49 protein-coding genes, 1 tRNA gene and 1 pseudogene (1 of these 51 only partly in view) are annotated in these 57,671 nt (G+C 41.2%); 23 read left to right on the forward strand and 28 right to left on the reverse strand.

Features of this window, described 5'->3' with window-relative positions:
• Positions 1-412 precede the first annotated feature (412 nt).
• Both ybcJ and folD read right to left on the reverse strand, forming a co-directional pair.
• Positions 413-625 (reverse strand): ribosome-associated protein YbcJ, encoded by a 213-nt coding sequence (gene ybcJ / locus SLS51_RS04510; RefSeq protein WP_323835943.1) that lies wholly within the window; start codon positions 623-625, stop codon positions 413-415.
• Positions 625-1,500, reverse strand: coding sequence for a bifunctional methylenetetrahydrofolate dehydrogenase/methenyltetrahydrofolate cyclohydrolase FolD (gene folD / locus SLS51_RS04515; protein ID WP_323835945.1), 876 nt, complete (start codon positions 1,498-1,500; stop codon positions 625-627). The genes ybcJ and folD overlap by 1 nt, the downstream gene beginning before the upstream one ends.
• Positions 1,501-1,696: 196 nt before the next feature.
• Here folD and SLS51_RS04520 point away from each other — a divergent pair.
• The 6 genes from SLS51_RS04520 (at position 1,697) to SLS51_RS04550 (ending at position 10,223) form a co-directional block, all read left to right on the forward strand.
• A tRNA-Arg gene (locus tag SLS51_RS04520) sits at positions 1,697-1,773 on the forward strand.
• A 562-nt stretch (positions 1,774-2,335) separates the two neighbouring features.
• Positions 2,336-3,892, forward strand: coding sequence for a type I restriction-modification system subunit M (locus SLS51_RS04530; protein WP_323835947.1), 1,557 nt, complete (start codon positions 2,336-2,338; stop codon positions 3,890-3,892).
• Positions 3,889-5,148 (forward strand): restriction endonuclease subunit S, encoded by a 1,260-nt coding sequence (locus tag SLS51_RS04535; protein ID WP_323835949.1) that lies wholly within the window; start codon positions 3,889-3,891, stop codon positions 5,146-5,148. The genes SLS51_RS04530 and SLS51_RS04535 overlap by 4 nt, the downstream gene beginning before the upstream one ends.
• A 1-nt stretch (position 5,149) precedes the next feature.
• Positions 5,150-6,304, forward strand: coding sequence for an AAA family ATPase (locus SLS51_RS04540; RefSeq protein ID WP_323835951.1), 1,155 nt, complete (start codon positions 5,150-5,152; stop codon positions 6,302-6,304).
• Positions 6,305-6,329: 25 nt separating this feature from the next.
• A complete protein-coding gene (locus SLS51_RS04545; protein ID WP_323835953.1) occupies positions 6,330-9,446 on the forward strand; it encodes a type I restriction endonuclease subunit R in 3,117 nt (1,038 codons plus the stop codon).
• A gap of 516 nt (positions 9,447-9,962) precedes the next feature.
• Entirely contained in the window at positions 9,963-10,223 is a 261-nt protein-coding gene (locus SLS51_RS04550) for a helix-turn-helix domain-containing protein (protein WP_323835955.1), read from the forward strand.
• Positions 10,224-10,314: 91 nt separating this feature from the next.
• Here SLS51_RS04550 and SLS51_RS04555 read toward each other — a convergent pair whose 3' ends face one another.
• From SLS51_RS04555 to SLS51_RS04580, 6 genes are all read right to left on the reverse strand, one after another.
• A complete protein-coding gene (locus tag SLS51_RS04555; protein WP_323835957.1) occupies positions 10,315-11,940 on the reverse strand; it encodes an SIR2 family NAD-dependent protein deacylase in 1,626 nt (541 codons plus the stop codon).
• An 814-nt stretch (positions 11,941-12,754) separates the two neighbouring features.
• Entirely contained in the window at positions 12,755-13,627 is an 873-nt protein-coding gene (locus tag SLS51_RS04560; RefSeq protein ID WP_323835959.1) for a phosphorothioated DNA-binding restriction endonuclease, read from the reverse strand.
• 198 nt (positions 13,628-13,825) lie between these two features.
• On the reverse strand, positions 13,826-15,811 hold the full coding sequence (locus SLS51_RS04565) for a DUF3732 domain-containing protein (protein WP_323835961.1): 1,986 nt from the start codon (positions 15,809-15,811) through the stop codon (positions 13,826-13,828).
• A 2-nt stretch (positions 15,812-15,813) separates the two neighbouring features.
• Entirely contained in the window at positions 15,814-16,296 is a 483-nt protein-coding gene (locus tag SLS51_RS04570) for a three component ABC system middle component (protein ID WP_011148420.1), read from the reverse strand.
• A gap of 2 nt (positions 16,297-16,298) precedes the next feature.
• The gene (locus SLS51_RS04575; protein WP_323835964.1) at positions 16,299-17,507 is read right to left on the reverse strand and encodes an ABC-three component system protein; all 1,209 of its coding nucleotides are present in this window, start codon (positions 17,505-17,507) and stop codon (positions 16,299-16,301) included.
• A gap of 432 nt (positions 17,508-17,939) precedes the next feature.
• Positions 17,940-18,197, reverse strand: a complete 258-nt coding sequence (locus SLS51_RS04580; protein ID WP_323835966.1) for a hypothetical protein — start codon at positions 18,195-18,197, stop codon at positions 17,940-17,942.
• A gap of 101 nt (positions 18,198-18,298) precedes the next feature.
• On the opposite strand from SLS51_RS04580, the gene SLS51_RS04585 reads away from it, so the two are divergent.
• The 12 genes from SLS51_RS04585 (at position 18,299) to crtB (ending at position 29,782) form a co-directional block, all read left to right on the forward strand.
• A complete protein-coding gene (locus SLS51_RS04585) occupies positions 18,299-18,604 on the forward strand; it encodes a hypothetical protein (protein WP_323835968.1) in 306 nt (101 codons plus the stop codon).
• A gap of 35 nt (positions 18,605-18,639) precedes the next feature.
• A complete protein-coding gene (locus SLS51_RS04590; RefSeq protein WP_157852074.1) occupies positions 18,640-18,783 on the forward strand; it encodes a hypothetical protein in 144 nt (47 codons plus the stop codon).
• A gap of 328 nt (positions 18,784-19,111) precedes the next feature.
• Positions 19,112-20,221 (forward strand): S-(hydroxymethyl)glutathione dehydrogenase/class III alcohol dehydrogenase, encoded by a 1,110-nt coding sequence (locus SLS51_RS04595; protein WP_058588937.1) that lies wholly within the window; start codon positions 19,112-19,114, stop codon positions 20,219-20,221.
• Positions 20,222-20,343: 122 nt separating this feature from the next.
• Complete coding sequence (gene fghA / locus SLS51_RS04600; RefSeq protein WP_323835974.1) at positions 20,344-21,192, forward strand: S-formylglutathione hydrolase; 849 nt, start codon at positions 20,344-20,346, stop codon at positions 21,190-21,192.
• Positions 21,193-21,877: 685 nt separating this feature from the next.
• The gene (locus SLS51_RS04605) at positions 21,878-22,207 is read left to right on the forward strand and encodes a hypothetical protein (protein ID WP_323835976.1); all 330 of its coding nucleotides are present in this window, start codon (positions 21,878-21,880) and stop codon (positions 22,205-22,207) included.
• 72 nt (positions 22,208-22,279) lie between these two features.
• Positions 22,280-22,474 carry a hypothetical protein gene (locus SLS51_RS04610; protein WP_323835978.1) on the forward strand — a complete coding sequence of 65 codons (195 nt, stop codon included), beginning with the start codon at positions 22,280-22,282 and terminating at the stop codon, positions 22,472-22,474.
• 92 nt (positions 22,475-22,566) lie between these two features.
• Complete coding sequence (locus SLS51_RS04615; RefSeq protein ID WP_323835980.1) at positions 22,567-24,039, forward strand: carotenoid oxygenase family protein; 1,473 nt, start codon at positions 22,567-22,569, stop codon at positions 24,037-24,039.
• A gap of 100 nt (positions 24,040-24,139) precedes the next feature.
• Positions 24,140-25,042 carry a polyprenyl synthetase family protein gene (locus SLS51_RS04620; RefSeq protein WP_323835982.1) on the forward strand — a complete coding sequence of 301 codons (903 nt, stop codon included), beginning with the start codon at positions 24,140-24,142 and terminating at the stop codon, positions 25,040-25,042.
• Positions 25,043-25,064: 22 nt separating this feature from the next.
• Complete coding sequence (gene fni / locus SLS51_RS04625; protein WP_323835984.1) at positions 25,065-26,096, forward strand: type 2 isopentenyl-diphosphate Delta-isomerase; 1,032 nt, start codon at positions 25,065-25,067, stop codon at positions 26,094-26,096.
• A 113-nt stretch (positions 26,097-26,209) separates the two neighbouring features.
• Positions 26,210-27,385, forward strand: a complete 1,176-nt coding sequence (crtY, locus tag SLS51_RS04630) for a lycopene beta-cyclase CrtY (RefSeq protein ID WP_323835986.1) — start codon at positions 26,210-26,212, stop codon at positions 27,383-27,385.
• Positions 27,378-28,859, forward strand: coding sequence for a phytoene desaturase (locus tag SLS51_RS04635; RefSeq protein WP_323835988.1), 1,482 nt, complete (start codon positions 27,378-27,380; stop codon positions 28,857-28,859). The genes crtY and SLS51_RS04635 overlap by 8 nt, the downstream gene beginning before the upstream one ends.
• Positions 28,856-29,782, forward strand: coding sequence for a 15-cis-phytoene synthase CrtB (gene crtB / locus SLS51_RS04640; protein WP_323835990.1), 927 nt, complete (start codon positions 28,856-28,858; stop codon positions 29,780-29,782). Before SLS51_RS04635 ends, crtB begins: the two co-directional genes overlap by 4 nt.
• Positions 29,783-30,023: 241 nt before the next feature.
• On the opposite strand, the gene SLS51_RS04645 is transcribed toward crtB, so the two are convergent.
• Positions 30,024-30,560: a single-stranded DNA-binding protein gene (locus SLS51_RS04645; protein ID WP_323835992.1), complete on the reverse strand. Its 537-nt coding sequence runs from the start codon at positions 30,558-30,560 to the stop codon at positions 30,024-30,026.
• 357 nt (positions 30,561-30,917) lie between these two features.
• Here SLS51_RS04645 and uvrA point away from each other — a divergent pair, with 357 nt between their 5' ends.
• On the forward strand, positions 30,918-33,752 hold the full coding sequence (uvrA, locus tag SLS51_RS04650; protein WP_323835994.1) for an excinuclease ABC subunit UvrA: 2,835 nt from the start codon (positions 30,918-30,920) through the stop codon (positions 33,750-33,752).
• 18 nt (positions 33,753-33,770) lie between these two features.
• Here the strand turns inward: uvrA and SLS51_RS04655 are convergent, their stop codons facing one another.
• From SLS51_RS04655 to dnaB, 7 genes are all read right to left on the reverse strand, one after another.
• Entirely contained in the window at positions 33,771-34,754 is a 984-nt protein-coding gene (locus SLS51_RS04655; protein WP_323835996.1) for a pseudouridine-5'-phosphate glycosidase, read from the reverse strand.
• A 2-nt stretch (positions 34,755-34,756) separates the two neighbouring features.
• On the reverse strand, positions 34,757-35,842 hold the full coding sequence (locus SLS51_RS04660; protein ID WP_323835998.1) for a PfkB family carbohydrate kinase: 1,086 nt from the start codon (positions 35,840-35,842) through the stop codon (positions 34,757-34,759).
• A gap of 705 nt (positions 35,843-36,547) precedes the next feature.
• On the reverse strand, positions 36,548-36,802 hold the full coding sequence (locus SLS51_RS04665) for a colicin E3-like toxin immunity protein (protein ID WP_225813026.1): 255 nt from the start codon (positions 36,800-36,802) through the stop codon (positions 36,548-36,550).
• A 9-nt stretch (positions 36,803-36,811) separates the two neighbouring features.
• Positions 36,812-38,596, reverse strand: a complete 1,785-nt coding sequence (locus SLS51_RS04670) for a colicin-like bacteriocin tRNase domain-containing protein (protein WP_323836000.1) — start codon at positions 38,594-38,596, stop codon at positions 36,812-36,814.
• A gap of 326 nt (positions 38,597-38,922) precedes the next feature.
• Complete coding sequence (locus tag SLS51_RS04675) at positions 38,923-40,122, reverse strand: amino acid aminotransferase (RefSeq protein ID WP_323836002.1); 1,200 nt, start codon at positions 40,120-40,122, stop codon at positions 38,923-38,925.
• A 53-nt stretch (positions 40,123-40,175) separates the two neighbouring features.
• Complete coding sequence (alr, locus tag SLS51_RS04680) at positions 40,176-41,255, reverse strand: alanine racemase (protein ID WP_323836004.1); 1,080 nt, start codon at positions 41,253-41,255, stop codon at positions 40,176-40,178.
• A gap of 39 nt (positions 41,256-41,294) precedes the next feature.
• Complete coding sequence (gene dnaB / locus SLS51_RS04685) at positions 41,295-42,704, reverse strand: replicative DNA helicase (RefSeq protein WP_323836006.1); 1,410 nt, start codon at positions 42,702-42,704, stop codon at positions 41,295-41,297.
• A gap of 170 nt (positions 42,705-42,874) precedes the next feature.
• Between dnaB and SLS51_RS04690 the strand changes: the two genes are divergently transcribed.
• Positions 42,875-43,858 carry a quinone oxidoreductase gene (locus tag SLS51_RS04690; protein WP_323836008.1) on the forward strand — a complete coding sequence of 328 codons (984 nt, stop codon included), beginning with the start codon at positions 42,875-42,877 and terminating at the stop codon, positions 43,856-43,858.
• Positions 43,859-43,876: 18 nt separating this feature from the next.
• Here SLS51_RS04690 and dusA read toward each other — a convergent pair whose 3' ends face one another.
• The 6 genes and pseudogenes from dusA to SLS51_RS04720 form a co-directional block, all read right to left on the reverse strand.
• Entirely contained in the window at positions 43,877-44,914 is a 1,038-nt protein-coding gene (gene dusA, locus SLS51_RS04695) for a tRNA dihydrouridine(20/20a) synthase DusA (protein WP_323836010.1), read from the reverse strand.
• Positions 44,915-45,364: 450 nt separating this feature from the next.
• Positions 45,365-45,475: pseudogene (locus SLS51_RS04700) on the reverse strand (NadS family protein); the annotation flags it as partial.
• A 47-nt stretch (positions 45,476-45,522) separates the two neighbouring features.
• Complete coding sequence (locus SLS51_RS04705) at positions 45,523-45,876, reverse strand: hypothetical protein (RefSeq protein WP_323836012.1); 354 nt, start codon at positions 45,874-45,876, stop codon at positions 45,523-45,525.
• A complete protein-coding gene (locus SLS51_RS04710) occupies positions 45,876-46,103 on the reverse strand; it encodes a VOC family protein (protein WP_323836014.1) in 228 nt (75 codons plus the stop codon). Before SLS51_RS04710 ends, SLS51_RS04705 begins: the two co-directional genes overlap by 1 nt.
• Positions 46,104-46,369: 266 nt before the next feature.
• The gene (locus tag SLS51_RS04715; RefSeq protein WP_323836016.1) at positions 46,370-46,795 is read right to left on the reverse strand and encodes a tail fiber assembly protein; all 426 of its coding nucleotides are present in this window, start codon (positions 46,793-46,795) and stop codon (positions 46,370-46,372) included.
• A 2-nt stretch (positions 46,796-46,797) separates the two neighbouring features.
• Positions 46,798-47,634 carry a gp53-like domain-containing protein gene (locus SLS51_RS04720; RefSeq protein WP_323836018.1) on the reverse strand — a complete coding sequence of 279 codons (837 nt, stop codon included), beginning with the start codon at positions 47,632-47,634 and terminating at the stop codon, positions 46,798-46,800.
• Positions 47,635-48,132: 498 nt separating this feature from the next.
• On the opposite strand from SLS51_RS04720, the gene SLS51_RS04725 reads away from it, so the two are divergent.
• Positions 48,133-49,323: a lactate oxidase gene (locus SLS51_RS04725; protein ID WP_323836020.1), complete on the forward strand. Its 1,191-nt coding sequence runs from the start codon at positions 48,133-48,135 to the stop codon at positions 49,321-49,323.
• 327 nt (positions 49,324-49,650) lie between these two features.
• Here SLS51_RS04725 and SLS51_RS04730 read toward each other — a convergent pair whose 3' ends face one another.
• Positions 49,651-50,793 (reverse strand): DUF1266 domain-containing protein, encoded by a 1,143-nt coding sequence (locus SLS51_RS04730; RefSeq protein ID WP_323836070.1) that lies wholly within the window; start codon positions 50,791-50,793, stop codon positions 49,651-49,653.
• A gap of 219 nt (positions 50,794-51,012) precedes the next feature.
• Between SLS51_RS04730 and zur the strand changes: the two genes are divergently transcribed.
• A complete protein-coding gene (zur, locus tag SLS51_RS04735) occupies positions 51,013-51,525 on the forward strand; it encodes a zinc uptake transcriptional repressor Zur (protein ID WP_323836022.1) in 513 nt (170 codons plus the stop codon).
• 147 nt (positions 51,526-51,672) lie between these two features.
• On the opposite strand, the gene lexA is transcribed toward zur, so the two are convergent.
• A complete protein-coding gene (gene lexA / locus SLS51_RS04740) occupies positions 51,673-52,278 on the reverse strand; it encodes a transcriptional repressor LexA (protein WP_323836024.1) in 606 nt (201 codons plus the stop codon).
• Between the two features lie 119 nt (positions 52,279-52,397).
• Entirely contained in the window at positions 52,398-52,769 is a 372-nt protein-coding gene (locus SLS51_RS04745; protein WP_323836026.1) for a diacylglycerol kinase, read from the reverse strand.
• Positions 52,770-52,898: 129 nt separating this feature from the next.
• On the opposite strand from SLS51_RS04745, the gene plsB reads away from it, so the two are divergent.
• Positions 52,899-55,355 carry a glycerol-3-phosphate 1-O-acyltransferase PlsB gene (plsB, locus tag SLS51_RS04750; RefSeq protein ID WP_323836028.1) on the forward strand — a complete coding sequence of 819 codons (2,457 nt, stop codon included), beginning with the start codon at positions 52,899-52,901 and terminating at the stop codon, positions 55,353-55,355.
• Positions 55,356-55,657: 302 nt separating this feature from the next.
• On the opposite strand, the gene ubiA is transcribed toward plsB, so the two are convergent.
• The 3 genes from ubiA to pgi form a co-directional block, all read right to left on the reverse strand.
• The gene (gene ubiA, locus SLS51_RS04755) at positions 55,658-56,512 is read right to left on the reverse strand and encodes a 4-hydroxybenzoate octaprenyltransferase (RefSeq protein WP_439126845.1); all 855 of its coding nucleotides are present in this window, start codon (positions 56,510-56,512) and stop codon (positions 55,658-55,660) included.
• Between the two features lie 34 nt (positions 56,513-56,546).
• Positions 56,547-57,053 carry a chorismate lyase gene (gene ubiC, locus SLS51_RS04760; RefSeq protein WP_323836032.1) on the reverse strand — a complete coding sequence of 169 codons (507 nt, stop codon included), beginning with the start codon at positions 57,051-57,053 and terminating at the stop codon, positions 56,547-56,549.
• 313 nt (positions 57,054-57,366) lie between these two features.
• Positions 57,367-57,671, reverse strand: the final stretch of a protein-coding gene (gene pgi, locus SLS51_RS04765; RefSeq protein ID WP_323836034.1) for a glucose-6-phosphate isomerase. 1,342 nt of this gene lie beyond the right edge of the window; 305 of the gene's 1,647 nt are visible here — the last part of the coding sequence; its start codon lies beyond the right edge, outside the window; its stop codon occupies positions 57,367-57,369.

Consider the following 57,671-nt stretch of genomic DNA (forward strand, 5'->3'; position numbering starts at 1 on the left):
ATTTTGGTTATCAACCCATTTAACCTTCTAATATTAAAGCTAAAATCTTTTTCAAACTCCCGTTTATCTCCGATATAAAAACCTTCTCTAGTTAGCGTTTTTTACATTCAACAGAGATTAACCTTATGCATTAACTATCAGATTTAACCTTTATTTACCGCCATAATCTTTTCATCACCATTTCAAATATCTGTTTTCACTTTATTTGAAAACTAACAAAGCCGATTTATGCAATAAACAGAAAAGTGATAATGATAGAGACAGAGATTAAAAGGGTGATAAAGCGTTTATATTTTTACTATTTCACATTGAGATATCTTTTAACAACAGATAGTTAGGTTAACTGCCAGCAAAAACTTATCGGATTTACCCGTAATCTGGACTCCCTTCATTTTAAGGGAGCCCATTTTCATCATTTTTTAATGTGAACAGATTTACCATTAAAGGTAACAACCTGCCCGGTTATCGCTTTATAACGTTTACGGGTTTCTATCTGACCGTTTACTTCAACCAGACCTTCAGCAATAACCGCTTTAGCGCTGGCGCCGCTTTCGCTCCACCCTTGAAACTTCAACAGATCACACAGCGCCACATGAGGATGGCCTTCTAAATAAAAACTTTCCATTAACAACCTTCAATTTTTTCCACATCGTGGTATTCCTCGCAGGCTTGCAAGGTATTCTGGATAAGTGTCGCGACTGTCATCGGGCCAACCCCTCCTGGAACCGGAGAGATCCAGCTTGCTCGCTCTGATGCAGTTTCAAAATCAACATCACCAATCACTTTGCCATCTTCCAGGCGGTTAATGCCGACATCAATAACAATAGCGCCGGGTTTAATCCATTCGCCGGGGATAAAGTTTGGTTTACCGACCGCCACAATGAGCAAATCTGCGTGCTCCACATGATGGCGTAAATCTTTAGTAAAGCGATGAGTCACCGTGGTGGTACAGCCAGCTAATAACAACTCCAGGCTCATTGGGCGACCAACAATATTTGAAGCGCCGATAACGACAGCATTCAGCCCATAAGTGTTGATTCCACAACGCTCAAGCAACGTTGCGATACCGCGCGGAGTACAGGGACGCAGCTTTGGCGCACGTTGACACAAACGACCAATATTATAGGGATGGAAGCCATCAACATCCTTATCAGGCTGGATACGTTCCAGAACTTTGACGTTATCAATACCGGCAGGTAAAGGGAGCTGAACCAAAATACCATCAATTTCTGCATCATTATTAAGCTGATCGATAAGATTCAACAATTCTGCTTCGCTGGTGGTATCTGGCAGGTCATAGGAACGGGAAACAAACCCGACTTCCTCACAGGCACGACGTTTGCTTGCGACATAAATTTGAGAAGCCGGGTTTTCGCCGACTAAAACAACGGCAAGACCAGGAGCACGTCTTCCCGCAGCAACACGTTGTTGAACACGTACTGCGACTTCACTTCTGATTGTCTGCGCAATCGTTTTCCCGTCAATAATTTTTGCTGGCATGTACGAATAAATCCATAAATCAAACATTGGGATACTGCCTATTTTGTCAGAACATGAACGTGCTGTCAGTTTTATTGATAATCAGAAAATAGCCAGATGAAGATTTATAAGCAGAAAAGCCATTGACTCAAGGAGTTGTCACCGTATAATCTCTCCCCGCGTCAGAGCATTACTGATGCAGCTCATCTCTCAAGATGCGCCCTTAGCTCAGCTGGATAGAGCAACGGCCTTCTAAGCCGTAGGTCACAGGTTCGAATCCTGTAGGGCGCGCCATCATCACTTCCGTCAACGTCTATTGAAGTCCACTAAACCCAGTAAATACAAGACATTGCTACAGTTCCTATTCTTTCTACGCCCACTATAGTTTGTTGAAATCCATCCTATAATGGGGGTACATTTGGTTGGGGGTATGTTCAGGTTCAATGAAGTGAGATACCCCCTGATGAAGCTAACATTATAGGATGTGTGGAATTCAACCCCGCTACCGATCTAGCCAGAGCACTCAAAGCACCTATACTCCCCACATCTTTTAGCTATCTTAGTGATTTCTTGATAGCCTTACAAAGCCATTCTTATCAAGCTGTACGAGATTACAGAGCGCAGGAAATACGTTTTCCCCGGTCGTAACGATGAGGGTAAGCCAATGAGTGAAGCTGCTATTAATCAGGTTATTAAGCGTATTGGCTATCAGTGTTGGAAGCAGTCCAAAATGCCCCAGAGATGACGACTAAACTTGTCGCGATTCAAAATGATTAGAACGTCTTTACTCGTTATAATACTGGGATGATTATGGGCCGATGGCCATTCAAAAACGTATTAAAAGTGGAGTTTCACAATGACAAGTACCCAACAACGCGCCGAACTACAGCGTCAAATCTGGCAAATTGCTAACGATGTGAGAGGTTCGGTGGATGGCTGGGATTTCAAACAGTACGTACTAGGTACACTGTTCTATCGCTTTATTAGTGAAAACTTTGCAAACTACATTGAAGGCGGTGATGAGAGTATCAACTATGCTGAGCTTTCAGATGATGTTATCACTGACGATATTAAAGATGATGCCATTAAAACCAAGGGTTATTTCATTTACCCAAGCCAACTGTTTGCTAATATTGCCGAAAGTGCTAATAAAAATGATAATTTAAACAAAGACTTAAATTCTATTTTCGTCGCTATTGAAAGCTCAGCCAACGGCTACCCATCTGAAGCCGAGATTAAGGGTCTTTTTGCCGATTTTGACACCACCAGTAACCGTTTAGGTAATACCGTTAAAGACAAAAACACCCGCTTAGCCGCAGTCTTGAAAGGCGTGGCAGAGCTTAAATTTGGTCACTTTGAAAGTAACAAAATCGACCTGTTTGGTGATGCTTACGAGTTTTTAATCTCTAACTATGCTGCCAATGCTGGTAAATCAGGCGGTGAATTTTTTACACCACAACACGTTTCTAGACTAATCGCTCAGCTCGCCATGCACGGGCAAACCAGCGTGAATAAAATATATGATCCCGCCGCTGGTTCGGGTTCACTGCTATTACAAGCCAAAAAACACTTCGATGCCCACATTATTGAAGACGGTTTCTTTGGTCAGGAGATTAACCATACCACCTATAACCTTGCGCGTATGAATATGTTTTTACACAACATTAACTACGACAAGTTTAATATTATGTTGGGCAACACCTTAACTGAACCGCATTTTGGTGATGACAAACCATTCGATGCCATCGTCTCTAATCCACCGTATTCGGTGAAATGGATTGGCAGTGATGATCCAACACTGATCAACGATGACCGCTTTGCTCCCGCTGGCGTATTAGCGCCGAAGTCCAAAGCCGACTTTGCCTTTGTTCTGCACGCATTGAGTTACTTATCCAGTAAAGGCCGCGCGGCAATTGTTTGCTTCCCGGGTATTTTTTACCGTGGGGGCGCTGAGCAGAAAATCCGCCAATATCTGGTGGATAACAACTATGTTGAAACCGTGATCTCACTAGCACCTAATCTGTTTTTTGGCACTACCATTGCTGTAAACATTCTGGTGCTGTCTAAACACAAAACTGATACCACTACTCAATTTATTGATGCAAGCTCTCTGTTTAAAAAAGAAACCAATAACAACATACTTACCGACAATCATATCGAACAAATTATGCAGGTGTTTGATAGCAAAGCTGATATTGAACATTTGGCAAAATCAATCAGTTTTGAAGCCATCGCCGCTAACGATTACAACCTATCGGTGAATAGCTATGTCGAAGCTAAAGATAACCGCGAAGTAATTGATATTACAAAACTCAATGCCGAATTAAAGATCACTGTTAAAAAAATCGACCAGCTACGAGCGGATATTGATGCCATTATTGCTGAGATTGAGGGTACGGAGAGTGAAGCATGAGCAATTTGAGTTTTATGGAAAAATTGCTTGAAGGCGTTGAGGTGGAATGGATGGCCTTGGGAGAAATTGGTGAGTTAGTTCGTGGTAATGGATTACAAAAAAAAGATTTTACCGAAACCGGTGTGCCTGCAATTCACTATGGACAAATTTATACTTATTACGGTTTGTCTACGACAAAAACTAAATCATTTGTTTTGCCTGAGCTAGCCAAAAAATTACGGAAGGTTAATACAGGTGATGTTGTAATCACAAACACAAGTGAAAACCTTGAAGACGTTGGTAAAGCACTGGTTTATCTGGGCGAGCAACAAGCAGTTACCGGTGGGCATGCCACAATTTTCAAACCAAGCCCAATTATCTTAGGGAAATATTTTGCTTATTTCACTCAAACAACCGAATTTGCAAATGAAAAAAGGAAATATGCAAAAGGAGCAAAAGTTATTGATGTTTCTGCATCTGATATGGCGAAAATCCAAATCCCTATTCCGTATCCTGAAAAACTAGAAAAATCGCTTGCATTCCAAACCGAAATCGTCCGTATTTTGGACACCTTTACCGAGCTTACTGCTGAACTTACCTCTGAGCTTACCGCCCGCAAAAAACAGTACAACTACTATCGTGACCAGTTGTTAAGTTTTGAAGAAAGTAAGGTGGAGTGGAAGGCATTAGGGGAAATTGGTGAATTTATTCGTGGCAAACGTTTTACTAAAGCTGATTATGTAGAACACGGTATAAGCGTTATCCACTACGGTGAAATTTATACACAGTATGGTGTATCAACCAGTCATGTGCTTTCAAAAGTTAGACCTGAAATGGCAACGACTTTACGCTATGCAGAGCCGGGGGACGTTGTGATAACCGATGTTGGAGAAACAGTTGAGGATGTAGGCAAAGCTGTTGCGTGGATCGGAAATGAAAAAGTGGCTATTCATGATCACTGTTATGCTTTCCGTCATGCGATGAATCCGAAATTTGTTTCCTATTGTATGCAAACAACTCCATTTATTGCTGAGAAAGCAAAATATGTTGCTCGAACCAAAGTCAACACATTGTTGATTAATGGGTTTGCAAAAATATCTATCCCAGTTCCATCCATTGAAGAACAGAATCGTCTTGTCGGTATTCTAGATAAATTCGACGCTTTAACTAACTCCATTAGCGAAGGTTTGCCTCGTGAAATTGAACTACGCCAAAAGCAATACGAATATTATCGCGATCTGCTGTTGAGTTTTCCCAAGCCAGAGGTAGAGGCATGATATGAACAAAACGCTAACGGGAATAGCCCAGCAGCTAAAAGATGCCAACAAAAAAGTACAACTGATCTATGCCTTTAATGGTACGGGTAAAACCCGGCTTTCGCGGGAATTTAAACAACTAATTGCGCCAAAAATTGATAATGATGAAAGTAGCAACAATGAAGAACTATCATTGACGCGTACTAATTTTTTGTATTACAACGCCTTTACCGAAGACTTATTTTACTGGGATAACGACTTATCTGAGAATACAGAGCCTAAACTCAAAATCCAGCCGAATTCATTTACAGATTGGGTGCTGAAAGACCAAGGGCAAGATCGGAATATCATTGCTAACTTTCAACACTATACGGATGAAAAATTAACTCCACATTTTAGTGAAAATGGTTCGGAAGTTACATTTTCTTTCGAACGTGGCAATGAAGCACGAACTGAAAATGTTAAAATATCAAAAGGCGAAGAAAGCAACTTTATCTGGAGCGTATTTTACACACTGATTGAGCAAGTCATCAGCGTGCTGAATGTTGCTGAACCCGGTGAGCGAGAAACAGATCAGTTTAATCAATTGCAATACGTCTTTATTGATGATCCTGTGAGCTCGTTAGATGAAAACCATTTGATTGAGTTGGCAGTACATCTTGCTCAACTTATTAAATCTAACGAGTCTAGCGTTAAATTCATCATCACGACGCATAACCCTCTTTTCTATAACTTGCTACACAATGAGCTAAACAGTGATGATAAAAGCTATAAAAAGAAATGGTTTGAGAAATACAGGCTGACAAAGCATGAAGATGGCACATATCAGTTAGCAATCCAACCGAATGATTCACCATTCTCATATCATCTTTATCTGAAGTCAGAACTTGAAAAAGCCATTGAAAACGGTCAATTGAGCAAGTATCACTTCAACTTTTTAAGAAATATATTAGAAAAAACCTCTACTTTTCTTGGCTATAAAAAGTGGGGTGATTTATTGCCAAAAACCGATGATGGCAGACCTAACCCTTATGAAGCCAGGATTATTAATATCTCTAGTCATTCAAAACATGCAGGTGAAGAGGTCGCTGAGCTTACGGAAGATGACAAGCGTGTTTTGCGTTATCTGGTTAATGAAATTAACACTATGTACCGCTTCCAACAGGCAGAAAATTAGAGTGAATCGAATTTATAGGTGAAGTATGAACGAATACAAAACTATTGCTGAATCAAATAACTTTATCGTACTGGATAAATACATTAAGGAATTGCAGCTAAATGAAACCTACCAAAGCGAAGGTGATTTAGAACGGGAATTGATCGACGATTTAGTCAACCAAGGTTATGAATATGTTACTGGCTTAAACACGCCCCAAAACATGCTGGCTAATGTGCGGGAGCAATTGCAGATACTGAATAATGTTAATTTTTCAGAAAGTGAGTGGCAACGCTTTGTTGAGCAATACTTAGATAAGCCCAACGATAACAACATAGATAAAACTCGTAAAATTCATAACGATTATATCCACGACTTTGTTTTTGATGATGGACATATCGAGAACATCTATCTCGTCGATAAGAAAAACATTGCCCGTAATAAAGTACAAATCATTAAGCAATTCAAGCAAACAGGGGCGCAAGCGAATCGATACGATGTAACCATTTTGGTTAATGGCCTGCCATTGGTACAAGTTGAGCTTAAAAAGCGCGGAGTTGCTATCCGTGAAGCCTTTAACCAAGTGCACCGTTATAGTAAAGAAAGCTTTAATACAGAAAACTCACTGTTTAAATACTTACAGCTTTTTGTGATTTCAAACGGTACAGATACTCGCTATTTTGCCAATACTACCCAGCGTGATAAAAACAGTTTTGATTTCACCATGAATTGGGCCAAATCTGATAATACGCTGATTAAAGACTTAAAAGATTTTACAGCCACATTTTTTCAGAAAAATACCTTGCTGAATGTGTTAATTCATTATTCTGTATTTGATGTTAACAACACTTTATTAGTGATGCGCCCCTATCAAATAGCGGCTACTGAACGTATTTTGTGGAAAATTAAAAGTGCGTATCAGGCTAAAAATTGGAGTAATACTGAAAGTGGTGGCTACATTTGGCATACCACGGGGTCAGGCAAAACCTTAACTAGTTTCAAAGCGGCGCGTTTGGCTACTGAGTTGGATTTTATCGATAAGGTGTTTTTTGTGGTCGATCGTAAAGATCTGGATTACCAGACCATGAAAGAATATCAACGTTTTTCGCCTGACAGTGTTAATGGTTCGGAGAGTACCGCAGGGCTAAAACGGAATATTGAAAAAGATGACAATAAAATTATTGTTACTACCATTCAAAAATTTAATAACTTAATAAAAAGTGAAAGCGATTTACCAATATACAATAAGCAAGTAGTGTTTATTTTTGATGAGGCACACCGCAGCCAGTTTGGTGAAGCACAAAAAAACCTAAAGAAGAAATTTAAAAAGTATTATCAATTTGGTTTTACGGGCACGCCAATTTTTCCGCAAAATGCTTTAGGAGCAGACACCACCAGTAGTGTATTTGGCCGAGAATTACATTCGTATGTGATTACCGATGCCATTCGTGATGAAAAAGTATTGAAGTTTAAAGTTGATTATAACGATGTAAGACCACAGTTTAAGTCCATTGAAACTGAACAAGACGAGAAAAAGTTAACAGCGGCAGAAAACAAGCAAGCTTTTTTACATCCCGTTCGTATTCGTGCAATTTCCCAGTATATTTTAAATAACTTCAGGCAAAAAACACATCGTCTCCAAGCCGGCGGCAAGGGGTTTAATGCCATGTTTGCGGTCAGTAGCGTGGATGCCGCCAAAGCTTATTATGAAGCGTTCAAGCATTTACAAAAAGAGACTGAAGAAAATAAAGCAAATAAAAAACCGCTTAATGTTGCCACTATCTTCTCTTTCGCCGCTAATGAAGAGCAAGATGCTATTGGTGAGCTTATTGATGAAAGTTTTGAACTCACCGCAATGGACAGCAGTGCCAAAGAATTTTTAAGCGCAGCCATTGATGATTATAATGCAGCGTTCAAAATGAATTTTGGTGTAGATAGTAAAGGTTTCCAAAACTACTATAAAGACCTCGCTAAGCGAGTGAAAAATCAAGAAGTAGATTTACTGATTGTTGTTGGCATGTTCTTAACAGGATTTGATGCGCCGACATTGAATACTTTATTTGTCGATAAAAATCTGCGTTACCACGGCCTAATGCAAGCTTTTTCACGTACTAACCGTATTTATGACGCCACGAAGACCTTTGGCAATATCGTCACCTTCCGTGATTTAGAACAGGCTACAGTTGAAGCCATCACTTTATTTGGTGATAAGAACACCAAAAACGTGGTGCTGGAAAAAAGCTATAAAGAATACATGGAAGGCTTTACTGATTTAGTCACTGGCGAAGCACGTCGCGGATTTTTAGAGGTAGTGACAGAGCTACAAAGACGCTTTCCTAATCCTGATGATATTGTTAAAGAGCAAGATAAAAAGGATTTTGCCAAACTATTTGGTGAATATTTGCGTGCGGAGAATGTACTGCAAAACTATGATGAATTTGCAGGATTAAAGGCTCTACAACATGTAGATACTAGTAATCCGGAGGCTGTCGAGGCATTTAAAGTTAAATACTACCTGAGTGATGAAGATATTGCCGCGATGCAAGCGATTGAGATGCCAACTGAGCGTGCTATTCAAGATTATCGCTCAACCTATAATGATACGCGTGATTGGTTACGCCGTGAAAAGTCGTCTAACGAGAAAGATAAATCTACTATTGACTGGGATGATGTCGTCTTTGAAGTGGACTTGCTCAAATCGCAGGAAATTAATCTAGATTACATTCTTGAGTTGATTTTTGAAAACAATAAAAAGAATAAAAATAAGGCAGAGTTAATTGATGAAGTTCGCCGTTTAATTCGTTCCAGCCTTGGCAATCGAGCAAAAGAAAGTCTAATTGTTGATTTCATTAATCAAACTAACTTGGACGAAATTATCGACAAGGCCAGTATTATTGATGAATTTTTCAAATTTGCTCAAGCTGAACAAAAACGTGAAGCAGAAGAGTTAATTAGCTCGGAGAAATTAAATGAAGATGCGGCTAAGCGCTATATTACAGCATCATTAAAACGAGAATATGCAAGTGAAAACGGCACAGAGCTCAATTCCACTCTACCTAAGTTAAGTCCACTTAACCCGGAATACAGAACGAAAAAGCAGGCTGTTTTCCAGAAAATTGCTGCATTTGTCGAGAAGTTTAAGGGAGTAGGTGGGCAAATATAGGTGTGAGCTAATATACAGAATTATTTACAGGGTCCAGTCGATCTACTACTCGCTATTATAAGCCACTTACCAACCATCTAAACACCTTGACGTTTAGATGGTTGGTACGCTATTTTTCCCTCTTCCATTTGTATCATTATCTCACCTTTCCTCGGCTCACAAATTGATGAGTCTCAATAGTTTTAAACACCACAACAGATTGTAATTATTGTGAAGCTATTTTTACTATCAAACAAATTGAGCTACGTCTTGATCTCATTTCACTTTATACGTGCAGGGTGGCTTTCACTCATACAGCTTACACCTCTAACTATCTCTGGTTGAAATATTCAGTGGATGGTTTCTCTACACCCAAACAATTAACTTATTGCAGCTACCTGACACTTAGCCTTGCAGCGTTTTGCTGTACCTGTTGGCATTTTAATGCTCGCACTACTTTTGCTAACCGTTCGCAGAACTTAAGGCGTCACATTTGCAGGTTTACCGCTGAAAGTGACGCGGCAGCAAAAGGACAACATGACTCTTACAGGCTCACGCCTACATCAAGCGGATATAATTGCTGTATTACGTAAGCGTGGAACAACCTTAGCGGCTGTTCCTAGTGAAGCGGGAGTCAGTTCATCTACATTAGCCAATACGCCCAGTCGGCCTTGGCCTAAAGGTGAATGGATTATTGCTAACTATCTCGAAATTCATCCCTCTGGAATTTGGCCTAGTCGGTATTTTGATTTTAATGGTCAACTTATTGAGCGAAAGGCTAGAAAAGCATTCAACTAGAAGAGGCTCGATTTAAATGGATATTTTTTTGTGGGGGTACTAAGCACCCCACTAATTTTTATTTAGAGCTTTTCTTTTAGTTAAGAGAAGTTTAGTCACCTTTATTTAGCAAATCTAAACTTACATCTCCATATGTTAATAAATCAAAAGCTAAAAATAACTTTCTTAAGTTTGATTTTAAATGATCATCCTTTCCATTTCTTTTAAATAATGGAAAGGCTTCTTCTTGGATATATTTCCTTAATTCATCTTTACTGATTGATTTTATGTTCTTTATTATAACCAATAATTCTTTGTTTTTTAATAAGTTCTCGGCTTTGATATCTTCAATTGATCTAAACCCAATACTTGAGTATTTTTTATCCAGATTAACAGATTTAACTAAATTATCTATTTTTCCATGCATATTTATTCTTGTTTCTATTTTTTTCATTTCTTTTTTTGATATTTTTATATTATGGAAATCACAAGATTTTATTAACTTTGAGAAAGGAGTTCTGGCATGAGGAGGACAATCGATAAGAAATTCAATAGCTGATTTATTTGGTATTTCACTTTTATCAAAGATATAATCTTCTAAATATTCCATTTCTTTTACTCTAATATAAACAAGTTGTTTATCACCTAAAGCAACAACTAAATTCTTACCAGAATTGGCATGTTTCTCTAATTCATCCAAATCAGAAGGTGTGACTAATAGACTACCTAGATTTCCTTTTTCCCCCTCTTCTAGTATAAGTTGCTTTATTACCCTTTGATATCTAAGGATATCATATGGCGGCAACCCTTCATCTATATTACTTATTTCATCATATATCTTTTTATAATTATCTGTTTCTATAGATGTATACGTTATTTGTGATTTATCATCTGTTCTATGTGTTTTTATAATATCCATTTCATCTTTTTTAAACTCAATAAAAATAATTCTTTCAGCAGATTTTCTTTTGTCTTCTTTCGGAAGTTGTGAAGAAAAATCAGTCAGTAGTTTTTTTACATTTCTATCTGTTAATGAATATCCAATAAAAATTATCGAGCTTTTTATCATACTTGATAATATTTTTGCGCTAATCAGTATAGATTTACTATCATATCTTTCATAATCATAACTATTAATTACTATTGAATTAGGTAATTCTATATCTCCGTGTATCTTATATAACTCACTCCATCCAATAGTATCATCAAAAAAACCGTCATTGCCAATATACATTTTAGGTTCAACATTTTGTTCTGACAAAAGTGTTTCAATAAATGAATCATAATTTGTTGTAATGATCATTTTTGCATTTTTTAAAAATTTCTTAAATGATTCAAGTTCATCTTTTTTAATATTTGGTTTTAATTTATTTTGTTTAAATCTTTGGCATAAAGAATACTTAAATGGTGATATATCCTCATCAAAAACTCTTTTTGATGTCAATCCTTCTAATGATATTTTCCCTGAAGTAAATAATTCCTTGAATTTTTTTTCAATGTAAGTTGCTGCGTCCGAATATATTTTATGATTTAAATCAGGATCATTTTGTTTTTCTTTATATTTATCCTTTATTTCCGATAAGTAATTATAAAAACCTTGACCATTGTTATCAATTTTATTCCAGTATTCTTCCAGCAACTCAGGCCATGTTGGAGAATTTTCCAAGTATCTTTTAGACATTCCAGATCCAATAAATACTATTGGATAATTTTTGAAGTTAAAAATAGAGTCAGACATTTTAAGCCCTTTTCATAAAGATCAGCCGACCACTGGTATACTGCATATAGTAAAACATATTAAATCACTTTTTCTAATATTTTGATCAGAGCTTACTTAATTTGTGAGATATGTTGGCGATTAAAAAATAAACCAATGTTATAATAATGATGATTATTAATTTATGAAATAACAAATTGTTACATAGTAACAATTTGTTATTTTAAGGTGCAATCTATTTACTCAGAGAAAGTAATACCATAATGATACTATCAGCACAAAGTTTGATAATAAAGGAAAAAAATATCTTCTCTACTTTTATTAGTGGGGATATCCTTTCAAAGAAAGGTGGATTTAAAATGTAGTAAAATAATCAGGGGGTATAATTGGGGATATGGTAGATAATTGAGTTTAAAATTATTAAATAAAATTTTATATCGAATCCTGTAGGGCGAAAACGGACTATCACTGATATTAAATCCAAAGACATGCTGAGTGTGTTGCGTAAAATGGAACAGAGCGGCATGTTGGATAGCTAAAAAAGATGTGTATCGATGAACTAAGCAAGTATAAATCAGATATCCAAGCATATTGGTTACCTCTATAGAGCTACGGCCCTCTATTTCCACTACACGATAAGTATCATTTCTATATGAGCAGAGATTTCATACGGTTTGGATTGATGTTGCAGTGGTATGGAGTTATTCAGATAGGTTGAAAAAGGGAGAGAGAAATAATGTGAGAGATTTGGAGAAAAGCACATGATATAACCATCTAACCATCTAAACATCAAAATGTCTAGATGGTTGATATCTGCAACACAAATTGACTTTATTTATGTCTTAAACACCTGAGTCTGGTGCCATTCAATAAATCTATCTGCCGGATAGTACTGACGATTACGCGGAAGATAAAGGCTTTCGCCATCTCTGGCCCAGAACAATTGCTCAACAACCGGACTACGATTGACCCCATCAGAGATCTTAATCTTCAGATTCTCGTCTATGCCGATTGCACCTCTATCAAAAGCGGAATGATGAAGTGTGCAAAGTGCCAAACCATTCTCCACAAGGCAAGGGCCACCGAACTGTTTCCATTTGATGTGGGCAGCTTCCAGACCGACCAGTGAGCCATCCAGACGTAAATCATAGCCACAAACGGCGCAGCGGTAGTGATAAGCGCGTAAAACCACACCACGAAAACGTGGATCACGGCTATTTAATTTCTTGTTAATATCAAAACCTAGTCGCTCAGCTAGGCTTACCTGGACGCTTTCCGGGAAATGTTCATTGAGGATCTGTTGTGCCAGTTCATCAACAAGTGCAGGCTGATGGCGCAGTAACTGGAAACTGGCTGAATCAAAACCTCCGGCAACTTGATACTCAATCAGCTCTCGTTTTGGCGGTTCCTTGCTTCCCGGACGTGGTGTGCAATGTTCTGCATTTCTCAGTTCCCAAAAGCCATCTCTCCGTAAGCGCCAGAAAGGCATTGAAGGATAGTGTTCTTTGCGACTGGGGCCAAAATCAGTGAGTAATTGTAATAGTGGTTGATGGATTTCATCACCGTAATTAAACAGTTGCTCATGCCCTTTTTTGTACTCAGACAACACATATAATAGCAGTAATGGCTTATGTGGTGCGCGTTGATCGCCTTTACGCCAGACGGTGAGTTTTGATATCGCTGTTTGCAGTGCTGCGAGTGAAGTCATAACCATTAGCTAAATTGGTGAATGAACTGCGATCATGCTCGCAAAAGTGAATGAGTTCAATACTTGTTGATGCTGAGTATTCATACTGCCAACAAACCCGGCGATATTAAACGAGGTTTGTCAGCGGTCTGAAGGATATCTAACATTAAAGTTAGATATCCTTTGCTCTTACTCAGAAAAAGCCTGGAATAGATTAGATTACAAACTCCAAGAGCGAGGTATCAAGCCATCTCCTTCATCCTTCCAGCACTCAACTTCATATGTATTTTTTACTTGCCCCCATATTGATTTATCAGCATGCTCAAGCACTATTACTTGAAAAAAATAGTTATTTTCTTCAATTGCGACTGCCAACATTTCAAAAATTCTCTGTGTAGCGACAACATCATTTTGTCTGGTTATCTGGAGACTTTTATCTTCTGCCATTACATCTAATACATTCTCTCCGGAAGCAGCACTAGGGAAATAAACTTGACTAGGCTGATCAATCACTAAAAAACTAAACGGAGGAAGACGAGTACGATCTTTATGAGATAGAAATTCATGCAAAGCTAAAAAGACAGATAAATGATATCCCATCCAATTAGCTCCACTGCCGACTTCCCATAAAAATTCATTTCTTCTATCATTATCTACATTAAAACATAATGTTAACTCATTTTTGTCAAGTTTAATATTGCCTCGACGTTCAAGCCTAAAATTATCAGCATACTTTTCTATAAGTGAATTTATCTCTTGGTATACAATATATTCTGTTCTGCTTTTATTAGACTGAAGAAAGAATTTCTCTATTTCATTGAATTGATCATCTAATTCTTTTATTTTCTCACTTATATCATCAGTGTTATTTACTTTTTTAAGTGATGATAATGTTTCTTGGATACGCCCAATTAAAACATATACTTTATTCATGGAATTGTTGGTAGATTTATCTATTTTTTCTAGATTAAATTTTTCCTTGCGGATTTTTTGAAGTTTATCTTGCTGAATTCGTAATTCTTTTTTTAATTTATCAATTTCTTTATCTGCTATGGGGTTTTCAAAAAGAACCTCGGAGATAGAGTTAATCCGGGAAATTTGTTTTTCAAGATTATCAACAACTGTTGATAATCTATTTGTTTTTGATCCACATGCGATACATTCACCTCCTGGAGACAAATTATTCTTAAGCCAGTCAAATCCAACAATATGCTCTTTTTCTTTCTGTATTGCCTGTGTAAAACCTTGACCTCTGGAAAATAGTTGCTCATAGTTTCTGATTTGGATCCGTAATGTATCAATATGCTGTTGGATCTCCTCTCCTTGAGCAACAAGTGCTTTTAAACGCCTATTGGTATACTCATAATTAGGAGTACCCAATAGATCACCGATACGCCCTTCAGTATATATATCATTAATGTAATTTAATGATTTTACTTTAGCATCAGTATCCTGATTTTCTGTTTCTGATAATAACCCCAATTCCACACATGCCTTCCATAGGCGATCAACATCAAAAGCCCAACTTGACAACGCTTTTTTGTTTACCTCTTGCTGTTTATATAGTGAATCTCGCTGCTTCTGTATATCTATACGCTCTTTCTCTCTAATCATATATTGACGATCAATAATGCCTAATGCAAACGGCATTACCCTTTTTAGTCTTTCTTTATTCTGGTAAGAGTCGGCTTTAAAAAATAGAGTATATGGATTAGCCACAATATGTTGTGGCAAGTAATTAAAAGCAGCCATATCTCTGTAGGAAGCTCTTCCATCAAATCCAGTTTTTTCGTTATTTTCAGACAGAGGGAGATCAGTCAGATTAACAAGTTGATTAAATTTATTTTTAAAAACAGCATCTGAATGAGTTGAAGTAAGAGTCAAAGGAAGTTTTTCAGGATAAGGGGAAAGATGATACTCATTGCTAACCGATCTTTTACTGGGTGTTTTCCTTGCTATAAGATATTTATACCCTCGAATATTAGCTTTAATCGCAAACCACATAACAGACTCTCGAATAATACCTACAGGAATAGCACACTTGCTTGCTCCAAGACAATAATCAATTATTGATATAATTGATGATTTTCCTGTGCCGCTAATCCCATGAACTATATTTATTTTATCGCTTTTAAAGGGGATTACCCGAAGATTATTATTGGGATTAACAGGCCAAAGTATTAATGCATCAATAGTGAATTTCATAATTAGTTACCCAGAAGAAGACGATAAATGGAAGGTGTATCTACACAAGAAAACCAGTTTGCCAATCGTGTTATGGTTTGAACCATTTCTTTAGGAAGCAACTTATTTATTCCTCCCGGCCATTTTGAGAAGTTTGTTGCAAACCGCGTTTCACCGTGTTCAATCAATCGCATTAGCAAACCAGAGGAAACAGCTAAATTCAGCCCCTGAATGGAGGCTCCTGCATATTCTGAAACACGTTGCGCTAAGTTAGATTTAATCAAAAGTGATTCCTGTACTACGGCAATTAGAGGTGTTGTTCTTTTCTTTTTTTTGATTGATTCCCGACTGACTTTATGCCATACAATAGGAAGTACAAGTAATAGTTTCATTAAATCAGGATGATCATCATTCACAGAACAGCTCTCATATTGTTCTACAAAATAGACAAGCAGAAAACAGGCGAGTGAACTGTTATTAATTATATTGCTATCTTTATAAATCATAATTATTTCTCCTTAATCTTCAGGAAATCATTATGCCAGTGTATAAATGTTTCCTTTGAAGGGGAATTGGCTAAATCGTGGTAATTTCCTGTCGTAAAATAAAGGTTCTCAGTTCGTTGACCAGCCAGTGAAGCCGTATAATTGGGATCCGTTGTATCAGTATAAATTTTCTTCAACATATTCAATTTTTGGCTATTTCCTTCTGATTCCAGTCCAAGTTCAATGCAATCTTTAATTTGTAACCAACGATTATAAAGTACATCATCACGGGCTCGCCATGCTGAAAGAGGAATTTCACCTGCCTGTTGTAATCTGACCCTTTCAGCATAAAATGCCCAATAGTGCTCTAATGCTCGATTACACATCGTTGTACTTATATCAATACTTTGAAGTTGTTTGATAAATAAATGCTCTGCATTATCTTGCTTAAGATAATTTTTGAAAGCGGTTTGGAAAAAAGGTTGCTCAGTAAAGTTTTTACGTTTAATTAGACTTATTTCAGAATTCAAGAGATTAGCAAAAGGTTCTTTAGTCAGCTCGACAGGTTGTTTAGCTTTCCAGGCAGTATTACATTTATCGATCATAAATCCAAGCAACGTCTGATAGATATTATCTCCGTGTTCCTTTACTTCAGATGGTAAGTGTAGTAACTGAATTGTAGCCTCCTTTGGGGAAATACCGGAAGTCGTTCCATGACTATCAAGAAGTTCTATATTTTTAATCAGGAATATTAACTCTTCATCAGAATAAGTTAACACTTCCTCTGCAATAGATTTAACTTTCCCCGTAATTTTTTTCGCCTGTTCTTTTAACATTGCTAAAGCAGTATTAATCTGCTCTTCACTTTTCGCTTCAGAAAGAAATACTACAAGATTTCTTTTATCAATAATTCGGTTCGTGACTAAACAATAGGTCACTTCGTCATATTTTTCACGGGTTACTTTCATAGCATCCAGCCAGATATGCAAGGTATGCCACAAGTTCTTGCTACTGTCCTGATAAGGCTGAGCTCTGGTATCTAAACTATGTTTATCCTGTTCGAAAGTAATGCTTGGTAATCCATTAGCTAATATAGCCTCCTCTACCACATCATCTACTGTTTCTATCCCAAATACAACAGAATTATGTTCACTTGAGAATATGCGATATAAGGCACGCTCGAACTGATACAGGAAACCGATAATTTTTGAACTAGCATCTTGGGTAATCATTAGTTTATTTCACATTCTGTACAAAATCCATTGAAAAACTATTTACTTAACTTATGTGGATGGACAAAAACTAGTCCTCACCACAATCAGAAAGATATTCAAACTCAGATGAATACAACATGCAATACATTATTGTTAATATGTTTCCTAGGTTGGTCATAGATATCTCCTACAGTAGACTTTAGCATCCACTACTACTGGTACATATAACCAGCTTATCACCGATTTTGGCTCTGTCAGGTCTGATATTATCTTCTTACAGACATACTCATCAACGTAGGTAGTAATGTTATAACTTTAATGTCAATGGCAGCACTCGAACCAGAAGTAATTTCTGAGGCATCTCCCATCACGTAAACTTGGAGGAGTGGGAATAACGTAGATAACCGAAGTAAATTCTGCCTTTATATTTCATAATATACCCAATGGATTTCAAAATGCATCGCGACGGCAAGGGGGTGAATCCCCGGGAGCATAGATAACTATGTGACCGGAGTAAGTGAGTACAGCCAACAAAGAGGCAACTTGAAAGATGACGGGTATATCTTCAGTTATGTGGTAATGACCATTAGTGTCAATAGCCATAAATGATTTCAGTATTCGGTGATTGTTCTCCGACTCTGCCAGCTTCCAGTACCAGTGATGAGCTGGCACAACAATATGTGCCAATATGTTAGCGAAAATAAGCATGGGTCCTAATACTACAGCCGTACTTACTTCTCTCAATAGAAAAGACACTCATAGAAAAGCTTAATTCATGCGGTTTCTCAGAGTTGTGAGTATCAAGGAAAATGCAACTTTCTGGTATCTACGGCTGTAGTACTAGAATCCAATTTAGTTATATGGATAGCGACGGTGAAAAATATTTAAGTAATAAAGGTAATGATATTAATCTTGGAGCAACAAAAACTGCTGACCCAGGTGATCTTGGTGTTCCTGATGGAGCAATGATTTTTATGCATGTGTCTGTAGTATGGGGAAATGATAATGAAGCTCGTCAAACTTTTTTATACAAAAAAGGAAGTCAATCAACTGCGAGTTATGTTATCAGTGGCACGACATTAAATAATGATCTCGGCTTGATCGATGTTGCGTAATACATATAGGCCCTCTATTCATGAGGGCTTTTTCAGTGAATAACTCCCAAGAACTTCATTGCTTAGCCGATACTTTGCCAACCCGTAGGAATATGTTGGATATTATGGAACTCGCAATGGCTGGTGCAAAGTTAGGTTATTTCTCCACAACCCGCCTTTTCCTGAAAGGACATCTGTGACCATGACAAATCATAGTTTTCCAATTATCTCTAGTAAGCTATTTTAAAAATATGTATTAATGTTAAAATTTTTGTACCATTTCTACAGATGCGAAATCATATTCTTAATAAACTATTACAAAGATATCTTCGCTGATAACCCGATTGACTTTATTAATCTATACCCAATGGATTTCAAGTTGCATCGCGACGGCAAGGGAGCGAATCCCCGGGAGCATAGGTAACTATGTGACCGGGGTGAGTGAGTGCAGCCAACAAAGAGGCAGTTTGAAAGATGACGGGTATATATTCGCAAACGCGTAGCACTGTCTATTTAGAAGGAGAGCTTATGAAATCAAGAGCTGCTGTTGCATTCGGACCGGGCCGTCCCCTTGAAGTCGTTGAAATCGATGTAGCCCCGCCCCAAGCCGGTGAAGTGCTGGTCAAAATCAGTCATACCGGTGTGTGTCATACGGATGCCTTCACCCTGTCAGGGGATGATCCAGAGGGCGTTTTTCCTGTCATACTCGGGCATGAAGGCGCCGGCGTCGTCGTTGAGGTTGGTGAAGGCGTCACTAGCGTCAAACCCGGTGACCACGTTATCCCTCTTTATACCGCAGAATGCGGAGAGTGCCTGTTCTGCAAATCAGGAAAAACCAATCTGTGTGTGGCCGTACGAGCAACTCAAGGGAAAGGCGTAATGCCGGACGGCACAACCCGTTTTTCCTACAAAGGGCAGCCTATTTATCATTATATGGGATGCTCCACATTCAGCGAATATACAGTCGTAGCCGAAGTATCATTGGCAAAAATCAACCCGGAAGCAAATCATGAAGAAGTGTGCCTGCTAGGCTGCGGTGTTACTACCGGCATCGGTGCAGTGCACAATACCGCTAAAGTACAGTCCGGTGACTCCGTTGCCGTCTTTGGGCTAGGCGGCATTGGCCTTGCCGTGATCCAGGGCGCTCGTCAGGCAAAAGCTGGCAAGATCATTGCCATTGATACAAATCCGGCAAAATTTGAGCTGGCAAGGCAGTTCGGTGCAACCGACTGCCTGAACCCAAATGATTATGACAAACCTATTCAGCAAGTCATTATCGAGATGACGGAATGGGGAGTGGATCATACCTTCGAATGTATTGGTAATGTCAATGTGATGCGTGCTGCGCTCGAAAGCGCACACCGTGGTTGGGGGCAATCAGTGATTATCGGTGTGGCCGGCGCAGGACAAGAAATATCAACCCGACCATTCCAACTGGTCACCGGTCGTTCATGGCGAGGCACCGCCTTTGGTGGTGTTAAAGGCCGCAGTCAGTTGCCTAAAATGGTGGAAGAGGCAATGAAAGGTGAAATTGAGTTAAAACCTTTTGTTACTCACACCTTACCGCTCGAACGTATTAATGAAGCATTCGATCTAATGCATGAGGGAAAATCCATTCGTACCGTTATCCATTACTAAGCTGTTTTACGGGAGTTAAAAACCGTGCTGTGACAGGCGGTTTTTAATAAAACAGGAAACGATAGCCCTAGGTTTACCGTCAAATGAGTAAACCTGTAGGTAGGTTTTACAGAGGAAAAAGAATGGAGAGGATTGAACGCCACGCTTGTTTTGGGGGATGGCAGGATGTTTATCAGCATGAATCGGCCGTGCTTGGCTGCACCATGAATTTTGCTGTCTACCTTCCTCCTCAGGCTGAACATCAGAAATTACCGGTGCTGTATTGGCTCTCAGGTCTAACATGTAATGAGCAGAATTTCATCACTAAAGCAGGAGCCCAACGCTACGCTGCCGAACAGGGTATTATTCTCGTTGCCCCAGATACCAGCCCTCGCGGTGAGAAAGTTGCAGATGATGACGCCTATGATTTGGGTCAGGGAGCCGGTTTTTACCTCAACGCAACACAAGAACCTTGGGCACCGCACTATCGCATGTATGATTATGTGGTGTCAGAGCTACCAATACTGATCGAAGCACACTTTCCGGTAACAACCGCTCGGGCCATGAGTGGTCATTCGATGGGAGGCCACGGCGCACTGATGATCGCACTACGCAATCCAGATCGTTACCACAGCGTATCGGCCTTTTCACCGATTGTTGCTCCTTCTCAAGTTCCTTGGGGAGAAAAAGCTTTTCGCGCTTATCTGGGCGAAGATCGTGACACATGGAAAGCCTATGACACAATCGAGCTGCTAACCAATAGCACCAAATCATTGCATATGTTAATTGATATCGGTACCGATGATCCGTTTCTTGAAGAGCAATTACGCCCTGAGCTGTTGAAGGATGTATGCGAAAGCACAGGACATCCCTACACACTGAACCTGCGTACCGGTTATGATCATAGCTACTATTTTGTCGCCAGTTTTATCGGTAAGCACATCGTATATCATGCCAACGTATTAAAGGGAGTTTGTTCTGATAATCAATAAATTACATACGAATCCATTAATATTTTTGCGATAAAGGATGACTAAGAGCCTATCTCAATAGGCGTAATTGTTGCAGGCAGTTTGAACACGGACAGCGCGGAAAAACCGGAGCGTACACGTAGTACGTGAGGATTTTGAGCACTGCCCAGGTTCAAAATGGCAAATAAAATAGCCCTATTGGGATAGGTAGTAAACCAATACACTGGTGATCATGTACAGATTTTAATTAAGCATTAATAGATAAATTATTGTCATAAACTAATGAAATAATCGACTGAGAAAAAATCAAGATGGAAAAATATCTAATGATTTATTAAATAAATACGAAATCATTTATTCACAGCGTCATGATGTTGCAATTATTATTATAAAAAAACATTATAAATCGCAATTATCACCAATTAAAACAATAGAGTCGTCATTATATAAAAATAAATACCTCATTGTATTATAAAGAAAAACATTAACTAGATTAAATATCTAACGAAAGGAAATTATTTATTATTGGGACTTATCAAGATAATTTTTATTTTTTCATAGAATACATATGATAATTATTTGTTATATTGGTTTTAATATGTTATTTATTTCACTGGTTAAGATTTATTTTTATTTAACACATCTTAGGCGACTTATGTAATTGAATAGCTAAATGTTATTAGTTTTTTCTCAAAAGGAGACTGTAATGACATTGCAAGAAATTGGCAAGATGAGTCTTAAAAATTCAGGTGGATTTGTTGCTAGAATCCAATTTAGTTATATGGATGGCGACGGTGAAAAGCATTTAAGTCAGCAAGGTAATAATATTACTCTTGGATTAACAGATACTGTTGACCCAGGCGATCTTGGTGTTCCTGATGGCTCAACAGTTTTTATGCATGTATTTGTAGTATGGGGAAATGATAATGAAGCCCGTAAAGCTTTTTTATACAAAAAAGGAAGTCAAGCGCTTGCCAGCTACAATATCAGTGGTACGACATTAAGCAATGATCTTGGTTTGATTGATATCTCGTAATACATACAAATCCACCATATTTAAATTGTCCCCCTATGTACGGATTGAAGTCCAACATTTGGGGGACAGTTCATGCTTGCACTTTCTCACGTTCCAAGCCTGAGAACACGTTTATCTGGCGTTGCTCCTCATGTTTCAGTCACCCTTCTACATGTACGCCATCACATCAAAGGTGTGTTACTGTTTATAGTTATAGAAAAATTCTTCTTCGTGATTTCAATTACAAAAATCCCTTTGGAAAAAAATAGTTCTGTTCATCTTCAATAAAGTACTGTTATTTTAGTGTAATTATATCTTCTTATAGAGCTCCGGTATTAAATCATTACCTATTATTCGGTTGGAAATATAGAGGTGAAGACTTGAGCGACGTTGTATTATCGAAAAACCATATTAATCCCTTTCAATCTCAGCTGGAGGAACTTGATTCAAAATTAGTTCCTATTGAGGGAGAGGTTCCTTCAGAGTTAAAGGGTACTTTCTTTAGAATTGGTCCCGGTCGCCTGCATAGGGGAGACGAATATTATAATCATCCATTTGATGGGGATGGGATGATATTTAAAGTAACGTTCAGTGATAATGGGATATTCTATAAAAACAGACATGTGTTAACAAAGGAATACTTAAAAGAGGAAAAAGCTCAAAGGTTACTGTATCGCTCGGTTGGAACCGTCCCTAAAAAACTAAAACTCAGGATGAGATTTTTTATTATTAAAAATCCGGCAAATACAAATATTGTATATCATTCTCATAAGCTTCTGGCGTTGTGGGAAGGAGGGATGCCACATTTAATTAATCCGGTAACTCTTGAGACAATTTCAAAATATGACTTTTCTGGAAAGCTAAAAGCACGATTTTCTTTCCTTCCCAAACTTAACCTTCGTGAAGTACCATTTACAGCACATCCTAAAAAAATACCAAATGATGATAATTTATATGGATTTGGTGTGACATATGGTATTGGATCTAAGTTGACGCTATACAAAATAGACAGTGCCGGCGACATGACGGTTATACGAAAAATTTCGCTTAAGAAAAGGTATTTAATTCACGATTTCATAGTGACAAAAAATTACTTTTTATTTTTTTTAGGTGGGCCGCATATAAATCTTAAGTTGAGGAATGTAATTGGTAATGAAAGCATCATTGCATCCATGAATTCACGTGAAAGTGAAGATGGCCGGGTTCTTTTAGTTTCAAGAGAATGCCATGATGTGAAATTCTATGATGCAGTTCCTGGATTTATTTTTCATTTCGCAAATGGCTATGAAGATGCCGATGGGAATGTGATTTTCGACGCCTCATTTTGGAGGTCATTCCCAGTATTTACACAGAATATATTTAAAAATAATAGTTCAGAACTTTGTCGTTTTACTTTATGCACTGCATCCGGGAATGTTGATAAAGAAATTTTATTCAGGGGGAATACTGATTTCCCAGCCATAAACCCTACAGTCTGTGGTAGACAGCACAGATATGCCTGGTTCGTTTGTTGGGGGGCTTCTGAAAGTGAAGGAAGATCAATAATTAAATTTGATTGTTTTGATAAGAGTGTATTAAGCCACAGTTTTGATAATGACTTGCCGGAAGAACCTGTTTTTGTAGCCAAACAGGGCTCTGTTAAAGAAGATGATGGTTGGCTTATTTTTAAGGTTTATGTCGAAAAATTGCACTGTACAGATATCGTAGTTTTAAATGCTGATGATCTCTCAATGGTGTGCAGATTACGTTTGCCGCACCATATTCCAATGGGAATGCATCACTGCTGGATAAATGAAGTTATGCTATACCCTATGGATTTCAAGATGCATCGCGACGGCAAAGAAGCAACTTGAAAGATGACGGGTATATAAGCCTGAAGCCTATTGTAATATAAGCTTATCATTGTTTTTCAAATGGCTTAGTGAAATTATTTACGTGATTCGGGAAATATTTATGAACGTCAGTACTGCACGAGCTATGAATTACGAAGAGACATTACTGGAGCTACAGAGTGCACTACAACAGCACCTAGAGCTGGTACTTCCTTCAGGAGCCCCAGATGATAAAGTCTGCGCAGCCATGCGAGAAAGTACACTGGTGTCTGGAAAACGTATCCGCCCCCTCTTATTGCTACTCATAGTCCTGGATCTTGGAGAAAACCCCTGGAAGACTGACTTTCTACAGCTGGCATCCGCAATTGAAATAGTGCATGCAGCCTCATTAATTTTAGACGATCTTCCCTGTATGGATAATGCTGAGTATCGACGCGGACGCCCGGCTATTCATCGGCAGTATGGTGAAAGTGTAGCGATCCTAGCGGCTGTAGCCTTGCTGAGCCGGGCCTTTGGCCTCATTGTAGAAACAAACCTTTCTGAATACGATAAATCTGCTGCTGTCGCCATACTTTCCCATGCAGTGGGTTTAAACGGTCTTGTCCAAGGGCAGTTTCGCGATCTGAACAATACATTATGTGCTGGTAATTATCATGCCATTGCTACCACCAACGATTTAAAAACGGGTTTGCTTTTCGACACAACATTTCAGTTAGCGGCAATTGCTGTGAATGCACCTGATATAACCCGCCAGGCATTGCGTCATGTATCACAACATCTGGGGCAGGCGTTTCAATTACTGGATGACTTGAGTGATGACCTGAATAATACAGGGAAAGATATGTATCAGGATAAGGAAAAGTTAACAATGGTTACGCTGCTCGGAAAATCTAAAGTGCATAAACAATTACGCAGACACATCAGATACATTGATAAATATTTGGCAATAGTGTATCGCAGAAATTTAGCTTCACGATATTTTATACAACACTGGTTTGATAAAAATATTGCGATGTTTAATTAATTTCAACCTTGGCCCGAAAAAAATGAAAAAGATCGATCACACTCAGCGTAAGAATGAGCATCTGGATATTATATTCCGTCCTCCTCAAACGGAGTCCCAAGTAAGTACGGGGTTTGCTGAGTGGCGATTTCAGCATTGTGCTCTGCCAGAATTGGATCTAGACAGTATAGATCTTAAGTGTTCCCTCTTTGGAAAAATTTTGCAGGCACCACTGCTCATAAGCTCTATGACTGGAGGGGTTCATCGTGCTCATGCGATTAATCATCATCTTGCAGAAGCAGCTCAAGTACTGGGCATTTCAATGGGAGTCGGGTCGCAACGTGTTGCTCTTGAAAATGAAGCAAACGATGGGCTTAGTCGCTCACTACGCCAGATAGCTCCTGATATTCTCCTTTTCGCTAATCTCGGGGCAGCCCAAATTCGTGGCGAGCGCGGGTTTAATTATGCTCTGCGAGCAGTACAGATGATTGAAGCCGATGCTCTAATTATCCATCTGAATCCACTACAGGAGGCACTGCAACAGGGAGGTGACCGTAACTGGTGCCATATTCTATATGCTATTGAACAACTCGTAACAAAACTTGGGGTTCCTATAATTGTTAAAGAAGTAGGTTCAGGTTTATCGCTTCCTGTCGCACGCCAATTGGCAGAAGCTGGAGTCAGTATGCTGGATATAGCCGGGGCTGGGGGAACCAGTTGGGCAGCGATTGAAGCAGAACGAGCATCCACACCGCATCACCGCGCATTGGCCTTGGCATTTGCTGACTGGGGAATTCCGACCGCGACAGCACTGCGTGAAATACGCGAGGCACTTCCAAATATGCCACTGATCGCCTCTGGCGGTATCAGAAGTGGTGTTGATGCTGCCAAAGCTTATTGCATGGGGGCACAATTGGTCGGCCAAGCCGCTGCCATCATACATAGTGCAGCCCTCTCCACAGATGCAGTTATAGAACATTTCCAATTAATTATTGAGCAGATAAAAGTCGCCTGCTTTTGCACAGGGAGCGCCGATATTGCTGCGCTACGTACAGCTGTTTTGCTACCAACATGAGTCTTTCCGCTATGACTGAATATCTTTAATCTCTTTCAACAAACACGAATTTCCGTGATGTGTATGACTCTTAATGAAGTTAATAACTTTGTGATTGTCGGAGGATCAACAAAATGATGTACGACTGGGATCTGATTTTGGTGGGAGGAGGATTGGCCAACGGACTGATCGCAATGCGTTTCCAGCAGTGTAAACCACATCTGCGAGTGTTGCTTATTGAAAACACAGAAACAATAGGAGGCAATCACACGTGGTCATTTCATCAACATGATCTTACTGAGGCGGAACATGAGTGGATAGCGCCGCTGATTACCTATCGCTGGTCAGGTTACGACGTCATTTTTCCAGCATTTCAACGCACATTGCCACATTCATATTTCAGTGTCACATCCCAACACTTTGCAAACATACTCCATGCGTATTTGGGCAAGCGTATACAGACTCGTTTATTGGTACAGGAGCTGACTCCACAGAAAGTTTACTTACAGGACGGCTCGTCTCTAAGTGCCGGCGCCGTCATTGATGGGAGAGGCTGGCGACCAGGGCCATTTATAGGGAGTGGCACCCAGGCATTTTTTGGTCAGGAATGGGAGCTGGAAGAGTCGCACTCTTTAACCCACCCGATTTTAATGGATACCAGTGTGGGGCAGGATACAGGTTATCGATTTATCTATGTCCTGCCGTTCTCCTCAACTCGTCTGCTGATAGAGGACACTCATTACGTTGATCGGGGGCCACCTGATAAGGCCTTGTCGAAGGCAACTATCGCAGAGTACGCGAAAAAGCATGGCTGGAAACTGGGTAAACTCATTCGAGAAGAGAGCGGTTGTCTTCCAATTACACTTACGGGAGATTTTACCTCTTTCTGGGCACAACTCGCAGGACAGCCCACCTGTGGATTGCGTGCAGCTTTGTTTCACCCCACAACAGGCTACTCTCTGCCACACGCCATTCGGTTGGCAGATCGTATTGTTGCTCTGCCGGAGCTTACCGATACCTCCTTATTCATTACCCTCAGGGATTACGCACGACAGCAGTGGCAACACCAGCGCTTTTTCCGTCTTCTAAATCGCATGCTCTTCCTAGCTGGGGATCCACAACAACGTTGGCAGGTAATGCAACGTTTCTATCAACTTTCCCCAGATCTGATTGCGCGTTTTTATGCAGAGCAACTTAATTCCGTCGATAAGGCCCGGATTCTCATAGGTAAACCACCAGTACCGATAAAAGGTGCTCTAAAGGCAATGTTTAAACAACACAAGAAGCTTAAGGGTTTTTATTATGATTAAAGCACTGGTCATTGGTGCTGGTTTTGGTGGGCTGGCACTGGCAATAAGGCTCCAGTCTGCGGGGATTCCGACATGTATTTTGGAGCAACGGGATAAACCAGGTGGACGCGCTTATGTTTATAAGGAACAGGGGTTCACCTTTGATGCCGGCCCCACCGTAATCACCGCGCCCAATGTCATTGAAGAATTGTTTACCCAGGCTGGTAAACGTATGGCTGATTACGTCGATTTACTTCCCGTACGCCCTTTTTATCGGCTCTGTTGGGAGTCGGGGAAGATGTTTGATTACGACAATGATCAGCAACATCTGGAAGCACAAATCCATACGTTCAATCCAAGAGATGTTAACGGGTATCGACGCTTTCTGGACTATTCCCGGGAGGCCTTTAATGAAGGCTACCTGAAACTTGGAACGGTACCCTTCCTCTCTTTTCGCGACATGTTGAATGCGGCTCCACAGTTGATACGTCTACACGCATGGCGTAGTGTTTATAGTCAGGTGGCACGCTTTATCAAGGATGAAAGCCTGCGCCAGGCATTTTCATTTCACACGCTACTGATAGGAGGTAACCCCTTTGCTGCATCTTCTATCTATACTTTGATCCACGCACTGGAACGAGAATGGGGAGTCTGGTTTCCGCGTGGAGGAACCAGCGCTCTGGTTGAGGCTATGGTGAAATTGTTTACTGACATTGGTGGAGAAATTGAGCTTAATGCAAAGGTAAAACGCTTCACCACCCATGACAATCGGGTCACAGGTGTCCAATTAACTGATGGACGAAATATGACATGTGACGTTGTGGCCTCAAATGCCGATGTTATTCATACCTATCAGCACCTGTTGGGTCAGCATCCGGTCGGAATAGCCCGCGCCCGAACACTGGTGCGTAAACGAATGAGCAACTCACTGTTCGTGCTTTATTTCGGTCTGAACCATCACCATGCGCAATTAGCCCACCATACAGTTTGCTTTGGTCCACGCTATAAGGAACTCATCGAAGATATTTTTTATCATGACCGACTGGCGGAGGATTTTTCACTCTATCTCCATGCCCCCTCTGTTACTGACCCATCCCTTGCTCCCCAAGGATGCGCAAGTTACTACGTTCTGGCCCCTGTACCACATCTGGGGACAGCTAATTTCAACTGGGATATAGAGGGGCCACGCTTACGTGACCGTATTTTCGCGTATCTGGAAAAGTACTATATGCCCGGTCTGCTCAAGCAGTTAGTCGTTCATCGTATTTTTACCCCATTTGATTTTCGTGACCAACTCAATGCCCATCTAGGTTCGGCCTTCTCCTTTGAACCGTTGCTGACACAAAGCGCTTGGTTCCGACCACACAATCGGGACAGCCGCATTGATAATCTGTACCTCGTCGGCGCAGGCACGCATCCTGGAGCAGGTATTCCCGGCGTGATTGGATCAGCAAAAGCCACAGCCACATTGATGTTAGAGGATATCGCTAGATGAATTCCGCGCTACTTAAACACATTACTCAGATAATGGAGCAAGGCTCAAAAAGTTTTGCCAGTGTCACCCGACTTTTCGATACAGCAACACGACACAACACAATGATGCTGTACGCCTGGTGCCGTTATTGTGATGATATAATAGACGGGCAAGAGCTGGGGAGACAAATAAGCAGTGTTGATAAGTATAGCGCTCGCGAGAAACTTCAAATGCTGCAATACCTGACAAAGCAGGCTTATGACGGATTGCCGATGACCGAACCTGCTTTTGCAGCCTTTCAGACAGTCGCTCTGAGTAATGAAATCCCTCAGCAACAGGCCTTCGAACATCTGGAAGGATTCGCAATGGATGTACTCTGTGAGCCTTACAGAACGTTGGATGATACTCTGAGATATTGCTACCATGTCGCGGGAGTGGTTGGGCTGATGATGGCAAGGGTTATGGGGGTTCGCGAGGCGAGTGTGCTGGATCGGGCCTGCGATCTAGGAATTGCTTTTCAGTTAACTAACATTGCTCGGGATATTATTGAGGATGCGAAGGCCGGGCGTTGCTATCTTCCGCTAGAATGGCTTCACCAAGAAGGGCTAATGCCAGACACACTTATTTATACCGAAAACCGTCCTGCGCTAGCTCGGGTGGCATCCCGATTGATTGTAGAAGCGGAATCTTATTATACCTCCGCTCTGACAGGGCTTGTTGGTTTACCTTTGCGTTCAGCCTGGGTCATCGCTTCTGCTCATGGTATCTATCGTGAAATCGGCATTAAAGTGCAACAAGCAGGAGTACGGGCCTGGGAATGCAGACAAAGAACTAATCGTGGAGAGAAGGTTAGCTTATTAATGGCCGGCGCAATGAAGGCGCTTATGTCTCGGGTGGCAATAACAACGCCTCGCGATCCCAAATTGTGGCAGCGACCTCATTAAAAATTAACTTCACTTTGTGGTAAAAGAGCATCTGTTTATGTAAAACAAAAGTGGCTGGCGCAAAGTAAATTATTTCCCCGCAACCAGCCTCTTCCTGACCTGATGCACTTCCCTTCCTCTTTCGAGGTTCAAACCCATTACTGGGTAAGGATTAGTCAGGCTCGCAATAGGTACTCCAACAGCCTATGATTATCACAAAGCAACATGATAACCATTTGTTTTAAAAAGAAAAATCCAGAACTCAAAACGGAATGTCATCATCAAAATCCATTGGTGGCTCATTGCTTTGTGGAGCAGAAGGTTGAGCTGGACGCGAAGGAGCGCCACCACCGCTGAACTGCTGAGATTGTTGCTGTGGTTGTGGCTGCTGTGGCTGTCCCCAACCTCCGCCTTGTGATTGTTGGCTATCCTGGAAACTACCACCACCAGCACGACCACCCAACATTTGCATGGTTCCGCCCATGTTTACCACTACTTCCGTGGTGTAACGCTCTTGACCGCTCTGATCCTGCCATTTACGGGTTTGCAGAGAGCCTTCAATATAAACCTGTGAACCTTTACGCAGGTATTCACCCGCAACTTCCGCTAGTTTGCCAAACAAAACAACCCGGTGCCATTCAGTCTTCTCTTTCATCTCACCGGTCTGTTTATCGCGCCAGCTTTCAGAAGTCGCCAGAGTAATGTTAGTCACTGCACCGCCGTTTGGCATATAGCGGACTTCTGGGTCCTGACCCAGATTACCGATTAAAATAACTTTGTTTATGCCTCTGCTGGCCATTGGTAATACTCCTGATGAAATGAATTTCTACAATTATAAGCAACGCAGTTTAACATGCGACGCTAAAAATGAAACGCAGCCGCTTTAAAGCAGACTTTGCGAAGCTCACCGTACTTCATACTGTACTTATTACATTATTTCACTTAAATACTGTATATCTAATCAGTCAACTCTGTGTAATAATAACTCACTTATTATTATATACCCTATGGATTTCAAGATGCATCGCGGCGGCAAGGGAGTGAATCCCCGGGAGCATAGCAAACTATGTGACCGGGGTGAGCAAGTGCAGCCAACAAAGAGGCAACTTGAAAGATAACGGGTATATGCACGTATGAATAATCCGGGAAATGGTTCATGGATAACATCGAAGTTCGGGGCGCACGTACCCACAATCTCAAAAATATCAATCTGATAATTCCCCGAGACAAGCTGATCGTTATCACAGGCTTGTCCGGTTCTGGTAAGTCTTCTCTGGCATTTGATACGCTTTATGCCGAAGGGCAGCGCCGTTATGTGGAATCGCTTTCAGCTTATGCGCGCCAGTTTCTGTCACTGATGGAGAAACCCGATGTTGACCATATTGAAGGATTATCCCCGGCCATTTCTATTGAGCAGAAATCGACTTCCCATAATCCACGCTCAACCGTGGGGACAATTACTGAAATTCATGATTATCTACGTTTGTTGTTTGCCCGCGTAGGTGAACCTCGTTGCCCAGATCACGATATTCCATTAACCGCACAGACTGTTAGTCAGATGGTAGATAATGTGCTAACACTACCAGAAGGTCATCGTCTGATGTTGCTGGCACCGATCGTGAAAGAGCGAAAAGGTGAGCATACTAAGTTGTTGGATAATCTGGCAGCACAAGGTTATATCCGCGCACGCATTGATGGTGAAGTCTGTGATCTATCTGATCCACCGAAATTAGAATTACAGAAAAAACACACCATTGAAGTGGTTATTGATCGCTTTAAAGTTCGGGCCGATCTGGCACAACGTCTCGCTGAATCTTTTGAAACAGCGCTGGAACTTTCAGGCGGTACCGCTATTGTCGCCAATATCGATGATAATACCGCCGAAGAGCTGATTTTCTCTGCTAACTTCGCGTGTCCTGCATGTGGCTACAGCATGAGTGAGTTGGAACCGCGTCTATTCTCTTTTAACAACCCAGCCGGTGCTTGCCCGACTTGTGATGGTTTGGGCATTCAGCAATTTTTTGATCCTGATAGAGTCATTCAAAATGGTGATATCTCCCTTGCCGGCGGTGCAATTCGTGGTTGGGATCGCCGTAATTTCTACTATTTCCAGATGCTACGTTCATTGGCAGAGCATTATAAATTCGATATCGAAGCCCCCTTCAATTCCCTCAGCGCCAATATTCAGAAAGTGGTGTTGTACGGCTCCGGTAAACAATCCATCGAATTTAAATACACCAATGACCGTGGCGATACCACAGTGCGTAACCATCCGTTCGAAGGTGTACTGCATAATATGGAACGCCGTTATAAAGAGACGGAATCCACCGCCGTTCGGGAGGAACTGGCGAAATATATTAGTAATCGTTCATGTATTTCCTGCCACGGAACTCGCTTACGTAAAGAAGCCCGTTACGTATTTATTGAGAATACCACCCTGCCAGAGATCTCAGATTTCAGTATCGGCCATGCGATGGATTTTTTCCAAAACATTAAACTCAGCGGTCAACGTGCGCAAATTGCTGAAAAAGTACTGAAAGAGATCCACGACCGTCTGAAATTCCTAGTGAATGTTGGTCTGAATTATCTGACGCTCTCCCGTTCTGCCGAAACTCTGTCCGGTGGCGAAGCTCAACGTATCCGCCTTGCCAGCCAGATTGGTGCGGGTTTAGTGGGAGTGATGTATGTACTTGATGAACCTTCTATCGGGTTGCATCAGCGGGATAATGAACGCCTGCTGGAAACACTAATCCACTTGCGCAATCTGGGAAATACCGTGATTGTGGTTGAGCATGATGAGGATGCCATCCGGGCTGCCGACCATATCATTGATATCGGCCCCGGTGCAGGTGTACATGGCGGTGAAATCGTCGCGGAAGGCTCAGTTAAAGATATTATGGTGAGCAAAGATTCACTAACAGGTCAATTCCTAAGTGGGGAACGTGAAATTGCCATCCCAGAGAAGCGTATCTCGGCAGATCCGAAAAAGGTGCTGAAACTGATCGGAGCGAAAGGTAATAACCTGAAAAATGTGACGTTCAATCTGCCAGTGGGGTTATTTACTTGTATTACCGGAGTTTCTGGCTCCGGTAAATCAACGCTAATCAATGATACGCTGTTCCCGATTGCCCAACGCCAGTTAAATGGCGCGACCAATATCACCCCTGCACCTTATATTGATATTCAAGGGCTAGAGCATTTCGATAAAGTGATTGATATTGACCAGAGCCCGATTGGCCGAACTCCCCGCTCTAACCCAGCAACTTATACCGGCGTATTTACACCAGTCCGTGAATTGTTCGCTGGCGTACCTGAATCACGCACCCGTGGTTATACACCTGGACGATTCAGTTTTAACGTTAAAGGTGGACGCTGTGAAGCTTGCCAAGGTGATGGTGTTATTAAGGTAGAAATGCACTTCTTGCCTGATATTTATGTCCCTTGTGATCAGTGCAAAAGTAAGCGTTATAACCGTGAAACACTGGAGGTCAAATATAAGGGCAAGAATATCAACGAAGTCTTGAATATGACGATCGAAGAAGCGCGTGAATTCTTTGATGCGGTTCCTGCTCTAGCCCGTAAACTGCAAACCCTCATGGACGTTGGACTTTCTTACATCCGTCTGGGCCAATCAGCAACCACGTTATCAGGCGGTGAAGCGCAGCGAGTAAAACTGGCGCGTGAACTATCCAAACGCGGAACTGGGCAGACGTTATATATTCTTGATGAGCCAACAACAGGTTTGCATTTTGCTGATATTCAGCAGCTATTAACGGTTCTGCATCAGTTACGCGATCAAGGGAATACCATTGTGGTTATTGAACATAACCTTGATGTGATTAAAACCGCTGACTGGATCGTGGATCTTGGCCCAGAAGGCGGTAGCGGTGGCGGTGAGGTTCTGATTTCTGGTACCCCAGAAGAAGTCGCGGAATGCGAAAAATCACATACCGCACGTTTCTTGAAACCTATATTGAAGAAAGAAGCATAATCGGCAAACAGGGGCAATTTAAGCCCCTTTTTCCTGTGTTCTGTTTCCTGTTCTCTGTTTTCTGTAACGACTGCTTTCCCAATAACAACAGGCAATTTTCGCTGCCAGTTCAGCGTTATTGAGCACTAACTGAATATTGGCAGACAAGCTATCACCCCCAGTTAACTCAGCCACTCTAGCTAACAAAAACGGCGTACACGCTTTTCCATTTACTCTCTGTTCTATGGATTCGCGTACTGCCTGCTCGATAGCAGCATTGATCGCCGCTTCCGGCATGGCGTATGGCTCAGGAATCGGATTAGCAACTACCAAACCGCCCTGTAATCCAGTATCCCATTTTACTGCCATCGCCTGAGCTATCTGTTCTGGGGAATCCAGACGAATATTGACGGAGAATGGACTGGTACGACAGAAAAACGCCGGTAAAGCGTGAGTCTGATAGCCAATCAGTGGCACACCGTGAGTTTCAAGATATTCTGTTGTCAAGCCAAGATCCAAAATGGATTTAGCACCAGCACAGACTACCGCAACACTGGTTTTCGCTAATTCCTGTAAATCGGCAGAAATATCAAAAGTCTGTTCCGCCCCACGGTGCACACCGCCAATACCGCCGGTAGCGAAGATTCTAATCCCGGCCATTGCCGCAATAATCATGGTAGAAGCAACCGTCGTCGCGCCATTTTTTCCAGCCGCGATAACAAAGGGTAAATCACGACGGCTGACTTTAGTTATCTTGTTACCTTCTCTAGCCAAAAACGCTATTTCTTCATGCGACAGACCTGCTTTCATCATCCCATTGATAACAGCAATGGTTGCAGGAACAGCACCATTTTCCCTGATTTTCTGCTCAACTTGTAGCGCAGTCTTTACATTTTGCGGGTAAGGCATTCCATGAGCAATAATGGTCGATTCTAACGCCACAACCGGTCGGTGATTCTCTAAAGCCTCTGTAACTTCCGGGGAAATATCCAAATATTTATTGCTAATAGCATGATTTTTCATGATTATACTTCCAACAGTTTTTGGACACTGCCATTTGACAGATTTGGATTGTTGGTCAATTCACAGGAGAGCGTGAGCGCGGAACACCCTTGAGCAAAGCGAACACTTTCTGCCAGCGTCATATTTTCTAGCCAGCAGTTCACCAATCCAGCCATCATGGCATCTCCGGCACCTGTTACATTGACAATCTTGATACTGATAGGAAGTGACCAGCCTGCCACACCATCGCTTTCACTAAAGTAGACACCCTCTACGCCCATGCTGAGCACTAACCGCTGCACACCTTGATCGTGAAACCACCGCGCCACTGCCGGAACATCGGTAGGTTGAGTGATTTTCATTCCACTCAGTGCTTCCGCCTCCAGACAATTAGGTTTTAAGGTGTGAATATAGGAAAGCCAGTTTTTAATCTTAGGTGCTTTAAATGCAGATACTGTATCCACAAATACCGGCACTGTTCCGGCATTAGTCAACAGCCAAACCAAAGCCTCTTCAGATAAATTGCAATCAATAACCAGTACGCCGGCATGTTTAATAAGATCATAATGATTCGCTAACAATGATGGTGTCAATTTTTCCAAAATATGCATGTCATTAATGGCAACCAACATCTCCCCACCGTCATCTAATAAGGAGACATATGTCGAGGTATTTTCACCATAAAGCTTATAGCAGTAGTCAATATTAACACCTGCACATCTGGCCTGATCCAGTAAAGTACTACCATAGAAATCATCACCAACAACAGAAATAAGATGACATTCTTTACCTAATAACGCGATATTTTGGGCAATATTTCTGCCTACACCACCGGGGGTGCATTTTATTTTTCCTGGGTTAGAATCTTGATAAATGAGTTTATTCGATGAATAACCGTAAACATCCATATTAATAGAACCAACCGCCACCACATAATTGTGATCAGATAAAATATAACCTTTTCCTTTTATATATCCCTTATTCATTAAATTCATAATATGACCAGCAACACCGGAGCGACTTATTCCTAAAATATCGGCAATTTCCTGCTGTGGAATTAATGGATCTCGTCTCAGAAGCTGCAATATTTGTTTTTCCCTATTCGTCATTTTTGGACACTTGTTTGTTCTTAAACACGCGTTTGTTTTATGTGTTAAAGGAAAAATAGTAAAGTGGGATTTTTTATTTTACAACAAAGTTGGGAGAACGATCGTAAGAGTCTATGACTGGATTATCAGCCCCATTTTATGTGATAACCATCAAGTTAAATCCTGCTGGAAAATATTTTTTCCTACATATTAATAATCGATCAGTGTTCTATGTTAGAAATAAATTCAATAAAACAAAGATCTAAGTAAACCCTTATCGAAAGCTAACAAATGTTTGGATATACCTTGAAATGGTGAGAATTATTTTTCACCATCTGAAACATGTTTCATGAAAAATTGATTTATTTCACAATAAATAACAAGAGCTGCCTCCCACTCAGATGATAATATTTTCGGCAAAGTGCTAAATTCACCAAAGCTTGATTATCGAGTCTGTAATTTACATCTGTATATTAACACGATGAATTGTTCTCTGCATATATTAACCTCTCATTTATAGTTAATTAATGAATTGATATAGTTACAGCCTAATTTATCTAGCATTCTATTATCTTGATAATCATCTGTTAATATCCCAATTGCTCCTTTCGCGAAATTAAAATAAACTAAAAGAACTGAGTTCTGTGAAATATAGAACTCAGCTCTTAGCATCTATCTGATTTTTTGGACATCTTACGTTAGTAAGGTTTAAGTCAGAACAAATAACTACCATTTATCTCGGTAAGCAAATCCAACAAAATAATCATATTTTTTCAAGTCAATATGATGAACAAAATAAGGCTGAATAACTTGAGTCCATCCATCTCGTACCTCAAAAACTCCTTGATTAATTGTCTTATCAATCTCTAAACCCAGTTTTTCAATAATAGAACCATCATCATCAAAATCCTTTGAGTTTTCTTTCCCTACAAGATAGTCTGTTTTTTTATCAAACCACTCAAGTCTTAACTTTAATCCCATTTTTCTACCTCACAAATATTTCTTTATGTTTCGTTTTGGATTAGCTGATTTTAATGGTTTCCCCGTATTGGGATCAAAAGAACCGATGTGCTGCCCATCACTGGCTCTATAACCTTCCAATTCACCTTCTTGATAGTCCCATTCATAAATCTTGCGGCCTTTTTCTCCGATCCAGCGCTTTCTTAGCCCTCCCCCTCCTTGCCGTGGTGTTTTGGGACGAGTTTCCTTTAAATCACTAAATCCTTTAATATCTTCCGTTTCTGGAGCATCATGATAACGATGTCCATACTCTTTAGTTATTTTACTTTTCCTGTCTTTATCTTCCTTTCTGGCCTTATCTAGGTTCTTTTCTGCCTCACTTTTTGCTTGTTCCGCTTTTTTACGGTTTTCCATTGCAATGTTAAATTCCCTTTGCACTGGATTTATTTTCTTCCAAGCGTCTAACAGCCGACGACCAAAACGTTCATAGTATATCGCTTTTAAAAGCGCTGCACTCGTTTGTACTTGAGCTTCTTTAGGATCTTTAATACCCTGCAATTTCTCAAAATCTGAACGCGTCATAGCAAGCATGTATGCTTTTACGCCTTCTTTTAAAAGAATATCCAAACCTTTTTTGTTATCCGTTTTTATCTCTACTTTAAGTTTCTTCCCATCTATCTCAATATCCTTTGTATAAACAAGAGGATTTTTTACAGGATCTGCCAGCGCTTTACCTTCCGGCGTATTTTTTACCTGATTTAATACCTTTAGCTTTTCCTGATAAATTTTATCAAGCGGTTTGAATACTTGTTCTGCTTCATAAAACCGCCGCTCCGCTGCTTCAACAGGATGTGCTTTCTCCCACTTTTCTTGTTGCTGCTTCGCCTCTGCCGCCTGTTTTTTAGCTTCCGCCGTACTCAATACTGTCGTCACCGAAACATACACCGGTTCTGCATTTGACCCCGCTGGAAAATGGACAATTGCATCTACCGTATTTTTAACCGGCGTGGGTGTATATGATGTGACTGGCACATTAGCTACAGGTGTCACCTCTTTTCTACTAAATATATTTCTTCTTGGAGGATCACTTATTCTGATATGCACTGGAGGCATACCCGGAACCACTTTTGCGGTAAAAACATTCTGTCGTCTAGTTTTTTCCGCTTTAACTACAGGCACATTCACAGCTTTAGTCGATGTTCTAACAATTGCCAATGTCTGCTTATCTTTCTCAATGACATCCTGTACTTGAATATCAGTGACTACACTGGACATTGTAGCTAGCTTAGATACTGGCATTTTTGTAACCTGACTGGCTTGCATTGCCTGAATAATCATCCTCTGCCGTTCTGCCTTAAACTTTGCATCTTCAGGTACGTCTAAACTCTTCGGCCACATAGCTCCTACTGCCACACCAGCAAAACGTCCTGCATAGGGTGCAGCGTCCAATGCAACACTTGCCAATCGTGCTAATATTGAACTCACAGTGCCAGTTATCTGCTTTTGGAATAATGTAAATCCCCACAGCCCATCAATTAAAGCAATGTTCATCGGCTGAGCACCGATAGCCGCTGATGCCTGCGCCTCCGGAAACAAGGATAGATTTACCCCATTATTTTTTCCTGTACGATCAATCCGTTCATTATTTCCTGAGTTTCCACCACCACCTCCCCATCCTGGATCAGACTTAGGGCTTGACGTCACAGTCATGGTGTCATGATTGGCTAGAACATCTTCATCTTCTCCTTTACTACTTACACTCTCTGTTGTCTGCATATTATTACGGTCATAGTCCTTTCTATCTCCCTCACTCATCGTATTCTCCTATACTATCTAAAATAAAAAACACACAGAATCACTGTATATGCAGACAGAAAATTAGAGCAAAAACAAATTTATCTCAAGTGAAAATGATTAACATTATTTATAAAATAGTAAACGCCATTTAATATTAGCGATACTAGTTAATAGTTTAACCAATAATTGCAGGTAGAAAAAAACAGGACAAAAAACGTTATAAATCAATTTATTAAATAAAAAACAAGCGCACCGGATTATGGTGCGCTTCTTAAGAAGGGTGTACTGCTATCTTACAAAATTGTCGATCATTATCATCGATAGCAAATCATTTACATTAAAATTTATGACTTATTTACCGCCGCAAATGTTTCAGCAATACGTGCAACATTACGATGGTTGACACCCGCCATACAGACTCGGCCATTACCGACCAGATAAACAGCCAATTCTTGGCGCAAACGATCCACCTGTTTCTGGCTAAAACCGGTATAGCTAAACATCCCGCGCTGTTTCAGAAAATACTCAAAGTTTTTCTCTGGTAATGCAGTTTTCAGAGCATCCACCAGCACCGTGCGCATTTCCAAAATACGCAAGCGCATATGTTCAACTTCTGTCAACCATTGTGCCTTCAAAGCAGGATCAGTCAGTACTTTCGCCACAACCTGTGCACCAAAATTCGGTGGGCTAGAGTAAACGCGACGCACACCTGCTTTCAACTGCCCCAATACCCGCTCTTTGGTCTGTTCATCATCACAAATGACAGACAAGCCACCCACACGCTCACCATACATAGAAAATATCTTGGAGAAAGAGTTGCTCACCAGACAAGGCAAACCGGCTGTCGCCATAGCACGAATGGCATAAGCATCTTTTTCCATACCATCCGCAAGCCCCTGATAAGCAATATCAAGGAATGGCAGAAGTTCTCTCTCTTTAACAATTTGAACAACCTGATCCCATTGATCATAGGTCAGATCCGATCCGGTTGGGTTATGGCAACAAGGGTGCATCACAATAATGCTTTTTGCCGGCAGTTTCCTGAATGTTTCCAGCATTTCACTGAATTTTACCCCTTTAGTCTGTGTATCAAAATAAGGGTAATAGTTCACCTTAATACCAGCCCCCGCAAAAATAGCTGCGTGGTTTTCCCAAGTTGGATCACTGCACCACACTTCTGAATCAGGGAAATAGCGATGCAAAAAGTCAGCACCGATTTTAAGAGCGCCAGAACCGCCTAATGATTGAATCGTTGCCACTATCCGTTGTTTCAACACCGGATGATCTTTACCAAATAACAGTTCCTGAACCGCAAGACGATAGGATTCCAATCCCTCCATTGGCAGATAAAGAGAAGCAGTCTGTGACAACGCTCTAAGTTGTTCTTCTGCGGTAGCCACCGCCTGCAATTGAGGAGTCACACCCTGCTCATCGTAATACAGCCCAATGCTCAGATTAATTTTTTCCGCACGAGGATCTTTTTTAAATTCTTCAGCCAGCGAAAGAATAGGATCACCAGCATAAGCATCAACATTCTGGAACATCAGGCTCTACTCCTTATCAGTTAGTTATTTAATAAACAATATAATCTACAACATTATTCGTCCAAGTATTCCATCACCACTCTGGAAGTGAGTTTGGTCACCAGCTCATAAGTAATGATACCAGTACATCCAGCAATCCGTTCCACCGGCAGCACATCTCCCCAGAGCACCACTTCATCACCCACTTTATCTGTCGCATCTGGCCCCAAATCAACAGAGATCATATCCATTGAGACCCGGCCAGCAATCGGCACTTCACGACCATTAATATATATTGGTGTTCCCGAAGGCGCACTGCGTGGATAACCATCACCATAACCAATAGCCACAACGCCAAGACAAGTATCACGTTCACTGACCCAAGTCCCACCATAACCAACCGACTCGCCAGCTTTATGCTTACGAACAGCGATTAAGCTCGACTTTAAAGTCATCGCTGGGATCAGGTTAAAATCCACGGCCGTTTTATCAGATAATGGCGATACACCATACATCATCAGCCCAGGACGCACCCAATCTTGATGGACTTCCGGCCACAACAGGATGCCTCCCGATGCATCAATGGATTTTTCTCCCGGTTTGTCCGCACAGAAAGCCTGAAAACAGGCTATCTGCTGGCAAGTGGTGTCTACCGTTGGTTCATCAGCCCGGCCAAAATGGCTGACAATATTGACAGGCTGCTGTACATTTTTACAACGACTTAGCCGTTGATAAAATTCTTCCGCATCTTCCGGCCTTACACCTAAACGATGCATCCCGCTATCCAGTTTCATCCATACTTTTACCGGATGAGATAACTTAGCTTGTTCTAGTGCTTCCAACTGTTCAACACTGTGAACCACAGTTTCAATATGGTTAGCAACCAGTACTGGCAGGTCAGCCGCATCAAAGCATCCTTCCAATAACAGAATCGGTTTGACGATACCACCATGACGCAACGTCAATGCTTCACCAATTCGCGCTACACCGAAACAATCGGCGTCGTCCAGCGTATGTGCTGTCTCCAGTAAACCGTGGCCATAAGCGTTTGCTTTCACAACTGCAATCAGATTACTTTTCGGGGCGAGTTCCCTTACCCGTTGCAAGTTATGTCGCAGAGCGCGGCGGTCAATAACTGCGGTTGCCGCTTTCATTCTATTCCTTAAATTTATTGATTCTTTGGTAGTGAATACTTATTCGTCGTCATAACTTGGCCCGGCATAGTTATCAAACCGCGACCATTGACCATTAAACGTCAAGCGAACTGTACCGATTGGACCGTTACGCTGCTTACCAAGAATAATTTCAGCCACACCTTTCATGTCGCTATTCTCATGGTAAACCTCGTCACGATAGATAAACATAATGAGGTCGGCATCCTGCTCAATAGAGCCGGATTCACGTAAGTCAGAGTTAACTGGGCGCTTATCTGCCCGTTGTTCAAGGCTACGGTTGAGCTGAGAAAGTGCAACCACCGGCACTTGAAGCTCTTTAGCCAAGGCTTTTAGTGAACGGGAAATCTCCGCAATTTCCAAAGTACGATTATCGGATAAGGCCGGAACCCGCATTAATTGCAGGTAGTCGATCATGATCAGGCTCAATCCACCATTTTCACGGAAGACGCGCCGAGCGCGGGAACGGACTTCGGTAGGTGTCAGCCCAGAGGAGTCATCAATATACATATTGCGTTTTTCCAGCAATAACCCCATCGTACTGGAGATCCGCGCCCAATCTTCATCATCAAGCTGACCGGTACGGATACGGGTTTGATCCACCCGTGAAAGGGATGCCAGCATACGCATCATGATCTGGTTGCCGGGCATCTCAAGACTAAAGATCAAAACCGGCTTGTCCTGCATCATGGCTGCGTTTTCACACAGGTTCATGGCAAACGTGGTTTTACCCATAGAAGGGCGAGCAGCCACAATGATCAAATCTGATTTTTGTAAGCCGGCGGTTTTCTTATCCAGATCCTGATAACCGGTTGAAACACCGGTTACACCATCATGAGGGCGTTGATAGAGTTGCTCAATCCGCTCGACGGTTTCTTCAAGGATCTGTTCTATTCCTTTCGGCCCTTCATCTTTACTGGCTCGATTTTCAGCGATCTGGAACACCCGAGATTCGGCCAGATCCAACAATTCTTCGCTGCTCCTGCCTTGAGGATCATAACCTGCATCTGCAATTTCGTTTGCGACAGCGATCATCTCGCGGACAACAGCACGTTCGCGGACAATATCCGCATAAGCATTAATGTTAGCTGCACTTGGCGTGTTTTTAGATAATTCAGCCAGATAAGCAAAACCCCCTACATTATTCAGCTCTCCACTCTGCTCAAGGGATTCCGATAATGTAATCAGGTCGATGGGGTTACCCATCTCCAGCAACCGCTGCATTTCAGCAAAAATGCGCCGATGTGGACGGCTGAAAAAATCATTGCTAGTAACACGTTCGGAAACATTATCCCAACGTTCGTTATCTAACATTAAACCACCTAACACAGACTGCTCTGCTTCCAAAGAGTGTGGCGGAAGTTTCAGCCCTTCCATTTGGCGATCTTTCGGTTCAGCCATTTTGTTGTGAGTTGATTTTTTTCCCGCCATGAATCCCGCAATAATCTACTGATAAATCTGCAACAGCACATGAGTATACGCTATGAAGTGCCTTGAGTAATTATATATAGTTTGTAATTATTTCTAGCACACTAAAGCCTGTTCACAATGAGTTCAACGACTACGTACACACATTCCCCTTACATTGATGAGGTTGAGTCATGGCAAAACATATCGAATTTTCCTCTGTTGGCGGCCCTGAAATTCTCCAATATTGTGAATTCATCCCCAGAGCTCCTGCTAACGATGAAGTACAAGTAGAAAATAGAGCGATTGGAATCAATTACATCGACACTTATATTCGTAGCGGGTTATACCCACCTGCACAATTACCAAGCGGCCTGGGTACTGAGGCTGCTGGAATAGTCACCAAAGTGGGTTCCGCTGTGACTACCATAAAAGTGGGTGACCGTGTAGTTTATGCGCAATCAACTTTAGGCGCTTACAGTGAAATACATAATGTTGCGGAAAGCAAAGTCGCTGTTCTGCCAGATACCATCTCCTTCGAACAAGCGGCGGCTTCTTTTCTGAAAGGGCTGACAGTCTATTATCTTCTGCGTCGTACCTACAAAATCCAGTCAGGCGAACCCTTTTTGTTTCATGCCGCTGCCGGTGGTGTTGGGCTAATTGCCTGCCAATGGGCAAAAGCTCTGGGTGCAAAACTGATTGGAACAGTCGGCTCTGATGAGAAAGCACAACGCGCTAAAGATGCCGGTGCATGGCAGGTCATTAACTATAACCGTGAAAATATTGTCGAACGAATTTATGAAATCACCAACGGTGAAAAAGTCGGTGTAGTTTATGATTCTGTTGGTAAATCGACTTGGCTGGACTCACTGGATTGCCTGAAACGCCACGGGTTAATGGTGAGCTTTGGCAATGCATCCGGGCCAGTTACCGGTGTCGATTTGGGGATTTTAAATCAGAAAGGATCACTGTTTGTTACCCGCCCTTCTATCGCTGGCTATATTTCAACACGTGAAGAGTTGGATGAGGCAAGCAAAGAATTATTTGATCTGATTGCCAGCGGCAAAATTAATGTGGACGTACCAGAACATCAGAAGTTCTCGCTAAGTGAAGCGACAAGGGCACATCAGATTCTGGAAAGTCGGGCAACGCAAGGATCAAGTTTACTGATCCCTTAACGGTAAGATGAGCGGATATTACATCCGCTCAGTCACCATAGCTAACGCCTGTTCCACAACAGAAATATCTGCGCCCGGTTTGTGGGCATTCTCACTAAGATGACGACGCCACTGACGTGCCCCTGGAATCCCTTGAAAAATACCTAAAATATGGCGGGTAATATGCCCCAAATATGTTCCTTTTGATAGCTCTTGCTCTATATAAGGATAAAGTGCTTTGACCACCGCAACGGTATTAACTACCGGCATTGAAGCATCAAATAATTCATGATCAACCTGTGCCAGAATAGACGGGTTCTGATAAGCCTCACGCCCAATCATAATGCCATCTACATATTGTAGATGCTGTTTCGCTTCTTCCAACGATTTAATACCGCCATTAATAGCAATCGTTAATTGAGGAAAATCCTGTTTCAATTGATAAACTCGTGGGTAATCCAGCGGTGGAATTTCACGGTTCTCTTTTGGACTCAAACCAGAAAGCCACGCTTTACGGGCATGAATGGTAAATATATTGCAGCCACTGCGCTGCACAACAATATCAATAAAATCACATAGGAATTGGTAACTGTCCTGTTCATCAATACCGATACGGGTTTTAACTGTCACTGGCACATTAACCACATCCTGCATGGCTTTAACGCAATCAGCGACCAGTTCAGCTTCCCCCATCAGACAAGCACCAAAACGACCGTTTTGTACCCGGTCAGAAGGGCAGCCGACGTTTAGGTTAATTTCGTCATAGCCCCGTTCCTGAGCAATCTTCGCACAATGTGCCAACGCCTGCGGATCACTGCCACCCAGTTGTAATGCTATCGGATGTTCTTGTTCGCTGTATGCCAGATAATCGCCTTTACCATGAATAATCGCACCGGTTGTCACCATTTCGGTATATAACAGCGTTTGCTGACTTAATAAACGATGGAAATAACGGCAGTGACGATCTGTCCAGTCCAACATTGGGGCAACGGAGAAACGGTTAAGGCTATATTTAACCGTTTCTTTATCTTTCTCGCTGAATTTAAACGTTTTTTCAATTTCTTTACTTTGGTGCATTGCTATACTTTTTAGATTATTTTGACATTCTCAGTACACCATTAAGTACATCATATACATGGTGTACTCGGATGCAGGAACTAACTGGAATACGGCTTACTATAACATAGTAAAAAGCCCTCGTACTGATGGAACTATCAGGTTTTGCTTCTCGTAAGCCTCAGCTACGTCACTTTAACTCGCAAATTACGTACCACACGTACCTAAAAACCAAGATGAACACCAACAGAACTCTGACCTCTATTTTGTTAGCAAGTTTCAGTATATTGCCCATGTTCACCAGTTCGGTCGACAAAACCGAATGAACTTAGACCATAAGTGGATTACACTCAGCGCTAACTTTTAAAATTTTCAGCGGAAGGACTGCCGATGGCAAAAGAGTTGGTTATCAAATATCTGACACAATAATGAAAACACGCCCATACAGCATACAGGCGCATCGCCGCTCAATTAAATCATTTTAAGCTGGTTGATAATAAAAGGGTTCGCCTGAAGCAACAACAACAGTTTTCTTGATGCGCCGGTGGGATAACGGCGTTGGCTTTCCCAACTTTTCACCATTTCTTCTACACTGGCCAGCAGATCGGCAAATAATTATTCAACACTACTTAATCAGTGCCAATGTCATCATGCCCTTGTTCGAATTCCCATTGAATATTATATTTGTCGATAAAATAAAAATATCTGATCTTACCTATAATCTCACAAGTTTCTTGTTTTAAAGCAGAGTTTTTTTCATCCTCTTGGTTAAAGAAGATAAATTCATCACTGGTAATTTCATCTATTTTGTATAGCTTATATAATGGTGATGAATTTATTAATTTAACATCAGGAGAATTTTTTATATGCTCAAATACACTATCTATGTTTCTTACTCTAAGACAAATATGTCCAATACCACCAATATCATTAACTTCTTTTATTTCAATCCTTTTTGTTCCAATTGGGCTGTGATATTCCATTAATTCAATAAAAACCCCAGCCCAGGAATTTCCATAAATGCTATTGATACATCAACCTGTTCAGGATTATCAATAAAACCGGCTGATTTTGCAAAACCCTTATTGTTAAAATGAGGAAAGAATTGCCTAGGTATTGCACCAAATAGATTTTTATAAAAATCTATTGCCGCCATCATATCATCTACAACAATATTAATATGACCTAATCCTTTAAAGTCTATCATCATCTTTCTCCATTAATTTGTATAGAGTATAATTTAACATTAAATAACAAAATAAAAAATCAGCAAATAAAATTATCAATCATATCCATTAAAGTCAAGTTATAAATCATATCATAATCATTTAATCAACTTGGAAATAGTCACCATAAAAACAAAAAGGAAGTTAGTTTAAAGTAAATAATCAACAATTAAGATTTAAGTTTAAAACCGAATATCCCCCAAAAATCAAACAGGTCAATTTTTGGGGTAGATTAAAAAATTGCGTCTATTTATCCCTTTGGTTTTTCCGGCCAATCAATATCCATTGCCTGTGAAACATCTATCCGATTAAGTATTACTCTGTATTCTTTCCATGCCAATAACGCTATTTTCTCTTCCTCAATCGCAATACCTAAATCAACAGCGTCTTGCAATGGTGCAATTTGATTGGTTGCCTCAGCGATAAGTTGCTGTTTTTGGAATTCAGCATGTTGCCGTAACTCATCTTTCGTTGGCGGAGGAATATCTGCCCACTCCGGCAAACCGTTTTTATTTGCTACACGATGTTTTCCTTCTGGCGCATGATTAGCAGCATATTCCTGATAAATATCGTTACTGACTTCTATAATATCATCCGGCAGTGAGCCAGAAGCAATATAATTTTGTTTCAATTCTACCGGGTAGAAAGCATTTGTTTTTGCACTGTAATAATACATAATTAATATCCTATCGCTATCCAAAAGAATGGGCTATCCCATTTGGCATTTACCCAAGAATTTAATAAATCGAAAGATGAATGATCAATTACATTTACATAGCCAACAGATGCCCCCATAAAACCCATTTTACTTTGAATAGCATTAATATTGACAGCGTAATGTGTATTGGAAAAACTAATTGGTAATTGAATACGTTCTATATAGCCAGCATCAATGACCTTAGTACGCCCCCATTGATAGATAACGCCTGTATCTCCACATTTCCACCAACCATTAATTGCTTTACTGGCACTATTCCGATTACCTTTGGCATTAACTTCATTGTCTACTTCTTCTTTTGTGTATACCCCAATATCCACGGCATCCAGATCAATATTCTCAGATAATTCCTTACCATTCACTCGCCGAATATTGGGCACTCTGCCATTAATATTTTCACTTAACGAAGTTATCATTTCCTGGACAAGCTTTTGCGTGACGGCCAACGTATTACTATCACCAAGTATATCGGTAAGTTGAATAACACCTTTTTGTGTTAATGAAGCACTTGGAATTTCTATTAAAGCTTTTTGCTCTAAAGCTGTACTTAATTGGCTAGTGAGTTTGTCTATATCACCATCATCCAAAACATCATCACTACATTGTGTAGAGATAAAATTAGCCACCACCGATGATATCGTTGACGATTGACGCAAGACCTTATTTAATAAATCAATGGAAATAACATTGGGTAAAATCCCCATGTTCAATTCCTGACTTTCTTCATATTCTTCCTGAGAAACAATATTCGCATCCGGGCCAATAGAAAAGGCTTTAAAGTCATTCTTATTACTCATGAGTTCTCCTTAAAGAAAAAACTTATGCTTTCATTAAATAAGACTTTGAGATAATGAAAATTAAAATATCCACCTGTTCATCGCATATAATTTTAGAACGCTTTTCAATAATAGCCCTTTTCTGATAAGGAATGATGAAATATTTTTATAACTTAGAGAAATTAATTATTTTCTTATAGTTGATTACGTTAACAGATCAATGCCTGAAGCCAAATTTATACCTAAGCTATCCATTTACATTCAGCATCCGAAAGTCCCTCTATTTGAACTATTCCCCAAAATTCAGGTAAGCAAATAAAATAAGCTACCATACCTTATTCTGAGTTTTGTGATGTTCCTCTCACAACAAAGAATCGCCAGTTCCAATAGGCTTTGTCAGCTTATAAAAATATTCTCAAGGATTTATTAGCTTGAATTATCCAGAATAGGTCTATTCTTAATATGTGGACAAATTCTATTGTCAATACTTATTAAACCTACTAAGTAAGGGAAAATTATATGCCATCAAGAAGAGACGTCATAGTTGGAGGATTAAGTCTTGCTGCTGCCGGTACACTATCCGCGGTATCCTCAGTCAATGCTGCAACTGCTAACATAAAACTGACAGGAGCCTATAAAACAAATAGTGCAGAAAAATCCCTTGATATTATTAATCTTTACGACTTGGAAGAAGAAGCACGTAAATTGATTCCAGCGCCCCAATTTGGCTATATCAGCGGCGGTTCAGGTGATGAATGGACTCTGCGTGAAAACACCAGAGCCTTTGACGATTTCCAAATTATTCCCCGCTATCTCGCAGGAGTAAAAGAGCCTGACACAACAACCGAATTGTTCGGCAGTAAAGTGGATATGCCTATTTTTATTCCTCCAATAGCAGCACATGGGCTGGCTCATACTACCGCTGAATTGGGAACAGCGAGAGGCGCTGCCTCTGCCGGTACCCTGTTTACTGCACAAACTCTGTCTAATTCATCTCTTGAAGAAATAGCAAAAGTGAGTAACGGACCCAAATGGTTTCAAATTTATTTAACCAAAGATATGGGTATTAACCGTGAACTGATACGCCGGGCCAAAGCAATGGGGGCAACTGCAATCGTCTTTACAGTCGATTTAGAGTGGAGTGGTAACAGAGAAGCAGATAAACGTAATAAATTTGTTTTCCCACACTCACTGCCATTCCCTAATATCCCTGGCGCTCCCGTAGGAGCAACCTTATCAGAAATTACAGAGCTATTTAAACGGGATCTTAATTTCAGTGATTTGGAGTTCCTCGCCAAAGAATCAGGTCTTCCCATCATCGTGAAAGGCATTCAATCTGCCGAAAATGCTAAAGAGTGTGTTAACCACGGTGCCGCAGCGATTCAAGTTTCTAATCACGGTGGCCGACAGTTGGATACTGTCCCGGCAGCAATTGCTTCATTACCGCACATTGTTGAAGCTGTTGGATCTAAAATTCCAGTCTATCTAGACGGAGGCATCCGCCGCGGTACCCATGTGTTTAAAGCGCTCGCATTGGGTGCCAAAGCTGTCGCTATCGGTAGGCCCATTTTGTATGCACTGGCATTAGGTGGAGCACCAGGCGTAACTTCCATTTTAAACCTACTTAAGGATGAGCTGAAACTTAGCATGAAGCTGGCAGGATGTGCAGCCATTAAGGATATAGAGAGAAAATTTATTAGTTTGATTTAACCCATTAACTAATAAAGCAAATATTGGCCCCGTTTCATTTGAAACAGGTGATTTCAGGAAACGGGGTAAATTATGTTACCTTTAGAAATAATAGATACCATAATGAAAAAATCCGTTCTCTCACTTTACACCATTATTTCCTATTATTAATTATTTGCTTCCCCTTGAAATGTTCTTCAAGGGGAAATGTTTCATATATACCCTATGGATTTCAAGATGCATCGCGGCGGCAAGGGAGTGAATCCCCGGGAGCATAGCAAACTATGTGACCGGGGTGAGCGAGCGCAGCCAACAAAGAGGCAACTTGAAAGATGACGGGTATAAATATTAATGGAGTACACGAGACGCTGACAGTTCCGTAATATCAAATTCATAACTTTGTTGTTCTTCCATGTTACTGCGTAAAACATCTTCTACTAATGCAGAAAAACCTGTCATCATCTGCCTTTCCATAATAATGCCTTTTGGTTCAGGCCACGGCAAATTAGCAATCGGCCAGTCACAATGTGACTTATAATAATTAAATTGTTCCAGCCGCTCTTTAGACCGATCAAAATCATTACTCCAGTAAGCATTACCTAGCCGAAAGTTTGTATAAAATTCATCAAAACTACCGAAGATTTCATAAATATAATCAGCGGTTTTCAGCATATTTTTCCATGCCATTTCTTCACTGATATAACCGGCACAAAAACAGTTGCGACTTAAAACGATTGCCAGCCACAAATCAAATCCCCACACTAATGCAGGAGGGCGCTTATTAATAGGTTTAGCACATTTATGAATATAGTCGGGTGTGACTTCAACTAATTTGGCAAGTATTTTAAACATTTTTCCATCATTAAGAGCAGCATCAATAGCAAAATGTTTTGAATGTATCCCCTCCCACAAACCCGTTAACATTTTCATATACCCTTCTTCATCAATAATTCCCCAGTCGCTGTATAATTGGGATTGATGTTCCTGAGTCGGAGATAATGGAAGCAGATAGTAACGATAGCTATCATGGGCAACCCGTGACTGTAAAGGATAGTGCTCTAGCGTTTCACTCCAAAAACCTAGCCAATAGTCACTAACAATATTTAATCGTAATACCTGACGCTTATCTTCTGGTAAAAGAGATAAACCTGCTTGTTGATAATAACGCCGTTGTTCCCATTCAGGACGCTTAACAATGCGATAAATAATAACCAAGAGTAACATTACACCTAATAATGCTACACCTCCTACTTGTGCCAGAAGTAAATAGTCCGTATCAGGGACAGATACATTACCTATTATAAATAAAACAATTGCTACAGATAATACAATACCCATACATACTGCAATTACAAATAAAATATTAATCAATGCATATAATGCTCTTAAAAAAGGTAACTTTCTTTTTTCACAAATAATATGCTTCATTACCTGATAGCCTTTAACGGGGAACTGTCTATAATGAGGCTGATTTTGTAAAAGCTCTTTCATCACAAATGCTTCCTTTCCGAAAATTATCTGTCATATACGATAATTCTTGTCTGTATTATCATAAACTTCAAGAAAACATTATTTTTGCTACTGAGTACCAATTTAGCCAAATTAACTCCATCAGGGGACAATCCCAATGAACTTTGCTGGATAATATTTTCTATTGAAGAAACATGATAACATCACAATATTATCATCGTACTGGTTGTAAGAGGCGCAATGAAATTGATTAATCAAAAAAAGTTACTGGAACAGGCCGAAGTTATTTGCCAGGCTCGTGGAGTCCGCTTTACTCCGCAGCGGCTTGAGGTTTTGCGTCTCATTTCAGAGCAGCCAGGAGCAATCAGTGCTTATGATTTACTGGATTTGCTACGGGAAGCAGAACCACAGGCTAAACCACCTACCGTATACCGGGCACTGGAATTTCTATTGGAACAGGGGTTTATTCATAAAATAGAATCCACCAACAGTTATGTCCTATGTCACCATATCGAACAGCCAAGCCACACTTCAGCAATGTTTATTTGTGACCGTTGTGGTTCTGTTACGGAACGAGATGGTGGAACCATCGAATCCGCCATCCAACAACTAGCAAAAACAGCCGGGTTCAGTTTACGCCATACCATCATCGAAGCACATGGCTTATGCTCATCCTGTGAAGAGATCGAATCCTGCACTAAACGAGATGAATGCCAGCATGACCACAGAATTGAAGGAAGTAAAAAGAAATAATACTTACTTTTGGTGCAGAGTCAGACTGAAATAAACAACCGCAGAATCACGTTTAAAATAATCACAACGATAAATTCAACAACATGATTCTGCCTGAATATTGCAATTCTTTAACCATTCCAAAAACAACAATTTGATATTTTACTATCAGGACCAGTTGCCGTTACGAATCACCCCAACCGCCAATCCTTCAATTGTCAGGCTCTGTTCACGCAAATCCACCTCAATTGGCTTAAATTCGGGGTTTTCTGCCAACAATTCAACTTTATTTCCAGTCTGTTTAAAACGTTTTACCGTCACTTCATCTTCAATGCGGGCAACAATAATCTGCCCATTACGAACATCTCGTGTTTTATGCACAGCCAGCAGATCACCATCCATAATCCCAACATCTTTCATAGACATTCCGCTGACCCGCAACAGAAAATCTGCACTTGGCTTAAACAATGCAGGATCAACCTGATAATGACTTTCAATATGCTCCTGTGCCAACAGTGGTTCACCTGCGGCTACACGGCCAATTAACGGTAAACCAGATTCTTCCAACAGCAAACGGATACCCCTAGATGCCCCTGCAACAATCTCTATCACCCCTTTACGAGCCAGTGCTTTTAAATGCTCTTCAGCCGCGTTAGGTGAACGAAAGCCAAGACGTGCTGCAATTTCAGCACGCGTTGGCGGCATACCTGTTTGCGAAATATGGTCACGCACCAAGTCATAAACCTGCTGCTGCCTTGCGGTAAGTGCTTTCATTTCGTCCCCTGTTTGTTTATACAGTCAATATGTAAGTATATACAGCTAAATAACGATTGGGAACCTACTAAGGCAGAAAATCAGCCAATTATAATATAATACCTAGCAATTAAACCAAATCAGGCCATAAAATAGCGCCAAAGGATGGTCCCCCAGACAATTAATGACAGCATCATCGTCAGAAAGACAGCCGCCGATCCCATATCTTTCGCGCGACCGGACAGTTCATGGAACTCACTACCAATACGGTCAACTACGGCTTCAATAGCACTATTCAGGATTTCCATAATCAACACCAGCATCACTGAACCAATCAGTAAAATGCGTTCAATGGCACCGATATCCAGATAAAATGCAACCATCATAGCTAATATCGCTAAAATTATTTCCTGACGGAAAGCCGCTTCATTTTGCCATGTCGCCCTAATACCCTTCACCGAATATACGATTGCTTTAATGATACGGGTCAAGCCCTTGGATTGATTCGCCATAAATTATTCACACCAAATATGAGGTTATCTGACAATTTCCACTCTTATTATTGTCTTAACACAACAGATCTCAACACCCGTTTCTGATATGCTGGCAACGTGTTGCTAACAAGAGGCTTCAAGATATTTATGTCAAGTTGGCGTAAAATATATTATAAATTATTGAATTTACCACTAAAAATACTGGTAAAGAGCAAACTTATCCCTACAGATCCGATTACTGAATTGCGGCTCGATACGACACGCCCGGTTCTGTACGTGCTGCCATATCACTCCAAAGCAGACTTACTGGCATTACGTCAGCAATGTCTTGAGCAGGATCTGCCGGACCCATTAAATTTACTGGAGATCGGTGACACTGAACTTCCCAGCTATGTATTTATCGATAATGGTCCACGTGTATTCCGCTATTGTGCACCAAAGCAAGAATCCGTAAAAATTTTCCATGCTTATCTGGATCTGCATCGTAATAATCCCAATCTGGATATTCAAATGCTGCCAGTTTCTGTCATGTTCGGCCGTTCCCCCGGACGCGAAGGGCAGAGTACACCACATTTGCGGCTACTCAATGGTATCCAAAAATTCTTTGCCATTCTCTGGCTAGGCCGAGATAGTTTTGTGCGCTTTTCAAACACAGTATCTCTACGCTATATGGCAACTGAGCATGGCACTGACAAGACTATTGCCCATAAGCTGGCTCGTGTGGCACGAATGCACTATTCACGTCAACGCCTGGCAGCCGTTGGCCCACGCCTGCCGGTTCGGCAAGAGCTGTTTAACAAGTTACTGGCATCAAAAGCAATAGAAAAGGCAGTCTCTGATGAGGCCCGCGGCAAGAAAATCTCACATGAGAAAGCGCGACAGAATGCCATTAACATGATGGAAGAGATTGCTGCGAATTTCTCTTATGAAACGGTAAGGCTGTCAGGCCGTGTACTGGGTTGGACTTGGAACCGTCTGTATCAAGGGATCAATGTTCACAATGCTGAACGCATCCGCCGTCTGGCACAGGATGGTCACGAACTGGTTTATGCGCCCTGCCACCGTAGCCACATGGATTATTTGCTGCTCTCCTACGTGCTCTACCATCAGGGCTTGGTGCCGCCCCATATCGCCGCGGGCATCAACCTGAATTTTTGGCCAGCAGGACCAATATTCCGCCGCCTTGGTGCATTTTTCATCCGCCGCACGTTTAAGGGTAATAAACTGTACGCCACGATATTCCGGGAATATCTAGGTGAATTATTTGCCCGAGGTTATTCTGTTGAATACTTTATGGAAGGCGGTCGCTCCAGGACCGGTCGTTTACTCGATCCCAAAACAGGTACGCTGTCCATGACGTTACAGGCGCTGTTGAGAGGAGAATCACGTCCAATTACCATTATTCCAATTTATATCGGCTACGAACATGTGATGGAAGTTGCTACCTATGCCAAAGAGCTACGTGGCGCAACCAAAGAGAAAGAGGGCTTTTTCCAGATGATACGCGGTTTGCGCAAACTTCGTAATCTGGGGCAAGGCTATGTCAACTTTGGCGAACCCATCCCGTTGATCCAATACCTTAACAACCATGTTCCTAGCTGGCGCGATTCTATTGATCCAATAGAATTCCATCGCCCCGAATGGTTCAATCCGGCAGTCAATCAACTGTCTGAGAAGATTATGGTAAACATCAACAACACGGCGGCAGCTAACGCAATTAACTTGTGTTCAACTGCCCTGCTTTCGTCACGTCAGCGAGCACTCACTCGTGAGCAACTGCTTGAGCAACTGGAGTGTTATATACAGCTCATGCACAATGCACCCTACGCTGCTGATGTCACCGTACCAAAGAAAACTGCGGAGGAGTTGCTAGAACACGCTCTGCAAATGGATAAGTTCGAGGTAGACAAAGACAGTATGGGTGACATTATCATTCTGCCACGTGATCGTGCAGTTTTGATGACCTACTACCGCAACAATATCCAACATCTATTAGTACTGCCATCACTGATTGCCTGCATCGTTATTCATCATCGCCGTATCAGCCGTGAAGCGCTGTTAAGCCAGGTCGCGATCATTTATCCACTCCTTAAAGCCGAGCTGTTTATGCGTTATAGCAAAACAGAGCTGCCAGAAGTGGTTAATACGCTGATCAACGAGCTGACCCGCCAGTGCCTTATCTGTAACAAGGAACATGGCATGCTGGTGCTTAATCCAGCACGTATCCGTCCCCTGCAATTACTGGCAGCCGGTGTCCGTGAAACACTGCAACGTTATGCCATCACACTCTCTTTACTGAACGCTAACCCAATAATCAGCCGGGGAGTGCTGGAAAAAGAGAGCCGGATGTTAGCGCAACGTTTGTCGGTATTGCATGGCATCAACGCACCGGAATTCTTTGATAAGGCGGTATTTACTACGTCGGTCAATACACTACGCGAAGAAGGTTATATCAGTGACAGTGGTAATGCGATTACAGCAAATACCCAGGAGCTGTATCAGGTATTAGGTGAACTGATGTCACCTGAAATTCGTCTTACTATCGAGAGCGTCAGTTTACCACCAGAACACAACGATACCGAAGAGAGTGCCAGGGAAGGATAAGCTTCTCATACCCTATGGATTTCAAGATGCATCGCGACGGCAAGGGAGTGAATCCCCGGGAGCATAGCGAACTATGTGACCGGGGTGAACGAGTACAGCCAACAAAGAGGCAACTTGAAAGATGACGGGTATATACCCTATGGATTTCAAGATGCATCGCGGCGGCAAGGGAGCGAATCCCCGGGAGCATAGATAACTATGTGACCGGGGTGAGTGAGTACAGCCAACAAAGAGGCAACTTGAAAGATGACGGGTATAAATTCTGGTGATAATGGTTGTTCTTTACATTATCACCAGCTATTTCAGACATAGCTAAAGAAGATACCAAGAAATAGCACCAGACCAACGTAGTTATTATTGAGGAATGCCTGAAAACAAAGCTCTCTTTCCCGACCAGCGATCAATTTCTGCTGATAAATAAATAAAGTGCCCGCAAGCAACAGTGACCAATAATAGATACCGCCCAGATTTATCAGATACCCCACCAGCACCAGCATCAATAACATAGCGAGTTGCAATAACCCAATAATCAACTTGTCGAAACGACCAAACAGAATAGCGGTGGACTTCACGCCAATTTTTAGATCATCGTTTCGATCGACCATCGCATACTGTGTATCATAAATAACCGACCAGAAGATATTAACCAGGAATAACAACCAACACTCTAGTGGTAAGGACTCACTAACCGCCGCAAATCCCATAGGAATAGCCCAACCATAAGCGGCCCCCAGTACAAACTGAGGAAGATGACTAACCCGTTTAACAAAGGGGTAAAGCCAAGCCAGAGCCAACCCAACGGCTGACAACCAGATAGCCATTTTATTCAGGGTGAGAACCAGACCGAAAGAAACCAGCGCGAGTACGACAAATAGGATCTTGCTCTCTTTCTCACTAATAGCACCACTCGGCAGGGGACGTGTTTTTGTGCGTTCAACACAACCATCAAATTTTCTGTCAGCAAAATCATTGATTGCACACCCTGCTGCACGCATCAGAAACACACCAGCAATAAAGACCAATAATATATGCATATCCGGGATACCTTTACCGGCCATCCACAAAGCCCAGAAAGTCGGCCACAACAACAATAATGCACCTATAGGTTTGTTAATACGCACTAAACGGCAATAGGCCAGCCATTTACTTTGCGCCATACTTCCCGCCACTTCTGTTTCCCCCTTTTAAATTTTACCTTTTATACACCGGTGATTCAGGTAAAAAGACTTCGGTTAATAATAATGGCTTGCCTGATAACCTCAACAATGATCGTCTTGCCCAACGGTTCCCCTGCTGCCCTACATGAATATAGTCTCGCGCCAATTTATTACCACTAAAAAGATATCGCCCCAGTGGGACTGTTCCTAAATCAACCAAACTTTCATCAGGACCGGTTAATGTTGTTTCAGGGATTAGCGTCCGCCCCAATAGCCAGGGGATATTATCACCGCACAGTATGATCTCACGCAGCCAATATCGTTGACCCGTTAGCAAACGCTCATTTTCATCAGAAAGTTGTTCCTCGGTAATAAAACATTCTCTGAATGGTATGATACGAACACAGTTGCAGTATTGCTCAAAACGGCGGGTCATTGAGCCCAATTCCATCAACCAGTCTAAAGCCTCATCAGGCAAAACGGGTGAATCCACCGAAAGCCACTGAATAGGCACCGTTGTTAATATTGAGTCAGTTGACATACGCTTTTCCATTAGGACAAATTTCTTTTATCCGACAGTACAATTGATAACCGCAGAGAATACCACGTTGCAGGTATACAGAATAAAAAGTTATATACCCTATAGATTTCAAGATGCATCGCGACGGCAAGGGAGTGAATCCCCGGGAGCATAGGAAACTATGTGACCGGGGTGAGCGAGTGCAGCCAACAAAGAGGCAACTTGAAAGATGACGGGTATAACAGATTCTATAAATATTGTTGACTAAAAATAAGCGAATTATGATGAACATAATTCGCTCATATCGATTAAGCTTCTGACTCAGAATAAGTGATTAACGCCATGCTTTAAAACGGTTAATCAACCCATTTGTCGAACTATCGTGGCTGACAACCCTATTATCATCCTTAAGTTCCGGCAAAATACGGTTAGCCAATTGCTTACCTAATTCAACTCCCCACTGATCAAAAGTAAAGATGTTGAGAATCACCCCTTGTACAAATATCTTATGTTCATACATGGCAATCAACGTCCCCAAGCTAAATGGGGTAATTTCACGTAACAGAATAGAATTGGTCGGGCGATTTCCTTCAAACACTTTAAATGGGGCAACATGCTCAACTTCAACCGCCGTTTTGC

Origin of the sequence: Photorhabdus africana, assembly GCF_035181445.1 — a bacterium.
Classification (GTDB): Bacteria; Pseudomonadota; Gammaproteobacteria; order Enterobacterales; family Enterobacteriaceae; genus Photorhabdus; species Photorhabdus laumondii.

Coding starts and splice junctions, on each gene's coding strand:
- ybcJ (WP_323835943.1), bottom strand. CDS start 625: ATGGAAAGTTTTTATTTAGAAGGCCATCCTCATGTGGCGCTGTGTGAT.
- folD (WP_323835945.1), bottom strand. CDS start 1,500: ATGCCAGCAAAAATTATTGACGGGAAAACGATTGCGCAGACAATCAGA.
- SLS51_RS04530 (WP_323835947.1), top strand. CDS start 2,336: ATGACAAGTACCCAACAACGCGCCGAACTACAGCGTCAAATCTGGCAA.
- SLS51_RS04535 (WP_323835949.1), top strand. CDS start 3,889: ATGAGCAATTTGAGTTTTATGGAAAAATTGCTTGAAGGCGTTGAGGTG.
- SLS51_RS04540 (WP_323835951.1), top strand. CDS start 5,150: ATGAACAAAACGCTAACGGGAATAGCCCAGCAGCTAAAAGATGCCAAC.
- SLS51_RS04545 (WP_323835953.1), top strand. CDS start 6,330: ATGAACGAATACAAAACTATTGCTGAATCAAATAACTTTATCGTACTG.
- SLS51_RS04550 (WP_323835955.1), top strand. CDS start 9,963: ATGACTCTTACAGGCTCACGCCTACATCAAGCGGATATAATTGCTGTA.
- SLS51_RS04555 (WP_323835957.1), bottom strand. CDS start 11,940: ATGTCTGACTCTATTTTTAACTTCAAAAATTATCCAATAGTATTTATT.
- SLS51_RS04560 (WP_323835959.1), bottom strand. CDS start 13,627: ATGACTTCACTCGCAGCACTGCAAACAGCGATATCAAAACTCACCGTC.
- SLS51_RS04565 (WP_323835961.1), bottom strand. CDS start 15,811: ATGAAATTCACTATTGATGCATTAATACTTTGGCCTGTTAATCCCAAT.
- SLS51_RS04570 (WP_011148420.1), bottom strand. CDS start 16,296: ATGATTTATAAAGATAGCAATATAATTAATAACAGTTCACTCGCCTGT.
- SLS51_RS04575 (WP_323835964.1), bottom strand. CDS start 17,507: ATGATTACCCAAGATGCTAGTTCAAAAATTATCGGTTTCCTGTATCAG.
- SLS51_RS04580 (WP_323835966.1), bottom strand. CDS start 18,197: ATGCTTATTTTCGCTAACATATTGGCACATATTGTTGTGCCAGCTCAT.
- SLS51_RS04585 (WP_323835968.1), top strand. CDS start 18,299: ATGCAACTTTCTGGTATCTACGGCTGTAGTACTAGAATCCAATTTAGT.
- SLS51_RS04595 (WP_058588937.1), top strand. CDS start 19,112: ATGAAATCAAGAGCTGCTGTTGCATTCGGACCGGGCCGTCCCCTTGAA.
- fghA (WP_323835974.1), top strand. CDS start 20,344: ATGGAGAGGATTGAACGCCACGCTTGTTTTGGGGGATGGCAGGATGTT.
- SLS51_RS04605 (WP_323835976.1), top strand. CDS start 21,878: ATGACATTGCAAGAAATTGGCAAGATGAGTCTTAAAAATTCAGGTGGA.
- SLS51_RS04610 (WP_323835978.1), top strand. CDS start 22,280: ATGCTTGCACTTTCTCACGTTCCAAGCCTGAGAACACGTTTATCTGGC.
- SLS51_RS04620 (WP_323835982.1), top strand. CDS start 24,140: ATGAACGTCAGTACTGCACGAGCTATGAATTACGAAGAGACATTACTG.
- fni (WP_323835984.1), top strand. CDS start 25,065: ATGAAAAAGATCGATCACACTCAGCGTAAGAATGAGCATCTGGATATT.
- crtY (WP_323835986.1), top strand. CDS start 26,210: ATGATGTACGACTGGGATCTGATTTTGGTGGGAGGAGGATTGGCCAAC.
- SLS51_RS04635 (WP_323835988.1), top strand. CDS start 27,378: ATGATTAAAGCACTGGTCATTGGTGCTGGTTTTGGTGGGCTGGCACTG.
- crtB (WP_323835990.1), top strand. CDS start 28,856: ATGAATTCCGCGCTACTTAAACACATTACTCAGATAATGGAGCAAGGC.
- SLS51_RS04645 (WP_323835992.1), bottom strand. CDS start 30,560: ATGGCCAGCAGAGGCATAAACAAAGTTATTTTAATCGGTAATCTGGGT.
- uvrA (WP_323835994.1), top strand. CDS start 30,918: ATGGATAACATCGAAGTTCGGGGCGCACGTACCCACAATCTCAAAAAT.
- SLS51_RS04655 (WP_323835996.1), bottom strand. CDS start 34,754: ATGAAAAATCATGCTATTAGCAATAAATATTTGGATATTTCCCCGGAA.
- SLS51_RS04660 (WP_323835998.1), bottom strand. CDS start 35,842: ATGACGAATAGGGAAAAACAAATATTGCAGCTTCTGAGACGAGATCCA.
- SLS51_RS04665 (WP_225813026.1), bottom strand. CDS start 36,802: ATGGGATTAAAGTTAAGACTTGAGTGGTTTGATAAAAAAACAGACTAT.
- SLS51_RS04670 (WP_323836000.1), bottom strand. CDS start 38,596: ATGAGTGAGGGAGATAGAAAGGACTATGACCGTAATAATATGCAGACA.
- SLS51_RS04675 (WP_323836002.1), bottom strand. CDS start 40,122: ATGTTCCAGAATGTTGATGCTTATGCTGGTGATCCTATTCTTTCGCTG.
- alr (WP_323836004.1), bottom strand. CDS start 41,255: ATGAAAGCGGCAACCGCAGTTATTGACCGCCGCGCTCTGCGACATAAC.
- dnaB (WP_323836006.1), bottom strand. CDS start 42,704: ATGGCGGGAAAAAAATCAACTCACAACAAAATGGCTGAACCGAAAGAT.
- SLS51_RS04690 (WP_323836008.1), top strand. CDS start 42,875: ATGGCAAAACATATCGAATTTTCCTCTGTTGGCGGCCCTGAAATTCTC.
- dusA (WP_323836010.1), bottom strand. CDS start 44,914: ATGCACCAAAGTAAAGAAATTGAAAAAACGTTTAAATTCAGCGAGAAA.
- SLS51_RS04705 (WP_323836012.1), bottom strand. CDS start 45,876: ATGGAATATCACAGCCCAATTGGAACAAAAAGGATTGAAATAAAAGAA.
- SLS51_RS04710 (WP_323836014.1), bottom strand. CDS start 46,103: ATGATGATAGACTTTAAAGGATTAGGTCATATTAATATTGTTGTAGAT.
- SLS51_RS04715 (WP_323836016.1), bottom strand. CDS start 46,795: ATGTATTATTACAGTGCAAAAACAAATGCTTTCTACCCGGTAGAATTG.
- SLS51_RS04720 (WP_323836018.1), bottom strand. CDS start 47,634: ATGAGTAATAAGAATGACTTTAAAGCCTTTTCTATTGGCCCGGATGCG.
- SLS51_RS04725 (WP_323836020.1), top strand. CDS start 48,133: ATGCCATCAAGAAGAGACGTCATAGTTGGAGGATTAAGTCTTGCTGCT.
- SLS51_RS04730 (WP_323836070.1), bottom strand. CDS start 50,793: ATGAAAGAGCTTTTACAAAATCAGCCTCATTATAGACAGTTCCCCGTT.
- zur (WP_323836022.1), top strand. CDS start 51,013: ATGAAATTGATTAATCAAAAAAAGTTACTGGAACAGGCCGAAGTTATT.
- lexA (WP_323836024.1), bottom strand. CDS start 52,278: ATGAAAGCACTTACCGCAAGGCAGCAGCAGGTTTATGACTTGGTGCGT.
- SLS51_RS04745 (WP_323836026.1), bottom strand. CDS start 52,769: ATGGCGAATCAATCCAAGGGCTTGACCCGTATCATTAAAGCAATCGTA.
- plsB (WP_323836028.1), top strand. CDS start 52,899: ATGTCAAGTTGGCGTAAAATATATTATAAATTATTGAATTTACCACTA.
- ubiA (WP_439126845.1), bottom strand. CDS start 56,512: ATGGCGCAAAGTAAATGGCTGGCCTATTGCCGTTTAGTGCGTATTAAC.
- ubiC (WP_323836032.1), bottom strand. CDS start 57,053: ATGTCAACTGACTCAATATTAACAACGGTGCCTATTCAGTGGCTTTCG.